48 protein-coding genes and 3 pseudogenes are annotated in these 42,572 nt (G+C 58.4%); 30 read left to right on the top strand and 21 right to left on the bottom strand.

Annotated elements, in window-relative coordinates:
• Positions 1–303: helix-turn-helix transcriptional regulator (locus GL300_RS23685; RefSeq protein WP_155042154.1), on the top strand; the 303-nt coding region annotated here is incomplete at its 5' end.
• Positions 304–571: 268 nt separating this feature from the next.
• Here GL300_RS23685 and GL300_RS23680 read toward each other — a convergent pair.
• The gene (locus tag GL300_RS23680; RefSeq protein WP_211595359.1) at positions 572–829 is read right to left on the bottom strand and encodes a transposase; all 258 of its coding nucleotides are present in this window, start codon (positions 827–829) and stop codon (positions 572–574) included.
• 214 nt (positions 830–1,043) lie between these two features.
• On the opposite strand from GL300_RS23680, the gene GL300_RS23675 reads away from it, so the two are divergent.
• Positions 1,044–1,856, top strand: coding sequence for a sulfotransferase (locus GL300_RS23675; protein ID WP_155042153.1), 813 nt, complete (start codon positions 1,044–1,046; stop codon positions 1,854–1,856).
• A 171-nt stretch (positions 1,857–2,027) separates the two neighbouring features.
• Here GL300_RS23675 and GL300_RS23670 read toward each other — a convergent pair whose 3' ends face one another.
• From GL300_RS23670 to GL300_RS23645, 6 genes are all read right to left on the bottom strand, one after another.
• Entirely contained in the window at positions 2,028–2,960 is a 933-nt protein-coding gene (locus GL300_RS23670) for a hypothetical protein (RefSeq protein WP_155042152.1), read from the bottom strand.
• A 41-nt stretch (positions 2,961–3,001) separates the two neighbouring features.
• Positions 3,002–3,946 (bottom strand): hypothetical protein, encoded by a 945-nt coding sequence (locus tag GL300_RS23665; RefSeq protein WP_155042151.1) that lies wholly within the window; start codon positions 3,944–3,946, stop codon positions 3,002–3,004.
• A 29-nt stretch (positions 3,947–3,975) separates the two neighbouring features.
• The gene (gene glf / locus GL300_RS23660; RefSeq protein ID WP_155042150.1) at positions 3,976–5,127 is read right to left on the bottom strand and encodes a UDP-galactopyranose mutase; all 1,152 of its coding nucleotides are present in this window, start codon (positions 5,125–5,127) and stop codon (positions 3,976–3,978) included.
• A gap of 49 nt (positions 5,128–5,176) precedes the next feature.
• Positions 5,177–6,295, bottom strand: coding sequence for a glycosyltransferase family protein (locus GL300_RS23655; protein ID WP_155042149.1), 1,119 nt, complete (start codon positions 6,293–6,295; stop codon positions 5,177–5,179).
• Between the two features lie 94 nt (positions 6,296–6,389).
• On the bottom strand, positions 6,390–7,238 hold the full coding sequence (locus GL300_RS23650; protein ID WP_155042148.1) for a sulfotransferase family 2 domain-containing protein: 849 nt from the start codon (positions 7,236–7,238) through the stop codon (positions 6,390–6,392).
• 332 nt (positions 7,239–7,570) lie between these two features.
• Complete coding sequence (locus GL300_RS23645; RefSeq protein ID WP_155042147.1) at positions 7,571–7,843, bottom strand: hypothetical protein; 273 nt, start codon at positions 7,841–7,843, stop codon at positions 7,571–7,573.
• Between the two features lie 262 nt (positions 7,844–8,105).
• Between GL300_RS23645 and GL300_RS27555 the strand changes: the two are divergent.
• A pseudogene (locus tag GL300_RS27555) lies at positions 8,106–8,222 on the top strand (IS66-like element accessory protein TnpA); the annotation flags it as partial.
• Between the two features lie 165 nt (positions 8,223–8,387).
• Here the strand turns inward: GL300_RS27555 and mobQ are convergent.
• Positions 8,388–9,773: a MobQ family relaxase gene (mobQ, locus tag GL300_RS23635; protein ID WP_155042146.1), complete on the bottom strand. Its 1,386-nt coding sequence runs from the start codon at positions 9,771–9,773 to the stop codon at positions 8,388–8,390.
• A gap of 1,063 nt (positions 9,774–10,836) precedes the next feature.
• Between mobQ and GL300_RS26935 the strand changes: the two genes are divergently transcribed.
• The 4 genes from GL300_RS26935 (at position 10,837) to GL300_RS23615 (ending at position 14,819) form a co-directional block, all read left to right on the top strand.
• Positions 10,837–11,319 carry a hypothetical protein gene (locus tag GL300_RS26935; RefSeq protein WP_246195382.1) on the top strand — a complete coding sequence of 161 codons (483 nt, stop codon included), beginning with the start codon at positions 10,837–10,839 and terminating at the stop codon, positions 11,317–11,319.
• Complete coding sequence (locus tag GL300_RS23625; RefSeq protein ID WP_343043186.1) at positions 11,316–13,067, top strand: type IV secretory system conjugative DNA transfer family protein; 1,752 nt, start codon at positions 11,316–11,318, stop codon at positions 13,065–13,067. Before GL300_RS26935 ends, GL300_RS23625 begins: the two co-directional genes overlap by 4 nt.
• A gap of 26 nt (positions 13,068–13,093) precedes the next feature.
• On the top strand, positions 13,094–13,558 hold the full coding sequence (locus tag GL300_RS23620; RefSeq protein ID WP_155042145.1) for a hypothetical protein: 465 nt from the start codon (positions 13,094–13,096) through the stop codon (positions 13,556–13,558).
• 232 nt (positions 13,559–13,790) lie between these two features.
• Positions 13,791–14,819: a replication initiator protein A gene (locus tag GL300_RS23615; RefSeq protein ID WP_155042144.1), complete on the top strand. Its 1,029-nt coding sequence runs from the start codon at positions 13,791–13,793 to the stop codon at positions 14,817–14,819.
• A gap of 39 nt (positions 14,820–14,858) precedes the next feature.
• On the opposite strand, the gene GL300_RS23610 is transcribed toward GL300_RS23615, so the two are convergent.
• Together GL300_RS23610 and GL300_RS23605 are read right to left on the bottom strand one after the other, a co-directional pair.
• Positions 14,859–15,182: a stability/partitioning determinant gene (locus GL300_RS23610; protein WP_155042143.1), complete on the bottom strand. Its 324-nt coding sequence runs from the start codon at positions 15,180–15,182 to the stop codon at positions 14,859–14,861.
• Positions 15,179–15,850: a ParA family protein gene (locus GL300_RS23605; protein ID WP_155042142.1), complete on the bottom strand. Its 672-nt coding sequence runs from the start codon at positions 15,848–15,850 to the stop codon at positions 15,179–15,181. The genes GL300_RS23610 and GL300_RS23605 overlap by 4 nt, the downstream gene beginning before the upstream one ends.
• Positions 15,851–16,134: 284 nt before the next feature.
• Here GL300_RS23605 and GL300_RS23600 point away from each other — a divergent pair, with 284 nt between their 5' ends.
• Positions 16,135–16,377, top strand: coding sequence for a hypothetical protein (locus tag GL300_RS23600; protein WP_155042141.1), 243 nt, complete (start codon positions 16,135–16,137; stop codon positions 16,375–16,377).
• Positions 16,378–16,428: 51 nt separating this feature from the next.
• On the opposite strand, the pseudogene GL300_RS27210 reads toward GL300_RS23600, so the two are convergent.
• Positions 16,429–16,620, bottom strand: a pseudogene (locus GL300_RS27210) (integrase core domain-containing protein); the annotation flags it as partial.
• A gap of 326 nt (positions 16,621–16,946) precedes the next feature.
• Here GL300_RS27210 and GL300_RS23590 point away from each other — a divergent pair.
• From GL300_RS23590 to repC, 10 genes are all read left to right on the top strand, one after another.
• A complete protein-coding gene (locus GL300_RS23590) occupies positions 16,947–17,198 on the top strand; it encodes a hypothetical protein (protein ID WP_155042140.1) in 252 nt (83 codons plus the stop codon).
• A gap of 71 nt (positions 17,199–17,269) precedes the next feature.
• Complete coding sequence (locus GL300_RS23585; protein WP_155042139.1) at positions 17,270–17,476, top strand: hypothetical protein; 207 nt, start codon at positions 17,270–17,272, stop codon at positions 17,474–17,476.
• Positions 17,477–17,653: 177 nt separating this feature from the next.
• Entirely contained in the window at positions 17,654–17,905 is a 252-nt protein-coding gene (locus GL300_RS23580; protein WP_155042138.1) for a type II toxin-antitoxin system RelE family toxin, read from the top strand.
• 12 nt (positions 17,906–17,917) lie between these two features.
• Positions 17,918–18,256 carry a helix-turn-helix transcriptional regulator gene (locus tag GL300_RS23575; protein WP_155042137.1) on the top strand — a complete coding sequence of 113 codons (339 nt, stop codon included), beginning with the start codon at positions 17,918–17,920 and terminating at the stop codon, positions 18,254–18,256.
• A 664-nt stretch (positions 18,257–18,920) separates the two neighbouring features.
• Positions 18,921–19,220 carry a hypothetical protein gene (locus GL300_RS23570; RefSeq protein WP_155042136.1) on the top strand — a complete coding sequence of 100 codons (300 nt, stop codon included), beginning with the start codon at positions 18,921–18,923 and terminating at the stop codon, positions 19,218–19,220.
• Positions 19,221–19,622: 402 nt separating this feature from the next.
• Positions 19,623–19,844 carry an antitoxin VbhA family protein gene (locus tag GL300_RS23565; RefSeq protein WP_155042135.1) on the top strand — a complete coding sequence of 74 codons (222 nt, stop codon included), beginning with the start codon at positions 19,623–19,625 and terminating at the stop codon, positions 19,842–19,844.
• Positions 19,845–19,847: 3 nt separating this feature from the next.
• The gene (locus GL300_RS23560; RefSeq protein WP_155042134.1) at positions 19,848–20,462 is read left to right on the top strand and encodes a Fic/DOC family protein; all 615 of its coding nucleotides are present in this window, start codon (positions 19,848–19,850) and stop codon (positions 20,460–20,462) included.
• 397 nt (positions 20,463–20,859) lie between these two features.
• Positions 20,860–22,086 carry a plasmid partitioning protein RepA gene (repA, locus tag GL300_RS23555; RefSeq protein ID WP_343043184.1) on the top strand — a complete coding sequence of 409 codons (1,227 nt, stop codon included), beginning with the start codon at positions 20,860–20,862 and terminating at the stop codon, positions 22,084–22,086.
• A gap of 1 nt (position 22,087) precedes the next feature.
• Positions 22,088–23,080 carry a plasmid partitioning protein RepB gene (gene repB / locus GL300_RS23550; RefSeq protein ID WP_170297799.1) on the top strand — a complete coding sequence of 331 codons (993 nt, stop codon included), beginning with the start codon at positions 22,088–22,090 and terminating at the stop codon, positions 23,078–23,080.
• Between the two features lie 280 nt (positions 23,081–23,360).
• On the top strand, positions 23,361–24,539 hold the full coding sequence (repC, locus tag GL300_RS23545; protein WP_155042132.1) for a plasmid replication protein RepC: 1,179 nt from the start codon (positions 23,361–23,363) through the stop codon (positions 24,537–24,539).
• 263 nt (positions 24,540–24,802) lie between these two features.
• Here repC and GL300_RS23540 read toward each other — a convergent pair whose 3' ends face one another.
• Together GL300_RS23540 and GL300_RS23535 are read right to left on the bottom strand one after the other, a co-directional pair.
• Complete coding sequence (locus GL300_RS23540; protein WP_155042131.1) at positions 24,803–25,414, bottom strand: NADPH-dependent F420 reductase; 612 nt, start codon at positions 25,412–25,414, stop codon at positions 24,803–24,805.
• A 20-nt stretch (positions 25,415–25,434) separates the two neighbouring features.
• Positions 25,435–26,178, bottom strand: coding sequence for a 3-oxoacyl-ACP reductase family protein (locus GL300_RS23535; RefSeq protein ID WP_155042130.1), 744 nt, complete (start codon positions 26,176–26,178; stop codon positions 25,435–25,437).
• A 105-nt stretch (positions 26,179–26,283) separates the two neighbouring features.
• Here GL300_RS23535 and GL300_RS23530 point away from each other — a divergent pair, with 105 nt between their 5' ends.
• Positions 26,284–27,222: a LysR family transcriptional regulator gene (locus GL300_RS23530; RefSeq protein ID WP_155042129.1), complete on the top strand. Its 939-nt coding sequence runs from the start codon at positions 26,284–26,286 to the stop codon at positions 27,220–27,222.
• A 10-nt stretch (positions 27,223–27,232) separates the two neighbouring features.
• Positions 27,233–27,358, top strand: a complete 126-nt coding sequence (locus GL300_RS27550) for a GIY-YIG nuclease family protein (protein ID WP_211595357.1) — start codon at positions 27,233–27,235, stop codon at positions 27,356–27,358.
• Positions 27,359–27,483: 125 nt separating this feature from the next.
• Here the strand turns inward: GL300_RS27550 and GL300_RS23520 are convergent, their stop codons facing one another.
• Positions 27,484–27,948, bottom strand: coding sequence for a 3'-5' exonuclease (locus GL300_RS23520; protein ID WP_246195380.1), 465 nt, complete (start codon positions 27,946–27,948; stop codon positions 27,484–27,486).
• A 61-nt stretch (positions 27,949–28,009) separates the two neighbouring features.
• Between GL300_RS23520 and GL300_RS23515 the strand changes: the two are divergent.
• Positions 28,010–29,172: pseudogene (locus tag GL300_RS23515) on the top strand (transposase).
• A 44-nt stretch (positions 29,173–29,216) separates the two neighbouring features.
• Here GL300_RS23515 and GL300_RS23510 read toward each other — a convergent pair.
• On the bottom strand, positions 29,217–30,164 hold the full coding sequence (locus GL300_RS23510; protein ID WP_211595355.1) for a dihydrodipicolinate synthase family protein: 948 nt from the start codon (positions 30,162–30,164) through the stop codon (positions 29,217–29,219).
• A 75-nt stretch (positions 30,165–30,239) separates the two neighbouring features.
• A complete protein-coding gene (locus tag GL300_RS23505) occupies positions 30,240–30,995 on the bottom strand; it encodes a hypothetical protein (protein WP_155042127.1) in 756 nt (251 codons plus the stop codon).
• 214 nt (positions 30,996–31,209) lie between these two features.
• On the opposite strand from GL300_RS23505, the gene GL300_RS23500 reads away from it, so the two are divergent.
• The 6 genes from GL300_RS23500 (at position 31,210) to GL300_RS23475 (ending at position 37,336) form a co-directional block, all read left to right on the top strand.
• Positions 31,210–31,887 carry a GntR family transcriptional regulator gene (locus GL300_RS23500; RefSeq protein ID WP_155042126.1) on the top strand — a complete coding sequence of 226 codons (678 nt, stop codon included), beginning with the start codon at positions 31,210–31,212 and terminating at the stop codon, positions 31,885–31,887.
• 91 nt (positions 31,888–31,978) lie between these two features.
• Positions 31,979–33,055, top strand: coding sequence for an ABC transporter ATP-binding protein (locus GL300_RS23495; protein ID WP_155042125.1), 1,077 nt, complete (start codon positions 31,979–31,981; stop codon positions 33,053–33,055).
• 26 nt (positions 33,056–33,081) lie between these two features.
• The gene (locus tag GL300_RS23490) at positions 33,082–34,365 is read left to right on the top strand and encodes an extracellular solute-binding protein (RefSeq protein ID WP_155042124.1); all 1,284 of its coding nucleotides are present in this window, start codon (positions 33,082–33,084) and stop codon (positions 34,363–34,365) included.
• 10 nt (positions 34,366–34,375) lie between these two features.
• Positions 34,376–35,266: a carbohydrate ABC transporter permease gene (locus GL300_RS23485; RefSeq protein WP_155042123.1), complete on the top strand. Its 891-nt coding sequence runs from the start codon at positions 34,376–34,378 to the stop codon at positions 35,264–35,266.
• Positions 35,263–36,189 (top strand): carbohydrate ABC transporter permease, encoded by a 927-nt coding sequence (locus tag GL300_RS23480; RefSeq protein ID WP_155042122.1) that lies wholly within the window; start codon positions 35,263–35,265, stop codon positions 36,187–36,189. Before GL300_RS23485 ends, GL300_RS23480 begins: the two co-directional genes overlap by 4 nt.
• Positions 36,190–36,244: 55 nt before the next feature.
• Complete coding sequence (locus GL300_RS23475) at positions 36,245–37,336, top strand: sialidase family protein (RefSeq protein ID WP_155042121.1); 1,092 nt, start codon at positions 36,245–36,247, stop codon at positions 37,334–37,336.
• A gap of 500 nt (positions 37,337–37,836) precedes the next feature.
• Here the strand turns inward: GL300_RS23475 and GL300_RS23470 are convergent, their stop codons facing one another.
• Both GL300_RS23470 and GL300_RS23465 read right to left on the bottom strand, forming a co-directional pair.
• Positions 37,837–38,031 (bottom strand): DUF1127 domain-containing protein, encoded by a 195-nt coding sequence (locus GL300_RS23470; RefSeq protein WP_155042120.1) that lies wholly within the window; start codon positions 38,029–38,031, stop codon positions 37,837–37,839.
• 270 nt (positions 38,032–38,301) lie between these two features.
• The gene (locus GL300_RS23465) at positions 38,302–38,730 is read right to left on the bottom strand and encodes an ATP-binding cassette domain-containing protein (RefSeq protein WP_246195378.1); all 429 of its coding nucleotides are present in this window, start codon (positions 38,728–38,730) and stop codon (positions 38,302–38,304) included.
• A 193-nt stretch (positions 38,731–38,923) separates the two neighbouring features.
• Between GL300_RS23465 and GL300_RS23460 the strand changes: the two genes are divergently transcribed.
• Together GL300_RS23460 and GL300_RS23455 are read left to right on the top strand one after the other, a co-directional pair.
• The gene (locus GL300_RS23460; RefSeq protein WP_155042119.1) at positions 38,924–39,133 is read left to right on the top strand and encodes a hypothetical protein; all 210 of its coding nucleotides are present in this window, start codon (positions 38,924–38,926) and stop codon (positions 39,131–39,133) included.
• 280 nt (positions 39,134–39,413) lie between these two features.
• Positions 39,414–39,674 (top strand): WGR domain-containing protein, encoded by a 261-nt coding sequence (locus tag GL300_RS23455; protein WP_155042118.1) that lies wholly within the window; start codon positions 39,414–39,416, stop codon positions 39,672–39,674.
• Positions 39,675–39,754: 80 nt separating this feature from the next.
• Here the strand turns inward: GL300_RS23455 and GL300_RS23450 are convergent, their stop codons facing one another.
• Entirely contained in the window at positions 39,755–40,003 is a 249-nt protein-coding gene (locus tag GL300_RS23450) for a hypothetical protein (protein ID WP_155042117.1), read from the bottom strand.
• Positions 40,004–40,649: 646 nt separating this feature from the next.
• On the opposite strand from GL300_RS23450, the gene GL300_RS23445 reads away from it, so the two are divergent.
• Entirely contained in the window at positions 40,650–41,540 is an 891-nt protein-coding gene (locus GL300_RS23445) for an ArdC family protein (RefSeq protein WP_155042116.1), read from the top strand.
• 133 nt (positions 41,541–41,673) lie between these two features.
• Here the strand turns inward: GL300_RS23445 and GL300_RS23440 are convergent, their stop codons facing one another.
• On the bottom strand, positions 41,674–42,333 hold the full coding sequence (locus GL300_RS23440) for a hypothetical protein (protein WP_155042115.1): 660 nt from the start codon (positions 42,331–42,333) through the stop codon (positions 41,674–41,676).
• A partial coding sequence (locus GL300_RS26300; RefSeq protein ID WP_170297798.1) for a hypothetical protein occupies positions 42,333–42,572 on the bottom strand: 240 nt, incomplete at its 5' end. The genes GL300_RS23440 and GL300_RS26300, both read right to left, overlap by 1 nt.

The following is a 42,572-nucleotide window of genomic DNA, read 5'->3' as shown; positions in this document are numbered from 1 at the left end:
GACCGCCTGCGCGAAGCGGCGGAAGACCTTGCCGACCTGCAGGCCTATGACCGCGCCAAGGCGGCACTGGATGCGGGCGAAGAAAGCTACCCCGCTGATGTGGTCAACCGCATCGTGGAAGGCGAGAACCCGATCAAGGTGCTGCGCGAGTTTCGCGGCCTGACCCAGATGGCTCTGGCCGAAGCATCTGGCGTCAACCGGGTGCAGCTGGTGACCATCGAGCAAGGCAAACGCACCGGCTCGATTGCGACCCTGAAACGGATTGCCGAAGCCCTGTCCGTCGATCTCGACATGATCGCCTGATAAAGAAAACCCCGCGCCGATTGCTCGGGCGGGGCCGTCTCGAGAGATCATGACGAAAAACCAATACGCCCGGACAGGCTGCCTGCCGTCCGGGCGCAATTATGGTGACGGCAAGATGTCAACAAGGGCAGGGGCGGTCAATTACTTTATGCACCTACCCGCTTCGATCCGCAGCAGAGCGCCCAAATTCGGCTTACCTGGACGCCTCGACGCCGGGCCATTACTCCCGATAAGTCCCGCTTATCGGTAGCCATTAATTATGAAGCGATCAGCACTTCGGGTTCCGGCTAGGCCTGACCGGGCGGCGATGAAGGCGAGTTTCGCGCTCATGGTTTCGCCGCCCATTGACCTCTTCCTTCAGGCGACGGTTCTCGCGACGCAACTCGGCCAGTTCTGCGGGCTCAGCTTTCTGGCGCCGCACGGCTTCGGCGGAACCCGCGGCCTCAAGCTCGAGCCGCCAGCCCTTGAGTTGCGACGAGGTGATGCCAAGCTCCTGCGCGACGCTGGCCTGCGTGGCTCGCCGCATGATCACCTCCGACGACGTCCTGGCGGAGATGAATCGTGTTCTGCAATCTACGTCGAGGGCGGGCTAATCCAGCGGGCTGATAGGGCCACACCGGATGAGATTAATCAGCCATAAGCCAGATCGTCTGTTAACCTTTTGCTAATTTTGTGTCCCACTGCCTCCCGGCCGCAGGTCTTTATTTTCATCATATTGGTCTTAAAGAGGATTTGTTCCTATGACGCTGCCCCAGATTATTGGATTTGGCGCTCACAAAGCCGGAACGACTTGGCTTCACGACAATCTAATCGACAATCCCAGCATCTGGCCTTCGCCTATTAAGGAGATGCAATACTTCAACCACCGCATGACCGGGCAGAAATGGATGATCCCCGGGATGAAGAGACAAATTAGGCGTCTCCACAATAAGTTCGAGGCCGCGGGTATGCACGAGATTGCAGCCCAATACGCCCAACTGCTCGGCATAGAAATCCTCACCGAGGAGTGGTATCGCGCCGCTTACGCGCGATGCCCCGACGACAAGCAGAGTCTCGACATCACGCCGGCCTATGCCCTGCTCGATGCCGATAACCTGCGCTATATGCACGAGCTCCTTGGCCCCAACTTCAAGGCCATCTACTTGATCCGAGATCCTGCTGACCGCATCATCTCTGCAGCCCGCAAGCACATGTGTGAAAGTGGGGATAAGCAATTCGTTGTAGAGCATTGGCTCAGACAGATCACCGAGGAGCCGCACCGCAAGCGCAGCGATTATGAGGCCACAATCCAGCTCCTTGATGACACCCTCGGAGACCGCGTGCTCTACTTGCCCTTCAAGCAGATCAAGACGGAACCAATGGCGTTGCTACGGAGCGTGGAAAAGCACTCAGGCTTGACGGAGGGGGGCTACCCCCGCGCTTCGCGCGTCAGTCACATGTCCCCTCGAGTCCATGTCCCGGACGGTGTTCAAGAGGCCGCCTGCATCCTCCTGCGGCGCCAATATGACTGGCTGGAAAGACGCTTCACTAAGGACTTCCTGAGCAAAATCTGATTTGAAAAACCCGACCGCCATGCAGTCGGGTTTTTTGCTTCCAGTTGGCACTCGCCGGGGTAGCTGTTACAGCATCCGACCACGATGTAATAACCCGCCCCTTAACAACACGAAAAGACAGTTAATCGATATCTCACTCCGCCTCATAGCTAGCCAGTTAAACCAATACTACTATGCGCCCTGCGGTCGATACTCTCCACCTAACCTATCGACGTGATCGGTCAGCAAACTAGCTACATTCTCCGCAATGTTCTTTTCAAACTCCTTACCTTCCTCGGTTCTATTCGACACGTGCCAAACATACTTCGGGAACGGATAGGCCTTCTCTATGAAGTAAACACCTTTTCGCTCAAATCCAAGGCGCGCTGCACAGTCAATATTGGCTCCAAACTTAAAAGTGGAAATGCAGAATATGACAGGGTCAACAGACGCGCTTCTCTCCAAAATTGTATCAATGAGCCTCATCGCATCACCCCATTTTTTATCACTGGGACCTTCGAGGTGTAAAACAAAACACGTTCTGGCAGTGTCTAAAAGATCGCCTTGAAAAATAGCCACGCGCCGAGCATAGACCTCCTTCAGTTTCTTAAAGTCGTCTTCTGCATATTCAACTCCAGTCTCATGATTGAACCCAACACCATACTTCCTGTTGAAGCAATGATTCGCGCGCTCACTGAACTGCAAATATTCTGAGTCAAGATAGCCGGCAAAGTCTTCATCAATCAGGGCCTTAAGAGAGCCTGGTGGATGAACAGCAAGGTCAAATGGTCGTGACTTCTCCCCCAACCCTGATGATTTTTTGAAACCCCATCTAGTAGTTAGGGACCTACTGAAACAGTCCTCTCCCAATGAAACGAACTTCCACGAAGAAAAGAGAGAAAAATTACTGCGTCGAACCTCTGCTTCTTCCAACAGTCGAGAAAACAACTGGTCCAGCAAGGATCGCGATCTATCACGCGCTGAAACTATCTCATACAAATCGCCACGAGATATAGCCAATCCTGCGTGTGAATTATTGTACCACCACTGATGAAGGATCTTCTTTAGCTGAACCTCGGCTTCCGCCGCACTGAACTTCCCATTGAATACTTCGTCAATCTTCATATCAATCCGCGCACCATAGTTGAATATTAATCAGGATCCGATTACGAATCACTTAAGTTTGGCATTAGGTAATTACTAATCCTTTCGTTGAACAGCTCTTTGTTAACTTTGCCGTTCGTCGATCGCACCAGATGAATTAGTATATTATCGGCAGAAACTTTCGCATAGGTAATCGCGTCTCGAAGGTCGGACACCAAATCTGGCGTAGTAAAAGAATTTTTACCATGCTTCCGATATTCAAGATTAATTTTTGAGTCAATGTAGCGATCTGCCGGAAAAACGGAATGCCATACGCCAGAAGAGTACTCAGTACTGATCTTGTCATGAAGCATATATTTTGAAGCGCCATAGGTGCGTAGTGGCGTTACCGAGCCCAGCTCTCTATTGGCCCAACCTTGCCGAAGTGACTCGCTTCCGACGTAGGTTTCACAGAATGGTATCTCATACTCTTGGTTGCGCTCCTTTCTTTCCGCTTGCCGCAGTCTTTCAGAGAAAAGAGACACAAGTGCAGAACGTCTTAAACCAACCACCGGGAAGAAGCACTTGCGCCATACATCGTAGTTCGAGCACCCAGCGTGAAATGCTTGACCAGGTTTGGTGTCTTTGACATTTAGGAAATGCGCACCCAAAATATCCACACCCTGATCGAGGCACCCCGCAACAATTCTGTCAATATCTATGCCCTGTAGATAAACATCGTTCTCGATCATTAGATAAAAGTCATAATTTGGATTTCGTAGATAGAAATCATAGAACGGATAGTCGCCGCAATACCATAGCGCTTTCTCCTCAGGCAAATACAATCCTAATGCACGAAGGGAAGCAAGAGAGTGTGAGGCCGCCTCCGGGATATCGGGGGCTTTGCCATTTGTTGCGTCATAAGCCACATAAACATCGGCCCCAGGCGCCATCGATTTAAGTTCGGAAAAACGAACGGCCAGATAATCTGTCCAGTAATGTGTTCTAAATAGAATAGCGTACTTCATCGCACATACTCCCTTTTAACCTTTAAAATCTAGATTGGATTTACACTAAAAATCGGAAGCTCTCCGCCGCACTCATCGGCCAGAAGCCATTCTCTGGCGCAGTCTAGTGCTTCCCTAATAGTGACATCCATGTCTAGATATCGGTATGTTCCCAGTCGTCCCACAAACGTTATACCTCGCTCACCTTTTGCTATCTTTACATACTGCAATAATAGCTCACGTTCCGCCTGCTGTCTGATAGGATAATAAGGAATATCGTCCGGCTGGCATTCGCGTGACTTTTCATTATACAATACAGAAGCTTCATGCTCCTCCCAAGGTGCAAAGTGCTTGTGCTCGGAAGTTCTAGTATATGGATAATCAGCGTCGCCATAATTCATTACGGCACATCCTTGATAATCACCATCAAAGTAGAATTTTTCAAAATCCAATGTTCTATACGCCAACCTCCCGATGGAATAATCGAACCAACCATCTAATGGACCGCTATAGAAGGTGTGATCGAATTGAGTAGCTAGCGCACGGTCACCGCGAACGCCAAGCTTGATGGAAATATTTGGGTGATTAAGGATGCCTTCGATCATTTCGGTGTATCCATTTGATGGCATTCCTTGAAATTTATGGAAGAAATAGTTATCATCATAATTAAATCTAACTGGCAGGCGCTTGAGAATGGATGCAGGCAGATCCTTTGGATCCCTTCCCCATTGCTTAAGAGTGTATCCCTTCAAGAACGCTTCATATAGCTCAGGGCCGACAAATCGGAGCGCTTGCTCTTCAAAAGACTGAGGATCAACAATAGATTTGTCCGATTTATTGGAAATGAATTCAATGGCTTCCTGAGGGCGCATTGAGGACTTAAATAGTTGATTAATGGTATGCAAATTGATGGGAAGAGAGTAAACCTCGCCACCGGAGGTCGTTTTCACTTGATTTTTATAAGGCCTAAATTCAGCAAATTTATTAACATAGTCCCATACCTCTTTATCATCTGTATGGAAAATATGGGGGCCATATACGTGAAGCATTACACCCGTACGTTCATCACGCTCAGTGAAACAGTTTCCACCCACATGCTCGCGTGAATCAATTACCGTCACGCTGTGACCACTTTCTGCAAGCGTGCGGCCGATAACGGCACATGAGAGTCCAGCTCCCATCATGAGAATATTTTTCTGCATTTTTCTTACTTTCAGTCCTGCTTTCGTATCGGAGTGATTACTGATCTATTCAATTCATGAGAATTTCGGTTGCCAACGCTCTTTTACTCATCATGAGGCTACACTCATCCATCTCCGGAGCAGATTGACTTAGAATAGATTCCGGAACGAAACTTTCATCCATCAAATCAATCCAATTTGACCCAAGATCTACAACAGACCTATGTTTTATATCATAGTAGCCAGGACGACCGGAAACATATGCACCTTTAGCGCCCAAACGTGACGCTAGCATATGCAGGTGAAAGCGTGATGAAACGCAGATATCACCTTGTTGAAACGGAAGTCCGCCAGCATATAGCTGATCCTTGCTGTAAACAGCGCTTATATCGACCACGTTTTTCAAGGCAGATAGAAATCTAGCATCAGATCTTTGAAAGAAGTGGATGTAGTTTACAGTGTGTGTATCTTTCAACTGGCCTGCCAGATTCTGCACCCTGTTCAATATCTCACTTTGCAAATGCGCGTTCGAATCTGATTGTATGTTTATGAAGAGAGTGGGTTTTCTCGTAGGCTGCTGTGCGTACCGTACTGGCGTTAGAAAAGTATCATCACATCCGAAGGAAGAAGCTATCTTACCCCCAGTTTCATTAAGGGCATTGAGGCTCTCCCTGTCGCGACACTCAATTCTCTCGAATCCCTCGAATACTGAAGTTATCGCAGAATCTGTGGTGTCCATTGGGCAAAGCCCTAATCCGGTTCCGTAAAGTGGAACAGCGAGTCGCTCTCCTAAGCGCTTCATCATGCTTACTACAGAATAGACTTGGGGAAATATCTGGTTGACGTATCCGCCGCCACACGCCTGAAGAGACACGATATTTCGTATCAGGCCGCGCCATTGATCACTTTCGATTAGAAAGTCAGCGGCAGCGTTTCCACATTCGATATATTGCGCAACACTTAACCGCTCCACCCCTAAATTTTCCCGCATTTCTTTTGCGTGTTGATGTATAATGGCAGGCAGAACGTTATTGAATATTGCTCCATCTTGCATGTGATAGCTTTGCAACCACGTCGAGTCAGACGAGAAGAGTATCTGCTTTCCGTATCCGGACTTTTTATTAAAACGAATCCACTCGCTAGCGATATAGTCATCGCCAAAATTTTTGTTTCCGGCGAACGAATACATTACATGTATATTCTTTGTCACAACCCTGACTCCGAGAATTTCAAAGCACACTTAGCCACTTCAGGTGAGATATTACACGATAGCGAAGGAGACTTTATACTTCGATTTCCTCCACCTCTCCTTTACTCAACTCCTTCCATTCATCCGGGAACCCTACCTCCAAATACTTTTTCCACTCCCCCTTCACTTTATTCAATCTAGCACTAACGTGATTATAAATTTCTAAATCAAGATTATTTGTTGATTTTATTTTAGAAATTATCTCTTCAGTAATATCAACTTTGGTGTCTGCGATGTCCGGCGTTTTCCTTGAGTGGATGATCGGAAACTGCCCTCCTTGCCCAAACAAATTGAATATCACATTGTATGACAGTGGATACATCTCCAATAAACCAACGAAAGAGAACTTCTCGTCAATTCTTTCTATTAGATCAATATTGCGTAGATCGACACCTCTGCCGCCAATAAATCTTGCTATTTTGTTTTGCGATTCTGTGGATTCGATATAACTCTCGATAGTTGGGAATCGCCTCTTAAAGTCTTCGTATGGGGGGTGTTGAGGAGTCCGTTGATATCTGTAATCAGATACAACCCGTGACACCGGGTTACGGAGAAATGTTACGGTTTTTGCACCTGGTATAACATTCGTTATTTTTTCAATAAGATCATATGGCATATGCCCGGATGCGGAACGGTAAGCGCTCCTTGAGTGAGCCTCAATAAAATTGTCGGCAGCTAGATTAATCTTTTCATTGTGCGTAAGAGCGGCGTCCGCATAATCAACTTGAACATTTTTATACGGAGGCAGCAAACGTTGCATTGACTCGGAAAATGATGATCCTGCGGTTTTTGGTATATGCATAAACAACCAGAACGGGACATTTTTCCGCTCAGAGATTACATATTCACATAGATCAACTTTATCTAGATCCCTGAATGGCATTTATATTCCTTTCTATTTTCTTGGGGTTTTATCGGAGGGTGCATTTTTCGATATTTTCTAGTTTTCGTTGGGAGCTTATTGGGAGGCAGGTCTTTACTGCTATGCCCCAACCCTGCAAGATCCTTGGGCGCGCTGATGGCTACTTGTCGCTAACTCCTTCACATTGCATTCAACATCGGATCGCACTAGCTAGACTGTTTGGCCCCACCGCCGTTGGGTGCCTATCGCGCGGACCGGAGGGTTGGAGATGGGCGCATTTCCTACCGAACTGAGGGAATGATGTTTCACGCGAAGCTGAACTTGTGGAGTGCTTAGATTCCCGTTTTCTGGCGTCAATCTTGGCAATCGCGAATCAATTGAACTACGGCAACAAGGTTTTCGACGTCATCGGGATTGATATCCACATCGCCTTCGGCGGTATGGGCTGTGACCACGACGAACCGCAGACTACTGCCCTTGTCTAGAATATACTCTGCTGCGGTCGTGAGTGACGACACCCTCTTGATCGGTGCAACTATGGCCGCCCGCCAGTCAGCATCGTCTGTGATTGCGACAGACACCGGACAACCATCAAATTTCTTAATTAGGTGGTGATAATAGCTCATTCTCCGGCCCCTACTCGCCTTGTGCTCACGCCTCTATGCCCGAGGCTAGCAGATGTAGTCCAGCCGCCATCACCCGCATGAGAGGATGTCATCCTACTAATGTGCCATTTGCACGTGTGCGGGCATCTTTCGCCGTCCCTACAGCAACCGGAAGGCGCAAAAAAATGTCAGTTAGGATGTATGCGCATCCTGGCCCCCACCTTCCACTTGATCGCCAGATCTGCGACCTCGCGCCTGAGGCAGATCGGGCTGGAGTTTCGCGATGGCGACTACGGTGGAGTTTCTCCGGGACTACGGGGTGGATATGCGGGCCAACGGGCAGCGCCGTTGGCCGGATGACATCAAGGCACGGATCGTGGCCGAGAGCTTGAAGCCGGGTGCGACGGTGAATGCGGTTGCGGCACGGTATGGTCTTCGGGCGAACCATCTGTCGGAATGCTCACCCATATCGCCGATCACAAGATCAACCGCATCGACGAACTCCTGCCTTGGGGTTGGCAGCAGGCCTAACTGTCAATGGCAGTCAAGCCGGACGGATACATCCTCACCGCTCCCAGCCCTCATCATGCCCGCGGCACATCCGGTGTCCGACCAATCGCCGAATCTCATGCTCAGTTCGAGCTATCTCCCCATAATTCCTTCCCAGCACTGCGATGCCCCACACCACTCGCCTCCTTTGGCCAGCGTCCGGGAAGTCCACGGTCAGCGCCCGATCATCTCCTGCCGCAGCTTGGGCGAGGATGCTGACACCATAGGACTGTTTCAAATCCCGGAAGAATGCATGTGCTTCTTCCTCGCGACCGAATCCGATCCGTTCACTACGCGCTACACCGTCGGAGATATGCACCAGCGCGTGCACTAGGTGCGGATTTTGCGGTCGCGCAGACTTCTGCGCCGGAGGCAACCGCTCCTCCTCGACCGCCTCTGATCCCCGTATGCCGTCCAGCTTTCCGGCAAGCCGCGCCCGTAGTTCACCTGGCGTGGAGCCGCCTTGCCTATTCTCCTGCGCGCGACCCTTGGCTGCCGCGGCCCTGAGCGCGGCGAGCCCGGCGGCGACCCGGCTTTGGCCGCTGTCGCGGGCCTGGTCATAGGCGTCCCGGACCTGTTCGACCCGTTCCCGCATCTGCTGCCATGCCGCGCGCGCCTGACGGGCGACATGTACCGCCCGGCCGCGTTCGGTGACCGGCTGGTAAATCACCCCGTCCCGCTCTGCCTCGCGCTGCGCCCGCCGCTCCATCGCATTGACCGCCGGCCCGAGCTTCACCTCCGGCGCCCGGTCGAGTTCCTCGGCCGTCCGCGTATCGCCCCGCGCCTCGGCGACCTGCCGCTGGACATCCAGCGAGCGGTGATCGACGCGCGCGGCCTCTCCGGCCCGTTCCAGCGCCCGGTTCTGCAGCCCGGCCCAGAGCTCGCGCATGACCTCGATCTCGGGGCCGCCGGTCTTCGCCGCATCGAGCACCCGGGTCTTGTCGCCAAAGCCGTCTGCGCCGATCGCCCTTGTGGTGGTCAGAACATGGGCATGGTGATTGCGCTGATCGCCCTCGCGATGCGGCGCATGCAGCGCCACGTCGACGGCGATGCCGTAGCGCGCCACCAGCGCCGCCCCAAACTCGCGCACCAGCGCCGCGCGCTCTCCGGCGCCGAGCTCGGCCGGCAGCGCCAGCTCCCATTCCCGGGCGGTGACCGAGTTCTTACGGGTCTCGCGGGCCTCAGCGGCGTTCCACAAGGCAGCACGGTCCTGCACCCAGTCCGGCGCATCCTCCGGTGCCAGGATGAAGCAGGCCTCGATGCCGGCCTTGCGGCTGTAGTCATGCACCCGGCCCTCGCGGTCGCAGGCAATCACCGATCCGCTGCGATAGGCCGCAGCGGCGGTCGCCGAACGTCCGGCGCTGCGTTTGATGGTCTTTACCGAGAGGTGGTAGCTGGCCATGCCCCCTCCATCGGCAAAGACCGCCGGCCCGGCCACCTTGCGCGCCCGGCCGGCATACCCTCCAGGTCCGCAGACCAGCAGGGAACCTGAACCTGGCCTGGAGGGCATCCGGCGAGAGCATGTACCGCCAGGAGCACGGGGGTTGTGAGAACCGAGAGAGCTGGGATGCCCCACCGCGCCAAAGGCGAGGTTAGGCGGCAGCGGTGTCGCGCGCAAGTTGCATGCGCCGCGAAAGCCACGCCACACATCTCCGCTGCCAGGGCCAGCTTCCCGTCCACTCGGGAGGTTTCCCTGCCAGATCGCCTCCCAGGAGGACAGCCGACGCGTTCAGCGCGCGCCGGACGCGGTCTGCCGGCGGGATCAGCCGCGACAGGCCGCGATGCCGGAAAGGCTGGCAGCACGGGCCGCAGGAAGCAAGCCCGGGATCTGCGCGGCGCAGGCGACGGGAGGGTAGCAGCCGGTCTGCCCTGCCCTCTCCGCAGGACAGACCGATACCGGAGACCGGCATGACCCCGGACATCTCCCGCAGAGGGATGGGGGCCGGCCGGGGCAGCTGCCATCCGTGTCGCCATGCTGGCAGCCGGCCGGGTTCCGCACAAGCGGCAACCCCAAGCCGTTGCCGCTGCAGGCGACAGAACGGCGCGGCGCGATGCTGTCAGCCAGATGCCGCACCCATGCCGCAGCGCCGGGCCCAGCAAGCCCCGGGCGTCCTGCCGCAACCGTTCCGCCCCGATGCCAGGCAGTCTGCTCCAGCGCCAGCGAAGAGCAACGTCCCTGGCACCGGGCCGCGGAACGGCGGGCGATCCAACCGCCAAGGTTGGCTTGAGATGGTCTGGAAGAGGCGGCGCGCTCTTCCGGTTCGCTGCCGCGGGCAGCGATGGGGTTCGCCATCGGCCGGGGCTCTGCCCCGGGGAGATCGCACGCAAACTGCAGCCGAACCGCAGGTGAGCGGAAGTTTGCATAAGTGCGCCCTTGTCCTTTACAGGCCCACGGGTACGCGCTAGCGGTTGCGTCTTCAAGATCATTTTCAATCCAAGGTGTTTCTGACCCGGAAGGAGATTTCATGGCTGAGACCGAGCTCGAACGTGCCGAGAAGCGCTATGCTCAGGCCCGGGCGCGATTGCAGGCGCTGAAGAACCGTGAAGCGGCAAAGGAAAGAAAGCTCGATACAAGGCGCAAGGTCATCCTCGGCGCGGCACTGATCGACCTCGCCACCCGCGATAGTCATGCCTCCGCTATGCTCGACCGGCTGATCCGCAACCTGCCCCGCGACCAGGACCGCAAGACCTTCGACGGCTGGGATGTGAAGGTCGCCGCCGTGGCACCTGTGACTGAAGCTGGATCTGCCCGGGCGGGCAGTGCCGATGCCGGGGAGCGTGCGTTCCCCGAGGCGGTCGATATCGACAGGACCTCCCCGGAAACGATGGCAGCGCTTTCGCCTTCTGATGTCGGGGCGGTGAGCGACGACGACCGCAGGTTGCGGGAAGAACTTCGCAGGCAGGCGGAAGAGACCAACAGCCGGCGAGGTCCGGGAGTCCGCTTGTGATCGGCCGGCTGTTCCGACTGCTGGTCACTGCCGGGGCACTCGCCATCGCCCTGCCGATCTGGATCCTGCTGCTGCTCGTCGCGCTGGGGGCCGGCGGTGGTGTCGGGCTTTTCGTCTTTGCCATGCTGCGCGGTCTGATCGAGGGCGGCAGCGAGATGCGCGGCGAATGGCCGGTGACCGTGTTGGGCTGGATCGGCCTCGCGTCGGTGCTGTTGCCGGTCTGGGCGCTGGCGGTGACGTTCTGGGCGCAATATTGCGGCCTGAGTCCTCTCTTCATCCGGCTGGGCCGCGCCAGCCATGGTTCCGCCCGTTTCAGTTCGAAGGCCGAACGCGCCGCGCTGGCGCGCGGCGACGGGCTGCTGATCGGCCGCGATGCCGATACCGGCCGGCTCTTGCGCTATGACGGGCCCGCGCATCTGATCACCCTTGCCCCGACCCGTGCCGGCAAGGGTGTCGGAACCATCATCCCGAACCTGCTGACCGCCAACCGCTCCATGCTGGTCATTGACCCCAAGGGCGAGAATGCCCGCATCACCGCCAGGGCGCGCCAAAAATTCGGCAGCGTCCATGTCCTCGATCCCTTCGGCGTCACCGGCCTGCCGGCAGCCGCCTATAATCCGCTCGACCGGCTGACCCCCGACAGCCCCGATCTCGGCGAGGATGCCGCGGCGCTGGCCGAAGCACTGGTCATGGATCCGCCGGGTCAGGTCTCCGAGGCGCATTGGAACGAGGAAGCCAAGGCCTTGCTGTCCGGGCTGATCATGTTCGTGGCCTGCCACGAGACCCCGGAGCGCCGCAGCCTCGCTGCGCTGCGGGAGTATCTCACCCTGCCCCCGGAACGCTTCCGCGAGCTGCTCGAGCTGATGCAGCAGAGCGACGCTGCCTACGGGCTGATCGCCCGCGCCGCCAACCGTTTCCTTGGCAAGGCCGATCGCGAGGCCGCCTCGGTGCTGTCCAATGCGCAGCGCCATACCCATTTCCTCGACAGCCCGCGGATCACCGCGGCGATGGGCCACTCGGACCTGCGCTTTGCCGGACTTCGTCACGAGGTCACCACCATCTTCCTGGTGCTGCCGCCGAACCGGCTCGATGCCTATAGCCGCTGGCTGCGCCTGCTGGTCTCCGAGGCGCTGCAGGACATTGCCCGCGATGCCGAGACCCTGACCAATGCACAGAGCGCCTCAGAGCCGCGCAGAGAGGCCGCTCCAGCCTCCGCGCCGCTTGCCAGCCACAATCCGGAGACAGCCGTTCAGCGACCCACTCAGCGGCTCTGTGCTCCACTCCCAACCCCGACCCTGTTCCTGCTCGATGAGTTCGCGGCCTTGGGACGGCTGGAGGCGGTGGAGCGGGCCATGGGGCTGATGGCCGGCTATGGCATCCAGCTCTGGCCGATCCTGCAGGACATGAGCCAGCTCAAGGACCTCTACGGCACCCGGGCCAGCACCTTCATTGCCAATGCCGGGGTGCAGCAGGTCTTCGGGGTCAATGATCTCGAGACCGCCAGATGGCTGAGCCAGAGCATCGGCCAGGAAACCACCGCCTATCGCAGCGTCAGTCAGAAGCCGGGTGAGCTCGACAGCCTGACCACCAGCGTCACTGGCCGCGACCTGCTGACCCCGGACGAGATCATGCAGCTGCCGCCCGAAGCCCAGCTGCTGCGCATCCAGAGCCAGCCCATCACCGCCGCCCGCAAGCTGCGCTACTACGCCGATCCCGAGTTCAGCGGCCTGTTCGAGCCGCAGCCGTGATCCAAGCACCGACAGGAGAAGCCGATATGGCCCCGATGCCCCCTGCCCTGCAGCGTGATCCGGAATTGCGCGAGATGGTCGCTTTGCTCGGCGAAGTCGTCGCCGGCATGTCCGGCCGCCTCGATCATCAGGGTGAAAGGATTGATGCCCTGCTGGCGCTCGTGGCGGAAACCCGCGATGCCGCAGTCTCGGTCAAGGCTCAGAACGACCCGCAGCGCTCTGGGCAATTGATCGGCGATGAAGTTGCCCAGATCCTCGATCCAGTGCTCACCCACTTTGCCGACAGCGCGGTGCTTCTGCGCAAGAGCCTCGCTGACACCAAGACCCGGTTGCAGGAACTGGAAGCCGCCGAACACCAGGTTCTGGAGTATCTGCGTAATGAGCTGGTCGCCTCAAAGAGATGGCGACTTCAGCGGCGCTGGGTCTGGATCGGAGCCATGGGGGCAGGGATCGGAATGGCCGCGGTCACCGCCATGATGATCGGGAGTTGAGGACTTATCCACAGGTTCAGGGTGTTATATAGGTGTTAGAATCTGTGTTACGGTCTTCGCGACAGCTATTTTACCAAATTATAACAATCACTTGCTGTCATGATCTGTGTGTAAAGTGACGTTTCGGCGTGGGCAAAGTGGTGATTCTGCGTGTGTGAAGTGACGTTTTTCTTGCTTGCGTGTGTGAAGTGACGTTGTATGCTTGCGTGTGTGTGAAGTGACGTAGGCGAGAATGGCTGAGTATCCCCTACTGCCCGACCGACACCCGCAAGGGGATTTCTTCGTGTGCGACATCCTCGACGCCGCGCCGAAGGGTGATATCGGCTCGATGGAGCATCCAATCTTCTCGCTCTCGACCAAGCCGGACACCCGCCCGCGGGTCTATGAGCACAACGGAATCAAGGTCGAGGTCAAGCCATCGGTGGATGGGCTTGCGACGGTCCATGACCGCGATGTTCTGATCTTCTGTATCAGCCAGATCATTAGGGGCATGAACGAGGGTCGAGAGCCACAGCAGATCGTCAAATTTCAGGCCTCTGACCTGTTGAGGGCCACCAACCGAATGATTTCAGGGCGCGGCTATGACCTTCTCAAGGCGGCTATGGAGCGCCTGGCTGGCACGAGGATTTCAACGAACATTGCGACCGGCGGCGAGGAAGTGTTTGAAACCTTTGGCCTGATCGAGCGGGCGCGTATCGTGCGCGAGACGCGCGAGGGCCGCATGCAGGAAGTCGAAATCAAGTTGTCGGATTGGGTTTTCAACGCCATCAAGGCACAGGAAGTTCTGACCCTCAGCCGCGATTACTTCCGTCTGCGCAAGCCGCTTGAACGGCGAATTTATGAACTGGCGCGGAAGCACTGCGGAAGGCAGCGCGAATGGCGGATAAGCCTTGAGACACTGCAGAAGAAATGCGGGTCAGGATCTTCGCAGCGTGAGTTTCGACGCCTCGTCTCTGCAATTGCCGAAGAAGATGTGAAGCATAGCCATATGCCGGACTACGAAATCAGGTTTGATACGGAGACAGACATTCTTCAGGTGCGAAGCCGCGGCACAATTGCACCCGAAACGATTGATGTAGCAGCGGCCATCCCTACCCTAGACCCCGAGGTCTATGACATGGCCCGTGAGGCTGCGCCTGGCTGGGATGTGCGCTACATCGAAAGTGAATGGAGGGCTTGGGCGACCGAGACCCCACGCAACCCGGAAATGGCCTTTCTGGGCTTCTGCCGGAAGTGGTTTGAGAAGCGTGGTCGGCCGTGAGAAACGATTAATACCTAACAGCTACCAGTTAGGTATCAGTTATCCATCAGATAGCCTCTTCTGCAGCAGCTCGACGGCCATCTCGAACGCCTCCCCTACCCCGCAGCCCATTGCATCGACTGCGGTATAGAATGCCTCAAGCGTCTCTGGCGTGGCCTTGATGTTGATCTGGGCATTGCGGCCCGTCCTGCGCCGCCGTTGCTGCTTCTGCGGCGCAGGTATCGGTACAGGCTCCCGGCGCATAAACCCGGCCTGTGCGGCTGCCTCTGGCGCTGGCACAGACTTTGCCGGGCTGGATGGCATGAAGTTGCCCAGATCCCCGAGAGCATCACCGAAGCCGATCTTGGCGCGCGTGCCGGTCATGCGGACACCTCGCGGATCTTCGCGACCAGCTCGCCCGCAAAATCGCGCGCATTGTCGATGGCCTTCTGAATGTTGCTGGTCTGCGCGCCATCGAGGCCAGATAGCGTGCCGCCGAAGTCGAACAGGTCGCGATAGGCTGCGCGCTCGACGATAGCCGTCTCGAAAACCGGGATGCCCGCTTCCTCAAGCTCGCTGGTGACGTTCTTCAGACTGCGCGACCGAACGGCGGCGCTGGTCCTGGTCAGCACGACAGCGTGGGGGATCGTGCGACGTGCCAGCTTTGCCTGCGAGGCGATCAGCTTCAGCACCTTAGCCCCACCCTTCGCGTCCATGCTCGACCCCTGCAGCGGGATCGTCACGAAATCCGACATGCCAATAGCGTTTGCCACCATCAATGATGCTGTGCCCTCAAGGTCCACGATGACGAATTGCGCCTGGGCGGCTTCGCGCTCGATGACATCAACAATGGTGTCTTCGGTGACGTCGCTGATGATGCGCACCGCGTCCGGTTTGCCCGGCAGCGCGCCCCATTGCGAAATCCAGCGCTCCGGGTCGGCATCGATGATGGCGACGGAAGCGCCTGCCTCGGCAAGCTGTGTCGCCGCCAAGAGGGCGGTTGTGGTCTTCCCGGCCCCGCCCTTGGGGTTCGCAAAGCTGATTACTGGCATGTCCTGTCCCTGCTCTTTTTCTACAGGAAGCCTAAAAGCACTGATTCTGACAAGACGCTATCCGATAGCTACTAGTTAACTCTTCGCTATCTGGTAGCTATCAGATCTCGATAATGAGAAAGATTCAGCTATTGCTGGCCTCTCTGAACGCTATCAGAAAGCTATCTAGTAACGATAAGCTATCCGCTAGCTAACTGGTATCTTTGTCGCCCTCCACATCCGCGATTAGCCTCACGGGCCCGACTGACATGGGGAATTAACCCATAACACAGCTTTAGGATGTGATGAAAATCCGCTATACACCTGCGTATTCGTTAAATGTTTATCAAAGTGTGCGGGTGCGAGATATGAAGTGGCTCATCATCATCAATTTGAGCGCATCCATATTCCTCATCCTCCAAACGATCCCGCCGTCGATCAAATATGAAATCTCTGTTAAGCCAATGGAATTTTTATATTATCTGGGGAATTTTGACGCGGACGAGCCTTGGGGTGCATTGGCAGCGGACGAGGATAAAGATTGCTAGGGTAGGGGACAGGTAAGCCCCGACTGGTCTTGCCCCCGTTTCGCCGGACACTCAGGCGGTTGCGGTTTCAGCTGCGATGAACTCGCGGGGCGAGCGCATCTTCAGCCCTGAGTGCGGGTGGTTGTCGTTGTAATCCTCGATCCATGAGCCGATTGCTAAGCGTCTCCTGCGGTGGTCCATGAGATGCCCATCCCACGCCATAGCTGGTAGGCTGGTCACCCATAATTTATCACTCCGCAAAGAGCATTCGGAAAGCAATGGCAAGCAAGTGACTGTGTGGGGGCATCATTCTCCCGTTTCTTGTCAGGCTATCGCTGATCAATTCCGAGCCCGGCCTCGCGGTCTACTTGATGCCCTACTTGGCGAGGATCGCCCCGAGATATCCTGCCCGGCGCGCGGCAGCGGCAGCGTTCAAGTCCTTCAGTATTCCTGAACGAACAACTGTTGTTTGGGGGTTAGGTCGCGCTGCTTTGCCATGCCCGGCCTCGAAGTTTAGATGCGTCGCGATGCTGTATTGCTTTGGGAACCCGAGCGGCGGCAAGCTGGTCGTTCAGCACGAGGAGGAGCAAATGCTGAAGTTCGAACAGATCCGTGACCTGAACGACATTCCACCCGACATGACCTGTCTTGAGGTGTTTTCGAACGGCACCATCACCGTCCGTTATAATTGGGCGGCCCACGGAGGAACGAAGCCCGCAGCGGATCGCGAGCAGGGGTTTACCAGCCCCCTTCGATGGCTTCATTGCCGGCGCGGGGCCTACCTTCACCAAGGGGCCAAGTGGAACCCTCGCTGGGGCGTGCTCATCCCACCGGCGTCATGAATTTCGCGCGGATATGCGCCGGCAACCTTTTTGAGGCACACTCGGCTCATCCAGATGGAAAGGTGAGTAGAATGAGCGTCCCTGAAAACCTTCTGAGGCGGCAGCTGCCCAAACCCGCATATCGCGAACGTGCGGGCGAGCATATCTCCTATCACAGCGTCCTGCAAAAGCAGAACGAACAACTACAACAGCAGGTCAATGATCTAACCGAGGCGGTAAACTGGCTCTTGAACGAAGCCAGAAAGCGAGATGTCACCCAAGCTCGGTGGATTCGCTGAAGCTGGCTGATCTGCGCCCCTGATTTTCGGAAGCCCGAACCATGCGTTGTGAAAGCGGCCAGTGTTCCCCGCTCGGGAAGCGGTCGAGCGGATGGGAAGGGAAATGTAAGCGGATCAGGCAATAGTCAGGTTGTGTAACTCTTGACTACATGTGTAGCTATGAGCTACACATAGCTCATGAAGCAGATCACCTACACCAAAGCAGCCCTGAAAGCCCTGATCCGGATGCCGCGCAATATGGCTGTCCGCGTCCGTGAGAAGATCGCCGAATACGCTGCCGACCCTGCTTCGCAGGCGAATAACGTGAAGGCGCTGAAAGGACGCGAGGGCATCAGGCTGCGGGTGGGTGACTGGCGTGTCATCATGGACGACCAGGGCAACGTCCTGGCCGTTCTGGAAATTGGCCCGCGTGGCGGGATTTACGACTGATAGGAGGCGAACATGAACGAGATGATCACGATCACCCGCGAAGAATATGACCGCCTGCGCGAAGCGGCGGAAGACCTTGCCGACCTGCAGGCCTATGACCGCGCCAAGGCGGCACTGGATGCGGGCGAAGAAAGCTACCCCGCTGATGTGGTCAACCGCATCGTGGAAGGCGAGAACCCGATCAAGGTGCTGCGCGAGTTTCGCGGCCTGACCCAGATGGCTCTGGCCGAAGCATCTGGCGTCAACCGGGTGCAGCTGGTGACCATCGAGCAAGGCAAACGCACCGGCTCGATTGCGACCCTGAAACGGATTGCCGAAGCCCTGTCCGTCGATCTCGACATGATCGCCTGATAAAGAAAACCCCGCGCCGATTGCTCGGGCGGGGCCGTCAGGAGAGATCACGACGAAAAACCAATACGCCCGGACAGGCTGCCTGCCGTCCGGGTACAATCGTGGTGACGGCAAGATGTCAACAAAGGCGGGGGGCAGTCAAGGACTTTATGCACTCTCGGCAGGTGAACCGTACTGAAGCAGGTTTTGTCGACATCGCGCCGCATGCGATGCTGATACCATTCTTGAGGGGTGAGCCACGACGAAGTTTGTGCGGTGCAACACTGAGAATATCGACGAGTACAGCACCGTTCTGGGGTGTGGTCTGAACCCGATGGCGCGATTGCGGCAAGGCGGCATCATAGAGGATCCACAACATCTCCGCGATTACCTAGCCCAGCTTACCCATCCCCGCGCTGCACCGCCGGCAGGCGAAAATGTAATCGGCATTTATGAATGTGATGGCTTTAGGGGAAACCCTGAGTTGGACAAGCTGATAGACGGCTGAATTTCAGAAGACGGCCTGCGCGACACAGAGCGGTCGTGGCCGCCGTCCCGTTCGGGGAGGATCAAGCGAATCGGAATGGATTTGTTTAACCTTTCTGCCCTTTTAGGCAGGGATACGGCTGCGGGGGAGTCATGCTAGGGGTGATGTGTTTCACTGCAGACACAACCGGAGTGATAAATGCCCCAATTCCTTGCGTCCTATGACCTAACCAATACGTTCCCCAGCCCGTATGCTCCATTCATCGAGCAGACCATACCTCGGGGCTGGTCGCCTTGGATTCCAGTCCAGAATGGTCAGGCCTACCGCCTGCCCAATACAACCGTGCAGGGTGATTTTCCGACCTTGGAAGCTGCGGTGGCGGAGTTGGAGGCCGCTCGCGCCGCAACAGCACGCGCTATTGGCAAGATTGTCGAAATGCCCAAATGGATTGTGACAGAGGCCTCCAACGCTATCGTCGCGTCGGATGAGCAACGATAGCGCTGTCGCCCGAGGCGCGACCTCCTGAGAAACGCAAAACGCCGGACAGGCCGTCTGCGGTCCGGGCGCTATTACGGTAAGTGAGGGCGTCAACCGTAACAGGGGAAAAGACAGGAGATTGTTTATTTTATCCGTAAGTTGTGGATCAGATGCGGTTCACCTGAACAGTCGTGGTTAGGGCCGTGTTCACCGATAAGGTCCACTTATCGGGACTAGCCAAAATCGAGACATCAAGGGTTGTTGGCTCGCCGCAAGGCCCTCAGAAAGCGGTGCTCATCGCGGGACTAACAATCCCTCCGAGCCCCCTGCCCTTCTCGAATCGATGCAATGCCACATTTACGGCGATGCATGCTGTCCCAACATCTGTTAGGGTCTGACTTGATAATTCAACGGACATGAATCATGCAGACCAAGTCTTCATCTCTGGCCCAACCATCTACTTCTCCTCGGGCTTTGACCGGCGAACTTATTGCGAGCGCCATCGCCAGCCAGAAGATCGAGGGACTGGAACTCGATGCACAGGCGCGTGCTGACTTCGCCGCGTTCGAAACCGGGCAAGTCAGCCTGTCGGATCTTCGAACCCGTCTCGTGACGAGATACAGCAAAGCCGTCAGCACTCTCTGAGGCATGTCCAAATACGAAGGCGACGATCGGCACCTTTATCCGGGTAGCGAGGTGCTGATCAACAAGCTCAACCTCCATAGCCAAGCCAAACTTGATGAGGCTGAGGCGGCTATCGTCCTCCTAGCAACCATTGAGATCGGTCTGAATCCCATCCCCGAGCCTGCAGATGGTCCAGGTTTTTCCTACTTGCTGAGCATCCATAACGCCCTGTTTCGAGACATCTATTCTTGGGCTGGCACAATTCGCGATGTCGATATCTCAAAGGGAGGAAGCCGCTTCGCCAATTGCCGATTCATCGAACAGGAGGGCATTAGGCTGGGGCGCGAGCTTGCAGCTGAAAACTGGCTGGCAGGCCGCAATGCAGAGCAATGGGCCGAACGCATGGCGTTCTACATGGGAGAGTTCAACGTCCTGCATCCCTTTCGCGAGGGCAATGGTCGGGCTTTGCGGGAGTACGTGCGCTATCTTGCTGCGCGTGCCGGCCACTCACTCACATGGGAGGGCGTCACCACAGATGAAATGATCAATGCCGCGATCGCCTCGTTTCAGGGGCGCACGTCCGAGCTTAAGGGAATACTCATACAGCAAATGAAGTCAGTTACCGAGCCTGAGGGCTAAATTCACCATATGCCAACCACCTGCCGCCCACTTTCCTTTGGTCTCGCAGAAAAGCTCCGTATGGTCGCGTAAGGCCGAAGCATGAGCTTCGGACGTGTGCCGGCGCAATGAGTCGTGAGTTGGCCTCGATTCGAGTTAGACGAGTCAGCAAGGCTCGTGAGCCGGACACCCGTCGACATCCACAAAGGCAAGGGGACCATCGTCGAAGGTCTCAGGAGGCAATTTTAATTTACTTATTTTCAATATCTTAGTTCGACGGCACACGGCGGTCATCTCTTGCGCTCCCAAAAGTTGAGGATCCGCCGTCGAATTTTCTTGCAGGACCAATGAACTTGAAGCATTTCTTGCTGTAGCGCAAAATTACGAGAATTGCGGTTTTTTGCGCTACAGAACAATAATGCTCGAAAGCGAGCGGCTGGGCGACCCGGCGTGGGACTGTGAGGGCGGTATGTCAGAAGAGCGTGTGTTCGCCGAGCTTCAAAGCAACGCATCGACGCTGCACGAGTCTATCCGCTTGCATCTAGAGCGCAATTTTGCGCCTGATGCGCGAAAATACCTCAGGACATTCTCCTCTGCCGAAGCCGCAGATTTTCTCGGACTTACCCCTGGCCACCTTAGGAAGTTGCACGCTGAGGAAAAGATCCCCGACGTGTCAATGGACCAACGTGGACGAAGGACTTATTCGGCCGAAGATCTGGGACAGATTAGGCTCGCTCTGGCACGGGCGACTCGTGACCCCTCCCTCTATTTACGAGGCCGCATCGGCGGCGAACCCCTCCAAATCCTTTCTTGTGTTTCGTTCAAAGGCGGATCCGCAAAAACCACAACCACGGCCTATCTTAGCCAGTGGTACGCGTTGCACGGATATCGTGTTCTCGTGATCGACATGGACCCCCAAGCGTCTCTGTCATCCATGACCGGCCTGCGGCCGGAGATCGACTTTGCGCACAAGGGTACAATTTACGACGCCATCCGATACGATGATCCCCTTCCAATGAGCGAGGTCATCAGATCGACCTATTTTCATGGACTAGACATAGCCGCAGGCGGCTTGATCCTGTCAGAATACGAAACCGAAACCCCGTTTGCGCTTCGCCGGGGCGTCGAGCCTCCCTTCTATCTACGTCTTCGGGAAGCAATTCTCTCCGTCGAGGCTAGTTATGATCTGGTCTTTATCGACTGCCCGCCACAGCTTGGGTTCCTGACGCTTTCGTCGCTGGTTGCCGCCTCCTCAATCATCGTTCCGGTGGTACCTAACTTCATCGATGTCGCGTCATTGGCGCAGTTCTTGACCATGACATCGTCGCTCTTAGACACAATCCGCGAGTCAGGGATGTCGCTCGAATACGACTTCCTTCGCTATCTCGTTTCGCGTTTCGAGCCATCAGACGGCCCACAAGCTCAGGTCGCAGGTCTGCTGCGTGCAAACTTCGGAAATCGCGTTATGACCGAAACCTTCCTGAAATCTACGGCCATTGCAGACGCTGGCCTTACGCATCAGACCCTTTTCGAGGTTGGCCGCGGCAGCATGAACCGCAACACCTTTGATCGCGCTATGGAATCGGTGAATGCTGTCGCCCGTGAACTGGAGCAAGAGATCCACAAGGCTTGGGGGAGACTCTGATATGGCCCGAAAAAACATGTTCGAGGGGATTGCTCCGTCGAAAGTGCGTAGTGATGACGCCAACACAAACACATCTCGCTCTGGGTCCAACATGCCTGAGGTTTTTCAGCATGCTGGCCCTATTGCAGCAATCCGAAACGACCTGCGAAGCGTCGGTAGCCGCTCAGTCCAAGAAATCGATCCCAACCTAATTGAAAACACTGGTCTCAAAGACCGGTTGGGCAACATCGATGATGACGTTGCAGACCTGCGGGAGAGCATTTCAAAGCACGGACAGCAGGTTCCCATCCTGCTCCGTCCCCACCCAACCCTAAGTGGGCGATATCAGGTCGTTTATGGCCGCAGGCGGCTTGCAGCTATCAAAACGCTTGGCACGCCAATCAAGGCCTTGATTAAAACCCTCTCGGATGAAGAGGCAGTTCTGGCTCAGGGCCAGGAAAACAATCTCCGTAAGGACCCGTCATTCATCGAGAAGGCGCTCTTTGCCGGTGATCTGGAAGATGCCGGGTATCAGGCGCATGTCGTGCAGGACGCTCTCAACGTCAATCGAAGCCACACCTCTCACATGCGCAAGGTCCGAGAGGCGTTTCCACGCGAAGTCATTGAGAGGATTGGTGCCGCACCTTCTGTCGGGTGGAAGCGCTGGTACGAGCTCGCGTCCCGCATCATCGAGACCAAGATAGACGCGGTATCGGTCCACCCTGCCCCGTTTCAAGCTGATCTCACCTCGGACCAGCGGTTTGATGCTTGGGAAAAATCCCTCCTCGGCAGCAAAGCTCCGAGCGTTGGACGCCCGACGGCTAAGGCACGAAAATTGGCAATCACGGCACAGGACGGGAGTGAACTTGGCTCGCTTTCGCTTCAGAAAGGCAAACTGATCTTCCAATCATCCGCGACCGAAAACCAGTTTGCCACCTGGCTGCTCGAGAACGCGGAAACACTTTTCCCGCGGCTTCATTCCGAGTTCCTCGCGCGATCAAGCGACGCAGAGTGAAATGAGAAACCAACAACAACAAAGGAGCAGTGTCGGAAAAAGATAGGCCTCCCGAATGGAACCCACCCGGAAGGCCCGCGCAAAACACAGGGCGCCAACCCTGAGAATGCTCATCTTCTAGCTCGAGCAATTTAGCGCAGGCCCGAATCGCACGCAACATCGCAGGTCGGTGATCCGATTGCTTTTGTCTGCTCTTACAGAGAAAAGTCGCAGAATAGTCGCGAATTCTGGCCGTGAACGGTCCCTTTGAGAGTGCCTGAACGTTCCGCTTGAACGAATCATGCAACAATCCGTGACATCGCCCATCCCTATGCATGCCGGGCGCCAGGCCTTGGCGTCGCGCAAACATCACTCCGCCACAGTTGGCGACGCGCCGAAAGACGCACGCTGGTCCCTACTTGATCTCGCAAGGACTTGTAGGCGTCACCTGAATCTGCGTGACCGGGATATCATGGTTCTCCGCGGGCTTCTGTCGCTTCTTCGGCCAGATCCAAATCATGATCAGATGATGGTCTATGCATCCAACCGAGTGCTCATCGAACGCTGTGACGGCATCGACGAACGAACCTTACGGCGGCGTCTGGTACATCTACAATCATGCGGGCTCCTAATGCGGCGCTCCAGCCCCAACGGAAAGCGATATCAGGTAAAAGATCATGATGCGCAAAGCGTTCTCGCGTACGGGATCGACCTCTCGCCGATCTTTCATATCCGATCGCATTTGGAAGCTCTGGCAGAGGAATGCCGCCGCGAGGATGCGCTCATAAGAGTACTACGCTCCCAAATTCGGGATATCCTTTTTCGGAACCCGACCACAGGCTCGGAGCACCTCCGCGAAACCGCACGCCTCTCACTCCGACGCTCGATCGATAGCACCGAACTTCGCGAAATTTTCGCTCAGCTCGAAACGGCTGCAATTGAGCACCTAGCGAATTCCAACTCGTCCCTGCCCTCAAATACGAACGAAATGTCCGGCAGCGACAGTCAAACTGACCGACATATTCAGAGTCAGATAAAAGAAAACTATGAATCTGTTAGCCAAGACAACAGGCAGCAAAGCCAGCCAACCACTTTGGTTGAAAAATCAGCTTATGACGACGACATCACCGTTCGTGAATGCATTACTCTCGCCCGTACCGCCACAGAGCTATGCGGCTTTCACCCTGAAAGCTGGGATGAACTGGCAGCTGTAGCCGCGCAACTCGCTCCATCCGTAGGAATTGAGCCCAGAGTACTTCAGTACAGCCAAATGCAACTTGGTAGATATGGATTTACTCTTGCAATCCTTGGGATCATCGAGGCGATTGGCCATATCAGAAATCCATCTGGATACCTGAACAGCCTCGCGCAGAGGTTTCAACGAAACGATCTTAATCTCATCACGATGTTCCGCTCGCTCGCTGGTCGCGTTACCGGTCCACAGCATCATTATGGTACCACGAGATGTATACCTCGGTAAACAATCTGGAGAGAGCAGATGTTTTCTTGATCATGTTTACCGGGGTAAACATTTGAGCCGCAATCCCGCCAACAGGAGATCCAGGGGTACAGCCCGGTAAATCGCTGACGTGAAAACCTGGCTGGCCAGCGCTATCCTGCTCCTACAACATGTCTCTCGATACATCCTATACATGCTGAGACATATTTCCTTCGTTTCCTGGTGATGCAGCCATGTAGGCCCGCTCTCTAACTTAAAGGGCCAACGCTGTACTACCTCTACTCTTAACCAAGTTGATTGAACCGGAGGAGATTGAGCGCAGGCAGTGGGCCGCCAGTGAACTGAGCCAGCAGGCCGCCCATAGAGATCCGACCCAGATCATAACCGGCAAAACCAAGGCGTTCGATCAATGCGCCAATCGCAGACTTGGATCGCGCGTCGTCGCCGGAATAAAACAGAACGCGCCGACCGCCCTCTGACCGGGGATCACTTGAGAGCAGTTCCGGCGGCAGATGATTGAATGCCTTGACCACCTTTGCACCGGGCACGAGATCCGCAAAGACCTCAGTCGACAGTCGGCCTCCCAGTTCCGCTGGCTTGAAAAGCGGTGCTTCGATCGGGTTGTTCGCGTCGATCACGATGCGCCCGCCAAAATCCGGCAGGCCCTTCAGCGAAGCAGGAAGCTTCGACCAGTTCACTGCGCCGAAGACGATATTCTTCGAGGCAGCTTTCTGGCGGGTGCCTGCCTCGATGCTGGGGCCAAGACTGGCGACCACATCGCGCAGGCTTTCGGGGCCGCGACTGTTCGACAGGGTCGCACGAATATCGTTGCGGGCGAGGGCGGTGGCGAAGGCGCAGCCGATATTGCCTGCGCCGATAATGCCGATGCTGTTCATGGTTTCACTCCTGTTGCGGTTCATGCGGTCAGCCCGCCATCGGCGACGATTTCGGCACCGGTGACGAAGGCCGCCTCGGGGCTGGCAAGGAAGGCGACGACATTGGCAATCTCGGATGGTTGGCCGTAGCGGCCGATCGCAATGCCGGGACCTACGATCTTGGCGACAGGACCATCGGCCGGGTTCATGTCGGTATCGGTGGGCCCGGGATGCACAGTGTTGACAGTAATTCCCTTCGGTCCCAGATCCCGGACAAGGCTGCGGTTGAAGCCGGTGATCGCGCCCTTGGTCAGGGTGTAAAGCGAGGCGGTCGGAAAGGCCGCGTAGCGGGTCATTGACGAGCCGATCCGGATAATCCGCCCGCCGGGTTTCATGTGCCGCGCGGCCTCTTGGGTCGCGACGAAGATTCCAGTGACATTGACTGCGATCATGCGCTGATCGGTCTCGAAAGGGAGTTCCTCGATCGGACCGCCAAGGCCGAGACCAGCGTTGTTCACGAGAATGTCGATGCTGCCGAAGGTCTCAATCGTCCGGGTCACGGCAGCGCGGACGGCCTCGGGATCGCCCGCATCCGCAGCGATGGCCAGCGCTCTGCCGCCCTCGGCTTCGATCTCGGCGACGACCTCCGCGGCGCGCTCGGGCGAGGCGCTATAGGTCAGGGCGACCGCCGCGCCGTCGGCAGTCAGTCTTTTCGCAATCGCCGCGCCAATCGAGCGCGAGCTGCCGGTGACGAGGGCAGTCTTTCCAGCAAGGGTGAGGGTCATGGTCTTCACTCCATCGGGTTTCGATGCGGTGAAGATGCGCCTGTTGCTTATCTCAAATTAGCCGGTAATGATTTGTCTCGGCTTCAAGTGATCGTTGAAGGTATGATGGAAACCCTCGCCAATCTGGAAAGCTTCGTCAAAAGCGCTGAATCCGCGAGTTTCTCGGAAGCGGCGCGACGCTTGTCTCTAACCCCGGCCGCCGTCAGCCGCAATGTCGCGATGCTGGAGCGCAATCTGGGTGTGCGACTGTTCCAGCGCTCTACCCGCAAACTGGTTCTGACCGAGGCGGGGGAAAGGTTCTTGCAATCGATCGGCGGCAATCTCGACGCATTGCAGACGGCGATTGCCGATGTCTCCTCCGGGGCCTCCGAGCCGGCAGGGGTGCTGAAGGTCAGCCTGAGCCCGACATTTGGTGCAGAATTCATTCTGCCGCTGCTGCCAGAACTGAAGCGCCGCCACCCGCTGATCCGGCCGGAATGGCATTTCGAGAACCGTCATGTCGATCTCGCTGCCGAAGGCTATGACGTGGCCATCGGCGCGGGGTTTGATCTAACGCCCGGGATCGTTGCCCGCACTCTTGCGCCCGCGCATATTATCGCGGTTGCCGCGCCGGGATACATGGCCGGTCGCACCCCTCCAAGTGACCCCGAGGATCTGTCGCGAATGGAGGGGATAGCGATGCGCTCGCTGCGGACGGGTAGGGTGCGGCAATGGGTGATGCGGAATGTGGCTGGGACAGAGAAGGCGGCACCACTTCCCGACACCATCATCGTCAATGATCCCGCCGCCATGCGCGAGGCGGCAAAGCTGGGCCTTGGCGTGGCGCTGCTGGCTGTGTCCGATGTGCTGCGTGAGTTGGAGAACGGCAGCCTGATCCGGTTGCTGCCGCACTGGTATGCCGATGCCGGGGCGATCTCGCTGTACTACGCCTCACGGACCTTGCTGCCGGCAAAGACCCGCGTCTTTGTCGATCTCGTCGCCGAGACGTTTAGCCGTGAGCAACTGGCCGAGCGCTTCGCCGGCAGTCTCGCTTCAGTAGGGTAGGGCAGGGGGGATGACGGCCTATGCCTATATTCTCGGTTGCCAAGCCAGCGACGGTTGTCGGACTTATGTGGGTTGGACTCTGGACCTGAATCGACGGCTGGCGGAGCACAATTCCGGCACAGCGCTCGGAGCCTAATCAACGCGAGGGCGAAGATGGATCCTGATCTACGCCGAGCGCTTGCCAACGCGGAACGAGGCGATGAGCCGGGAATGGCACCTGAAGCGAGACCGGCGACTGCGCCGGGAGTTGGCCCGATGGGCTCACGGCTTCAGCTGAAAAGGGCAGGGGCCATCACCCCCACATATCCCGCATACTGGCACGGATATCGACGCGGCCGGGGGCAGGGGCAGCGGCCTCGGTCGCGTGTGGCGGGGCCCATCGCGTGACGACGAAATGCTCCAGCATGTCGCTGGTGATAAAACGGGTGCGGGCGGCGAAGAGATGCCGGACGCCGCGTTTGGCCTGTGCGTGACATAGAAGCGTAACGGCACGCCCAAGGTCAGTTGGTCTTTAGCCCGAGTCATGGCGACATAGAGAAGACGCCGCTCTTCTTCGAGATCGGCGGTCTGCCCAGTCCCGAGATCCGAGGGGATGCAGCCGTCGACCACGTTCAGCACGAAGACCGCCTTCCATTCCTGCCCCTTGGCAGAATGGATGGTTGAGTGGATCAGATAATTTTCGTCTTTCAGTGGCACGCCGGCCTCAGCGCCGGTCGAAGGCGGCATAATCTCCGGATGAACTAACACCCACCCAAACGGCGGCTGCAACCGCCAATGAGATCATGCCATGAACGAGATTAACGACTACTTGCGCTCTGCGCCATTGCTTGAGACGACAGATTATGATCCGATCGAGGACCGACTGCGGGCGAATGTCCGAGCCACCATCGAAGCCAAGTTCGATGAGGAGCTTGCCGAATTTCTTGGCCGGCTTCGCTACGGCCGCGGCGAGGAGAAGGCCAAGGGATACCTCGATCGGCAGCTGACCGGCACATTCGGCACCGAGACCGTTCGCGTGCCACGCGCCCGGATCGCGGACGAGGCGGGCCAAGTCACCGAATGGTGCTCGAAGGCGCTGCCGCGCTACCAGCGGCTGACCAGGAAGGCCGAGATCCTGATTGCGGCGGTCTACCTGGCGGGGACCAATTATACGTCGAGTCTAGCGCGCTCTTCGGCCTTTTTGAAGGTGCCGTAAGCAAGGATGTGGTGTGCCGAGTCTGGCGTAAGGTGAAGGTCGATTGGAACGCCTGGTCCACTCGTGATCTGGCCGCGATCGGCATTCGCCGCGACGGGCAGTAGGTGCTGATCTCGATTAAAAACATGGGCGGCGAAAGCACGGCTGCCTGGGGTCAGTTCCTGACCGATCTGGATGCCCGGGGTCTGCGGCATCCCGAATTCGTGATCGTCGATGGCGCTCCGGGCCTTGAATCCGCCCTCGTTGCGCTCTGGGGCGAGGATCTAGCCATCCAGCGCTGCACGGTTCACAAGCATCGAAACTGCTCGGCCATGCGCCCAAGCGCCTGCATTACGAGCTGAGCGAAGACTATCGTGACATGATCTACGCCGATACCGCCGCCGAGATCGAGAAGCGACGCAAGGCCTTACTGCGCAAATGCAAGCTGAAGTACCGCCCCGTTGCCGACAGCCTCGAGGAAGCGGGCGACCGGCTTTTCAGCTTCACCCGCCTCGATCCCTCACAATGGAAGTCCGCGGACCACAGATGCCATCGAGCGTCTGAACGAAGAATTCCGGCGCCGGATCAAGACCCAGATCGTCCTGCCCTGCACAGAAACCGTGCCGATGCTGCTCTGGGCGCTCCTCGCCTCAGGCCAGATCCAAATGCGGAAGGCCTATAGCTGGGAAACCCTCTCTCAGCCTCTCGAGCCGATGCTCACGCGCGACACACCCGAAATAGGAATCCCCATCATGGGCGAGGAGTTGAGAGACTAGGGGTAAAACCCGCCTTGCACTTCGCCCATAATCGCAAGACGCGTTCAGGCCGCCGACAGCGAAAGGCGCGATTTCAGCGCGTCGCCAAGTGCCACCATCTGCTGCATCGTCGCAGAATAATGCCCCGCGTAATAGGATCCGACCGGGCGTGTGCGGCTCTTGTCGCTCGTGAAATTGCCGATAGAGCGTTGAAAGTCCTTGGCGCAAACCGGGTAGTCCAGCGACTCAATAAGCGCCGCAGTAGACAGGTATTGTTGCAGTACCTCTGCCTTTTCCGGCTCTGCCTGCCAGTTTTCAGTCAACCAAACATAAAGCGCGGGGTGAAAATTCGCCATCACGCCGGAATAGCCGTGGCAGCCGGCTTTGAGGCTTGGCAGCAGGGTCTGGGCGTTCGCATTTGCGATATGCATCCGCGTGCCTTTTACGATCTCCGCGCGGCGTCGAAGCGTGTCGAGGTTGCAGCAGGTGTCCTTGAGAAACGTGTAGCGACCCGACTGCGCTGACCAGCGCACGACCCCGTCAGTAAGCAGGCGCTTGTAGGGATAGGGGCACTCGTAGATACCGATGCCAACCGATTCCGGTATCCGCTCGGTCAACGTGGCCAGACGTTCCAACAACACCACCTCGGGCTCATCCGCGCTGGCAAGCCGGTTCGAGATCAGGATGACGCTGTCGACGCCGGTTTCCGCCGTGGCCTGAAGCTGCTCGACCTGATGGTTAGGGGATGAGGCCGTGTGACCCGAGGCCACGACCGGTACGCGGCCATCCACATGATCCATCACGAAGCGGGTGAGCTTCAGCGACTCGATATCACTGAGAAAAAACATCTCGCTCGACTGGCAGTTGGCGAAGAGGCCGTGGACGCCCGCCGAGATATACCAGTCGATCAGATTTTCGAGCGAGGACCAGTCGATCTCGAGGTCCTCGGTAAAGGGGGTGAGCATGACGGGCCAGACGCCCGTGTGACGATCCGCCGTATCCTTGTCAGTCACTGGCATTTCCTATCTCATCCTGATTGGTGCCGCGGGCACTTGCCCGATCTGTCTGTCATTCATGTCGCGCCGGGATCAGGCCGTGCCCAGTTCCCGGAAGTTGACGGTAAGGACTTGGCCACCCAGTTCGATCGTGACGGCACCGGGCCTGGGCAGTGTCACGATGCCGCAAAGCGAGCCGGTGGTCAGAACTTGCCCCGCGGAAAGGATCGCCCGCGCATCGGGGAGCGTGGCGCGTGCGGCGGCATCGACCAGCACCTTCAGCGGATCGGTATCGGCATGGCGTGCCGGGCCTTCGGCCAGCGTCACCCCTGCGGCGGTCAGGCGCAGTGGGGTTACGGCGTTCGGCTCGAGCACGCTTTTGGAAAGCGTCGGGCCGAGAACATAGCCAACATTGGCAAAGAAATCCGCAAGCGCCATGCCAAGGACGCGGCTGCTGCCGGTCTTATAGCGGCTGCGGATCAGTTCCACTCCCAGCGAGACGCTGCCGATCGCATCGAGGATATCGGCGCGGGTCACCCTGGCTCCAAGGGGCAGATCGCGTTCGAGTTGCAACGCGAATTCCACCTCTATCGCAAGGCCCGGAAGATAGGCCTGTTCCGTGCCGCGGTTGGTCCACAGCAGCGGGGCGGCGACCGCCTCGGTCTTCAGCGCTAACTTGGAACCGGCGCGCGGTTGGCCCAGTGCCGCAAAGGAAAGCGCCTGCGCCTCATATCCCTGCAGGTCGGTGATCTCGGGCAGCGATGGTTCATCAATGCGGTCGGAATCATTGATCGCCCGCGTGATCGCAGTTGCAAGAAGTTGATATGGCGTTGGATTTCCGAGATCCACCTGTTTTCTCCGGTGTGAACTAGCGCAAGCATGCCCAATATCGGATCGCTTGTAAATAAGTCACTTGACTGGTTATTCGACAACTGATTGTATCAGTTAAAAGGGAGGCACTGCACATCCCTGCGCCGTCCACGGATGGCCGGGCGGGCGCATATTTGACCTTCAGGTTCATGTTGACGGGCGGCCATGTGGCCCCGATGGCGGCGGTGCGGGAATGAGTAGTGGAATCCAGACGGCCATTCGGACCGAGCCTCGCTCGGTCAAGGAGGTTGCGTACGAGATGTTCCGCGAGGCGCTCTTTGATGGCAGGCTGCGGCCGGGTCAGTTCGTTTCGCAGCGCGAGTTGGTCGATCTGCTGGGGCTTTCCATTGGTGCTCTACGCGAATTGCTGCCCCGCCTGCAGGCCGAGCATCTGTTGATCGTGATGCCGCAACGGGGCATCCAGATTACTCAGATCGACCTTCAGATGGTCCGCGATGCCTTTCAGTTGCGTATGGCGCTTGAGCGTGAGGCGGTTTTGACCGCCGTTCGCCGGATGCCTGACGCAGTGCTGCTGGAACAGCGCGCCCTTCACCAATCAATTCTGGACGAGGTTGTGAACCAGCCTTCGCCCGACATGTTCGAGCGCGGGCAGAGGGTCGATGACGGGTTTCATCGCCTGTTGGTCGAGGCGACGCAGAACGACCTTATAATTCAGATCTATGCGGCAAATGCGGTGCGGATGCGGCTGATCAAGCTGGACCGCGTGACTTTGTCGCAGCATGTGCTGCCATTCGCCTTTGCCGATCATTTCGCAATCATTGACGCAGTCATTGCACGCGATCCGCAAAAGGCGGTCGAGGCGATGGAACAGCACATCGTCAACGCGCGCGAACGCGCGATCGAATTCTGAGGCGCGCGGCTGAGGGGGCTGCGCGCGGATCAAGGAGAATTTGCGCGATCCGGACAGGACCGGGTCGCGCCCGAATGAGGGAGGAGAGAATTTGGCCCGCCTTGAGCTTGCCAACGTGTCCAAGAGCTACGGCGCGTTCGACGCGATCCAGAACGTCTCGCTGGCGATCGAGGATGGCGAGTTCGCCGTTTTCGTCGGCCCGTCGGGTTGCGGCAAATCCACGCTATTGCGGTTGATCGCGGGGCTTGATCCCATCAGCGACGGCGCCATCCGCATCGGGGCGGATGATGTCACCCGCCGCCCGGCTGGCACCCGTAGCGTGGCGATGGTCTTTCAGTCCTATGCGCTTTATCCGCACATGACGGTTTTCGACAATATCGCCTTTCCCCTGCAGATGGAAAAGCGCGCCAAGGCCGATATCCGTCAGCAGGTCGAACGGGCCGCCAATACCGTTCAGTTGACCACGCGGCTAAAGGATCGCCCCGCGAAACTGTCCGGCGGTCAGCGTCAGCGTGTGGCCATCGCCCGCGCCATCGTACGCAAGCCCGACATCTTCCTCATGGACGAGCCGCTGTCGAACCTTGACGCCGCGCTCAGGATCGAGATGCGCTCCGAACTTACCCAACTTCACAAGACCCTGGGCGCGACAATGGTCTATGTCACCCATGACCAGCTCGAAGCCATGACCATGGCCGACCGGATCGTGGTGCTGAACGGCGGCAAGGTCGAACAGGTCGGCACACCGATGGATCTTTACCACTATCCGGCCAACCGCTTTGTCGGAGGCTTTATCGGCAGCCCGCCCATGAACATGCTGGCAGCGCGGGTGCTGGGCAATGGTGCCTTCGACGTGGCGGGGGTGGGGCAGGTGGTCATGCCGCGGCTCGGGCGCAAGCTGGCCGAGGGGGTGGCGGTGACGCTGGGCATCAGGCCGGAACATCTCGGCTCGGACGTGGCCGAGGGCGGGTTCACCGCCCGGATCATGCCCCACAACGTCGAGCGTCTGGGCGCGCAGACCATGGTTCATGCCCGGATCGACGACCAGAACTTTACCTGCGTGCTGTCGGGCGACCGCCCCTTGACGCAGGGCGAGGCGATCACCGTCGGATGCAAGGCCGACCGCATCCATGTCTTTGACGAAAGCGGCCTAACAGTCGCGAAAGCCTGACACCGTCATCCAAGGGGGAGGATACGATGACCAAACACACCACACGCCGCAAGTTTCTGTCCGGCACTGTCGCGGGTCTTGCCGCGATGCCGATCCTGATGTCCGCCTCGGGGCGGGCGCTGGCCGCCGATCAGCAACTGATCTTCTGGTCCCAGCTTGCTGGGTCCAAGAAGACTGCGGGCGAAGAACTAGAAAAAGCCTTCACCGCCGCTCATCCCGAGATCACGCTGTCGTCCAGCCTCTATGCCGAACCGTCGCAGCTGAACGAAAAGATGCTAACCGCGATCAACGGCAATACCGGGCCAGACCTGATCGTGCAGCACTGGGACTACAACCTAATCTATGCGAGCGGTGGCAAGCTGGCCGATCTGGGCAAGGGGCTGTCGGGTGTCGACGTCGCGGCCTATGATCCTTCGCTTTTGGCCTATGGCCGCCAGGGCGATACGCTTTTCTCGATGCCGCTCTATGGCACGTCGCGTGGGCTTGGCCTGAACCGCAAGCTGCTCTCCGAGGCGGGGCTGAACCCGGATATCGGCCCGAAGAACTGGGCGGAGCTACGCCAATGGGCTAAGGCCGCGACCAAGCGCAATGGCCCGATGCTGCAGGCCGCAGGGTTCCAGCTTTTCCAGAACGACCTTGAGGCGTTCGAGCTTTTCACCCTGCTTCTGCAGGGCGCGGGCGGCTCGCTCCTGTCTGCGGATCTCACCTCGGCCAGTTTTGCTGGACCTGAGGGGGTCAAGGCGCTCACCTTCATCCAGCAGCTAGTGTATGAAGACAAGGCGACCGATCCGGGCTTTGCTTTCGGGCCGGGCGGGATGTCCAACCCCTTCAACCAAGGCCGCTCGGCCCTGACGATTGCGGGGAACTATTCCACCAACAACGCGCTGAAGGGTGGCATCGACTTTGACGTGCTGCCGATTCCGAAGGAAAACGGCGGCTTCACGTCGCTGGTCGATCCCTTCTGCTTTGGCGTGCGCGCAGGGGCCGAGAATGAGGCCGCGGCGATGAAATTCATCGAATTCGCAATCTCGCCCGAAAATCAAGTGGCCTTTGCGCTTGCATCGAAAAACGTGCCGGCTCTGAAAGCCGCGCAGCAGGATGCAGCCGTGCAGGCAGATAAATATTTGGCGAAATTTGTGGAAACCGCCAGCTATGCGCCGCCGACCGCGCCGGCGACGCCGGTCTTCTCGCGGATGATGACACTCGTCGCGCGTGGTGTCCAAGAGGTGGTCTATGGCAAGAGCACGCCGGAAACCGCGCTGAAAGCCGCCTCGGACGAGGTTGCGTCGCTGCTGTTGAAGCGAAGCTGAGGGCAAGGGCATGGCGTTCGAGCAAAAGCCAAAGGAAGTCAGCTTCCAGCAGAACTGGAGCGCCTATGCCTTTCTGGCCCCGGCGTTGGTCATCCTGTTCATGTCGCTGCTGCTGCCCGCAGCGGCGACACTGGTGATGAGCTTCACCGATGTCTCTTTCCTGCACCCGACGAATTGGGTGGGGTTCGACAATTACATCAAACTTCTGGCCGATGAAAAGTTTGGTCAGGCAGTGGCGAACACGATCCATTACACGCTCGGCGTCACCTTCCCGACGATGGCGCTAGGGATGCTGGCGGCGGTCGCGCTGAACCGCAAGGTGCCGGGACGGATCGCGTTCCGCACCATCTTTTACCTACCGGTGCTGACCTCGCTCATCGCCGCCGCCGTGGTCTGGGCCTATCTTTATGAGCCGTATGCCGGGCCGCTGAACAACGCTCTGGCAGGGCTGGGGCTAACGCCGCGCCCGTGGTTGCAAGACCCCTCGCTGGCGCTCAACTCGCTGATCGTCATGGCGATCTGGCGGGATTTTGGCACGGCGATGATCATCTATCTGGCCGGTCTGCAGGACATCCCCAACGATGTCTATGAGGCGGCGCGTCTGGATGGCGCGCCCCCGCACAAGATTTTCTTCCGCATCACCGTGCCAATGCTGTCCTCGGTCACCTTCTATCTGCTGATCATCCTGATCGTGCAGACCTTTCAGGTCTTCGGAGCGATTTATGTGATGACGCAGGGTGGCCCGCTGGGATCGACCGAGACCGTCGTCTACCAGATGTATCAGACCGCCTTCGCCCATACCGAATTCGGCTATGGCGCGGCGATGTCCACGGTGCTGTTCCTGACCATCCTTGCCTTTTCCCTGATCGGGACGCGCATCATGAAGAGGAAGGACGGATGACCGCTCTTGCCCAACACGTCGCCATCGAACGCCGGGCCGCCGCCCGCGCCCGGTCCTTTCGCAGCTACAGTCCAGCGAAGATCGTGGGCTATGCGCTGCTCGTCTTTGCCGCCATCATGACGATGATGCCGTTCCTTTGGATGGTTTCCACCTCGTTCAAGACCGATCAGGAGATCTTCCGCTTTCCCCTGAGCTTTGTACCCGACGGCTTTGAATGGCAGAATTACCGGGATGCATTGAACGCGCCGGATGCGGGGCGGCAACTGATCAACAGCCTGATCTATGCGGGGGGCTCGACGATCTCGAACCTCGTCTTCTGTTCGATGGCGGGCTATGCGCTGGCGCGAATGCAATTCGCCGGCCGCAATATCGTCTTTGCGCTGGTCGTTGGCCTGCTGATGGTTCCGGCGCAAAGCCAGATCGTACCAGTCTACCTGATCGTGCAGAAAATCCCGTTCGCGGGCGGCAATGACTGGTTGGGTTCCGGGGGAACGGGGCTGCTCAACACCTATTGGGGCATGATCCTGCCCACGGCCGCCACCCCCTTTGGCATCTTTATGATGCGCCAGTTCTTTACCCGCATTCCGATGGAATATGAGGAATCCGCCCGTCTGGACGGTGCCTCGTCATTCACCATCTTCCGCCGGGTGCTGCTGCCACTGGCGAAACCGTCGCTGGCCGTGCTGGGTGTCCTGAGCTTTCAGAGCGCATGGAACGAATTCGTCTGGCCGCTGATCCTGACTTCGCAGCGGGACATGGCCACGTTGCAGCTTGGGTTGCAGCTTTTGCAAAGCGGCCCGGATGCGCGCTGGAACGTCGTCATGGCCATGGCCACGTTGATCACCACGCCCGTCATTCTCGCCTATCTCTTCGCTCAGCGGCACGTCGTGGATGGCGCGGTGTCGAGCGGCGTCAAGGGCTGAGCCTACCCTCCCACAGAAGAAACCTGCGCCGTCCCCGCGCGCGGAAGGAGTTCCCATGATCGAGAATTTCGAAGTCTATCGCCAGCAGGACCATTTCGCTGCTTGGCCTGCCAACTACGGTTTGTGGATCTGGGGCAAAGAGGCAGTCTGCGTCTTTACCTATGGTTATCGCGGCACGTCCGAAGATCTACATGCCCGCGACAAAACCCGCCCCTTTATCCCCGTTCAGGCCCGCAGCCTTGACGGCGGCCGGACATGGGCACTGGAGCGGTTCAACGGCTTCGTCCCTGGCAGCCAGACGCTGTCGGGCGATGAGCATGTGATCCCCGCGCTTGAGGCACAGCCCGGCATCGACGCGGATCGCGACCTGCGCCCGCTGGACCATCCGGTGGATTTCACCGACCCTGAAACGTTGGTCATGTGTGCCCGTACCGGGCTTTTCGGCGATGCGCTAAGCTGGTTCTATGTCAGTCAGGATCGTGGACGGACATGGCGCGGTCCATGGCGAATGGGCAATCTGGGCCAGCCGGGAATTTCTGCACGCACGGATATCGTGCCATTGGGGCCGCAGGACGCGCTTTTCCTGCTGACCGCGACGAAATCCAACGGGCGCGAGGGGCGCGTCTTTTGCGCCCGCACCCGCGATGGCGGACAGAGCTTCACCTTTGAGGGTTATATTGGCGACGAACCCGACGGTTTCTGCATCATGCCCGCCTCGATCCGGCGAACGGATGGCTCGGTGCTGACACTGGTGCGCTGCTCGACGCCAGGCAAGGGGCCGGACCGCAAGGCATGGATCGACGCCTATCTGTCCAGTGACCAAGGCAAGAGCTGGGACTATATCGGCCGTCCGGTGCCGAATACTGGCTATGCTGGCAACCCGCCCACGCTGAACCGTCTGCCTGACGGGCGGTTGGTGGTCGTCTTTGGCTATCGCGACGCACCCTTTGGCTTGCGCGCCCGCACCAGCAGCGACGAGGGCGCGACCTGGAGCGATGACATCATTCTGCGTCAGGATGGCGGCATGTCGGACCTTGGCTATCCCCGCAGCGTGGTGACGGATGAGGGCAAACTGCTCTCGGTCTACTACTACAATTACGGTGGTGATCAGGAACGCTTCATCGCCGCGTCCCTGACCTCCATCTGAAAGGTTGGAGTATCACGCCAATCCGGAAGCTTTCGGCAATCTAAAGCTCCCGCGCAGACATGACGCAGGGGCCTAATGCGAGGTTCAGTCGCGGCTTGTTCAGGCGTTGTACGTAACTATCAACGCCTGAAGAATGCTGCAGGCAGGGAGGTCAGCCGGAGAAGATATCTCGCATCAGTTTACCTCAAGCAGATGGTCCGGGGTTTATGGCGGCACTGCACAAGGTCGCGTGAGTATCGGAATAGGCTTCTGAAATCCGGGTTTGGCACCTTACTCCGGCAAACTATGCGCCAAAACACCTAACGCCCACGAAGTGGGCGAGGCTAAAAGGCTACCTTTGGGATTTCTTGCCATGGAAAGGCATGCCTCGGACCATGCGGCATCCTCAAGGCGACCGAGCGGAGCGTTGATGGCAAGCATCGCGCTTCGGATTTACATCGCCCGCGTATGAAAAACCCCCGAGGCATCGCCGCGGGGTCTGTTCATCGATCTGAATTGCTTCAGACGCTGCGAGCAACACGCTCGATATCGCTGCGGGTCAGGCCGATATCGCTCAACTCGCGATCCGTCAGCTGGCTCAATTCGCGGCGGGTGATGCGGGCGTCGTTCCAAGCGGAAACCATCGTGGTCACGCGGAAAAAGGCAAGACCCAAGCCACCGGCAGCACGGCTATGGCTCATTTCGACAGCAGACATCTTAGCACCTTTTTCATCTTGCCCATCCATCGGGCATGTTGCGACAAGAGGGAGATAGGTCGGGCATCTCACGGAAAGTAGTCGTTCAATCGGCAAAGCAGCCATGCATTCTGCGCGGGTAGCAAGAGCGGGTGACAGGCTTCCCGCACAGGCCAGCATGCTGCGTGAACCCTGCACCGAAGCCGCACGACATCGACTACGGCCGCGTGATCCATCGCCTCGTCGCGACACCTTCAGGAAAGAATACATATCATGATGCGGACAAAGCGGTCATTTCCCAAGATGAATCGTTCTGTCTGGTGCGAGCGATCCAAGGAATGCTGCGTCGGGGCTGATAGCCAGAACCGCACCGTCATAACCCGCCAGCGCGGCCTCCAACGCCGCGATGCTGTCCAGATCTAGGTGATTGGTCGGCTCGTCCAGCATCAGAAGCATCGGCGGCGGGGTGGCTCCGAGGGCACAGGCTAGACCAGCGCGCAAACGCTCGCCCCCGCTCAATTCGCACGCGTCACGCAAGGCATCCGCCGCACGGAATCCGAAGCGGGCCAGTGCCGCATGGGCCATATGTGTATCCGCCACGGGGTTAAGGCGCCGGAAATTGTCGCGCAGGGTGAGGGCCGAATCGAGCAGCCGCGCATGCTGATCCAGCAGCGCGAAAGGCAGGTTGAGGTGTTTTGAACTTCTATGTTTCCGTTTCAAGCCTAGCCCGTGCGATGTAGGGCAAAGATCTCGGCAAGAGCTTCCGGGCTTTCCGGCAGAAAGGCCGCGCATATTTCCGGGGCGAACTCACGCGCTTCTCGCCGCGCAGTATCAGCGTGGCGAGAAAAAGGTGGCCGCGCTGATCGTGCAGGAGACCTAGCCCCGGTCCCGCGAGATCTGGACGCCCAATGCCGTGAGTTTCTTCTCGCGGGTTTCGGGGTCCTATCTGTCGCAGATCTGGCGCGAGCTCTTGGATATTGCGGCAGATGCGCCGAGCACCTTGGCTTTCGACAGGCTCAAGAAATCCGAAAAGGCGGCGCAATTGGAGAGTCTCGTCTCTGAGCCCGCCACCCGCGAGGCGCTTGGCGTCACCGAGGAACAGGCCAGCCGTATCGCCAATTGACTGCCCGAAGGCAGGGTCCTGAAACGCGGCGGGGCCAATGGCCCGGCCATTCCCTTTATCGGTCGGCGGCGCAAACGCGCCGCCGTGACCATGATCACGAAACTAGAACCTGGCTTCGTGGTGACGCGCGCCTTGGCCCCGTAAATGGCGAGGCCATTCTATGTCGCCACAGGAAGACGCTTACATCGCACCCAAAATGTAAGAGAGGCCCAAAGTTCAGCATCTTGGCGAGGGATGCCTGCTGCTGCTATTCTGGCCCGGCTTGGAGGTCAGGCTGTCGATGCGCGATCTTGAAGATCAGATCGATGTGTTTCCGCGCGAGATGGTGCTGCGGCGGATCGATCCCGAGCGCAATATGTGGCGCTTCTATCGCCTCGCGGTCGAGCCCGATCTCTTCGGCGGCGCCAGTCTGGTGCGGCAATGGGGGCGGATCGGCAGGCCAGGGCAGCAATGGAGCGAAGCGCATGCCGATGAGGGGCTGGCGATCAATGCGCTGCTGCGGCTTGCCGCCGCCAAGCGCAGGCGCGGCTATCGGAGCTGAGCAGCGGAGCAATCAGGTTTCAGCGCAGCGCAGCGCAAACACGTCGCGGGTTGCGCTTGTCGGCAGCAGTGGTCGCTGCATCAAGCTTGTTCAGGGATGCGGGCCAGCGCCTCGCTGATCTGGATCAGGTCATGCGGCAACTCGACCCCGAATAGCTGTGCGGTGACCTGTCGCAACAGGATGATCTCACCGGCCATCATCGCCGCCACCTTTCCCTGCAGGTTGGCAAGGTCGGCGGAATGCAATGCGGTGTTGAGTTCGTTCAATGATTGCGCAGCACCGGAGATGGAGGCGAGCAATCTGGCGCGAGCCTGACTGTCGAGTTGCATCCCTTGGCTTCCTTTCCATGATTCTGAAGGCACGCAATAGTTGTATGAGCGCAACGAGACCACCGCTCTATGGTTCCTCGGCGGATTCTCGCGGCAGTTCGCCGTCGTCAGCGGCGGAGAATAGCTCCCGCGCGTCGTCTTCGCTGCTGTCACGCAGGGCGTAAGCCCTGAGTGGCGGGTTTGTCATCCGCCTCCCGTTGGGTGCCTGCCATATTGGCGGCGGAAGGGAACGATGATCCTTTCATGATCCAATGAGGTCCGCGCCTGCGGCACGGCCCGAGCCGGGAAATTGTCGGGGCGGAGGATCGACCGGGCCAGGGCCCGGCTCACCGCCGCACCGCGGTCTTTTCCAATCCAGAACTTTCCGCCTGGCATCCCCGGCGCGGTCGGATCAATGGGCCAGCGCCGCGCCGACGCGCGTCGTCGCGTGCTCGGGCCGTGTCCTCGCGCTCCTGCGCTGCGGGCCGCACCACCCCGGTCCCGCGCCCCATGACCGCCCGTGCCGGGGCCACGGGCCGGGCTTTGCCCTTCCCGCTCTGCCCTCCGGAAAACACGGAGGTTTTCCAGAGAACAGACGGAAAGGCTCCGCCCAAAGCGGACGAAGGGGCGAGAGGCCCAACGCCGCGACAGCATTGGAGGGCCGAACATGGCATACGATCTTTATCAGCAGGTGACCGACAGCATCATTGCCAGTCTTGAGGCGGGCAGCCCGGCATGGCGCAAGCCCTGGACCGGCGAAGGCAAGGCGGCACAGATGCCCTTGCGCGGCAATGGCGAGGCCTATCGCGGCATCAATGTGCTGATGCTCTGGCTTGCCGCATCGGCGCAAGGCTATGGTAGCGCTTATTGGTTCACCTATAGGCAGGCCGAGGCCGCAGGCGGTCAGGTCCGCAAGGGCGAGAAAAGCGCCACCGTGGTCAAATATGGCACGCTCGCGCGTGAGGACGAGGACAGCGGGACCGAGAAGCGCATCCCCTATTTGAAGAGCTATCGCGTCTTCAATGCCGATCAGATCGATGGTTTGCCCGAGGAGTTTTATGCCGCGGCTGCTGAACCGGCCCGCGATCTCGGTACTGAGCCCGACCCGCGCCTTGAGGCTTTTTTCGCCGCGACCGGGGCCGATATCCGTATCACCCCAGTGCCGCAGGCCTATTACGATCCGCAGGCGGATTTTATCCATATGCCGCCGATCTCGAGCTTCTATGACGCGGCTGGATTTTACGGGACGCTGGCGCATGAGGCCTGCCATTGGTCTGGCCATGGCACCCGCCTTGACCGGCTCGGTCGTTTTGCCGCGCGCAAGGCGTATGCCTTCGAGGAGTTGATTGCCGAGATTGGCAATTGCATGCTCTGCGCCCAGCTTGGCCTGACCCCGGACTTTGGCCAATCGGCGGCCTATGTCGAAAGCTGGCTGCGCGCGCTGCAAGATGACAAGCGGCTGATCTTCAAGGCCGCGACCGAGGCGCAGAAAGCGGCAGATTTCCTGTTGGGTTGCGCCGGAGAGGCCAAGCCGTTCGAACAAGGCGAGGCCGCATAGCGCCCCGCGATCTCCCCGCCAAGTTTCGGCCTGTCGCGTCCAGCGGCGGGCCCCAGCAGGGAAGCAGAAAATCCGGGCGAGCCGGATTTGCGTTTATGAGACTCGCGCCGGTCGCGAAGCGCGCCGGTCGCGGTCAGTAGCCCGCGCGGGCGAGCCAGATCTCGAGATGCGCGATCACCTTGGCCCGGACCCAGCGCGACAGCGCCGGGGTCAAACCGGCCAGACCCTCGGGATCAATCTCGGCGCAAAGCCGGGCATGGGCGGCGCGGGAGAGGGTGATGGAGCTGTCGAACCGATGCGCTGATTGCCGGGCCCGCTCGGCCGGGATCTCACGATAATCGATCGCGGCCTCGAGTTCCGCGACGAGCTCGGGGCGCAGGTCCGCCATCGCGCGGCGGAGCACGGTTCCGGTCGGGCAGCGCGCCTTCTCGGCCCATATCGCGGCGCGGGCGACCAAGTCGTCGGGCAGGCGATAGAGTACCCGGATCGTTACCATCTCCTCGCCTGCACGCTGCAACCCGCGTGGCGGGGCAGGGATGGCACCGGGGCGCGAAACGGCACCGCGCTTTTGCCTGGGCGCAGCTTTCGCCATGACCGCTGCCACGGTCGCATGCCGGTCTTGGGCAGCTTCGCCTGTCGTCGCGGTCTCGATCTCGGGCGGGCACCCCGTCTCAGGCACCGGGGGCAAGGGTACTGGGTCTTCCTCCGGCCCGGTCGCTGTCTCGAATTCCAGCCGCCGGCTGAAACCGGGATCGGGGGCCGAGATCCGGCCCGGTAATTTGAGCTTGGCCATTACGCCTCCTCCCGGATGGTGCGGTCGAGCTCGGCCAGGACTTCGTCCATTTCCTGCAGCGCCGTTCCGAGGTGGCTGGCGACGCCGGGGTTCCTGGTACTCCTGCGGATCTCGCCCAGTAGGCCCTGGCCGTCGAGCCTTGTATACATCGCCCGGTTCATCACCACCTCACCCAGGACCGGCATATTGCGGATCACCTTCTCATAGATTTCCTGCTCGGCTGCTGAGCGGGAAAGCGG

Source organism: Paracoccus litorisediminis (assembly GCF_009711205.1).
Lineage (GTDB): Bacteria > Pseudomonadota > Alphaproteobacteria > Rhodobacterales > Rhodobacteraceae > Paracoccus > Paracoccus litorisediminis.
This window is presented reverse-complemented; position numbering and strand designations above follow the sequence as displayed.

Excerpts from the sequence above, each read along its gene's own strand:
- GL300_RS23680 (WP_211595359.1), bottom strand. The coding sequence starts at position 829 with ATGCGGCGAGCCACGCAGGCCAGCGTCGCGCAGGAGCTTGGCATCACC.
- GL300_RS23675 (WP_155042153.1), top strand. The coding sequence starts at position 1,044 with ATGACGCTGCCCCAGATTATTGGATTTGGCGCTCACAAAGCCGGAACG.
- GL300_RS23670 (WP_155042152.1), bottom strand. The coding sequence starts at position 2,960 with ATGAAGATTGACGAAGTATTCAATGGGAAGTTCAGTGCGGCGGAAGCC.
- GL300_RS23665 (WP_155042151.1), bottom strand. The coding sequence starts at position 3,946 with ATGAAGTACGCTATTCTATTTAGAACACATTACTGGACAGATTATCTG.
- glf (WP_155042150.1), bottom strand. The coding sequence starts at position 5,127 with ATGCAGAAAAATATTCTCATGATGGGAGCTGGACTCTCATGTGCCGTT.
- GL300_RS23655 (WP_155042149.1), bottom strand. The coding sequence starts at position 6,295 with ATGTATTCGTTCGCCGGAAACAAAAATTTTGGCGATGACTATATCGCT.
- GL300_RS23650 (WP_155042148.1), bottom strand. The coding sequence starts at position 7,238 with ATGCCATTCAGGGATCTAGATAAAGTTGATCTATGTGAATATGTAATC.
- GL300_RS23645 (WP_155042147.1), bottom strand. The coding sequence starts at position 7,843 with ATGAGCTATTATCACCACCTAATTAAGAAATTTGATGGTTGTCCGGTG.
- mobQ (WP_155042146.1), bottom strand. The coding sequence starts at position 9,773 with ATGGCCAGCTACCACCTCTCGGTAAAGACCATCAAACGCAGCGCCGGA.
- GL300_RS26935 (WP_246195382.1), top strand. The coding sequence starts at position 10,837 with ATGGCTGAGACCGAGCTCGAACGTGCCGAGAAGCGCTATGCTCAGGCC.
- GL300_RS23620 (WP_155042145.1), top strand. The coding sequence starts at position 13,094 with ATGGCCCCGATGCCCCCTGCCCTGCAGCGTGATCCGGAATTGCGCGAG.
- GL300_RS23615 (WP_155042144.1), top strand. The coding sequence starts at position 13,791 with ATGGCTGAGTATCCCCTACTGCCCGACCGACACCCGCAAGGGGATTTC.
- GL300_RS23610 (WP_155042143.1), bottom strand. The coding sequence starts at position 15,182 with ATGACCGGCACGCGCGCCAAGATCGGCTTCGGTGATGCTCTCGGGGAT.
- GL300_RS23605 (WP_155042142.1), bottom strand. The coding sequence starts at position 15,850 with ATGCCAGTAATCAGCTTTGCGAACCCCAAGGGCGGGGCCGGGAAGACC.
- GL300_RS23600 (WP_155042141.1), top strand. The coding sequence starts at position 16,135 with ATGAAAATCCGCTATACACCTGCGTATTCGTTAAATGTTTATCAAAGT.
- GL300_RS23590 (WP_155042140.1), top strand. The coding sequence starts at position 16,947 with ATGCTGAAGTTCGAACAGATCCGTGACCTGAACGACATTCCACCCGAC.
- GL300_RS23585 (WP_155042139.1), top strand. The coding sequence starts at position 17,270 with ATGAGCGTCCCTGAAAACCTTCTGAGGCGGCAGCTGCCCAAACCCGCA.
- GL300_RS23580 (WP_155042138.1), top strand. The coding sequence starts at position 17,654 with ATGAAGCAGATCACCTACACCAAAGCAGCCCTGAAAGCCCTGATCCGG.
- GL300_RS23575 (WP_155042137.1), top strand. The coding sequence starts at position 17,918 with ATGAACGAGATGATCACGATCACCCGCGAAGAATATGACCGCCTGCGC.
- GL300_RS23570 (WP_155042136.1), top strand. The coding sequence starts at position 18,921 with ATGCCCCAATTCCTTGCGTCCTATGACCTAACCAATACGTTCCCCAGC.
- GL300_RS23565 (WP_155042135.1), top strand. The coding sequence starts at position 19,623 with ATGCAGACCAAGTCTTCATCTCTGGCCCAACCATCTACTTCTCCTCGG.
- GL300_RS23560 (WP_155042134.1), top strand. The coding sequence starts at position 19,848 with ATGTCCAAATACGAAGGCGACGATCGGCACCTTTATCCGGGTAGCGAG.
- repA (WP_343043184.1), top strand. The coding sequence starts at position 20,860 with ATGCTCGAAAGCGAGCGGCTGGGCGACCCGGCGTGGGACTGTGAGGGC.
- repB (WP_170297799.1), top strand. The coding sequence starts at position 22,088 with ATGGCCCGAAAAAACATGTTCGAGGGGATTGCTCCGTCGAAAGTGCGT.
- repC (WP_155042132.1), top strand. The coding sequence starts at position 23,361 with ATGCAACAATCCGTGACATCGCCCATCCCTATGCATGCCGGGCGCCAG.
- GL300_RS23540 (WP_155042131.1), bottom strand. The coding sequence starts at position 25,414 with ATGAACAGCATCGGCATTATCGGCGCAGGCAATATCGGCTGCGCCTTC.
- GL300_RS23535 (WP_155042130.1), bottom strand. The coding sequence starts at position 26,178 with ATGACCCTCACCCTTGCTGGAAAGACTGCCCTCGTCACCGGCAGCTCG.
- GL300_RS23530 (WP_155042129.1), top strand. The coding sequence starts at position 26,284 with ATGGAAACCCTCGCCAATCTGGAAAGCTTCGTCAAAAGCGCTGAATCC.
- GL300_RS27550 (WP_211595357.1), top strand. The coding sequence starts at position 27,233 with ATGACGGCCTATGCCTATATTCTCGGTTGCCAAGCCAGCGACGGTTGT.
- GL300_RS23520 (WP_246195380.1), bottom strand. The coding sequence starts at position 27,948 with ATGCCGCCTTCGACCGGCGCTGAGGCCGGCGTGCCACTGAAAGACGAA.
- GL300_RS23500 (WP_155042126.1), top strand. The coding sequence starts at position 31,210 with ATGAGTAGTGGAATCCAGACGGCCATTCGGACCGAGCCTCGCTCGGTC.
- GL300_RS23490 (WP_155042124.1), top strand. The coding sequence starts at position 33,082 with ATGACCAAACACACCACACGCCGCAAGTTTCTGTCCGGCACTGTCGCG.
- GL300_RS23485 (WP_155042123.1), top strand. The coding sequence starts at position 34,376 with ATGGCGTTCGAGCAAAAGCCAAAGGAAGTCAGCTTCCAGCAGAACTGG.
- GL300_RS23480 (WP_155042122.1), top strand. The coding sequence starts at position 35,263 with ATGACCGCTCTTGCCCAACACGTCGCCATCGAACGCCGGGCCGCCGCC.
- GL300_RS23475 (WP_155042121.1), top strand. The coding sequence starts at position 36,245 with ATGATCGAGAATTTCGAAGTCTATCGCCAGCAGGACCATTTCGCTGCT.
- GL300_RS23470 (WP_155042120.1), bottom strand. The coding sequence starts at position 38,031 with ATGTCTGCTGTCGAAATGAGCCATAGCCGTGCTGCCGGTGGCTTGGGT.
- GL300_RS23455 (WP_155042118.1), top strand. The coding sequence starts at position 39,414 with ATGCGCGATCTTGAAGATCAGATCGATGTGTTTCCGCGCGAGATGGTG.
- GL300_RS23450 (WP_155042117.1), bottom strand. The coding sequence starts at position 40,003 with ATGCAACTCGACAGTCAGGCTCGCGCCAGATTGCTCGCCTCCATCTCC.
- GL300_RS23445 (WP_155042116.1), top strand. The coding sequence starts at position 40,650 with ATGGCATACGATCTTTATCAGCAGGTGACCGACAGCATCATTGCCAGT.
- GL300_RS23440 (WP_155042115.1), bottom strand. The coding sequence starts at position 42,333 with ATGGCCAAGCTCAAATTACCGGGCCGGATCTCGGCCCCCGATCCCGGT.